This is a genomic window from Pseudoxanthomonas gei, from assembly GCF_010119615.1.
GTDB classification, from domain to species: Bacteria; Pseudomonadota; Gammaproteobacteria; order Xanthomonadales; family Xanthomonadaceae; genus Pseudoxanthomonas_A; species Pseudoxanthomonas_A gei.
Genome location: NZ_QOVG01000003.1, coordinates 338,352 through 378,888, shown reverse-complemented (window position 1 = coordinate 378,888; position 40,537 = coordinate 338,352). Strand labels below are relative to the sequence as shown.

Annotated in this window: 38 protein-coding genes and 1 pseudogene (1 of these 39 running past the window's edge); 32 read left to right on the top strand and 7 right to left on the bottom strand. The window is 66.3% G+C overall.

Going from position 1 to position 40,537, the window contains the following annotated elements; genetic code table 11:
• The first annotated feature begins 31 nt into the window (after window positions 1-31).
• The 4 genes from DT603_RS06820 (at window position 32) to DT603_RS06805 (ending at window position 4,492) form a co-directional block, all read left to right on the top strand.
• Window positions 32-1,894, top strand: a complete 1,863-nt coding sequence (locus DT603_RS06820; RefSeq protein WP_343037729.1) for a M1 family metallopeptidase — start codon at window positions 32-34, stop codon at window positions 1,892-1,894.
• Window positions 1,895-1,897: 3 nt separating this feature from the next.
• Window positions 1,898-2,878 carry an alpha/beta fold hydrolase gene (locus DT603_RS06815; protein ID WP_162349102.1) on the top strand — a complete coding sequence of 327 codons (981 nt, stop codon included), beginning with the start codon at window positions 1,898-1,900 and terminating at the stop codon, window positions 2,876-2,878.
• Window positions 2,875-3,594, top strand: a complete 720-nt coding sequence (locus tag DT603_RS06810) for a hypothetical protein (protein WP_162349101.1) — start codon at window positions 2,875-2,877, stop codon at window positions 3,592-3,594. The genes DT603_RS06815 and DT603_RS06810 overlap by 4 nt, the downstream gene beginning before the upstream one ends.
• A 430-nt stretch (window positions 3,595-4,024) precedes the next feature.
• Window positions 4,025-4,492: an aminoacyl-tRNA deacylase gene (locus DT603_RS06805; RefSeq protein ID WP_162349100.1), complete on the top strand. Its 468-nt coding sequence runs from the start codon at window positions 4,025-4,027 to the stop codon at window positions 4,490-4,492.
• 255 nt (window positions 4,493-4,747) lie between these two features.
• Here DT603_RS06805 and DT603_RS06800 read toward each other — a convergent pair whose 3' ends face one another.
• Entirely contained in the window at window positions 4,748-5,680 is a 933-nt protein-coding gene (locus DT603_RS06800; protein ID WP_162349099.1) for a carbohydrate kinase family protein, read from the bottom strand.
• A gap of 311 nt (window positions 5,681-5,991) precedes the next feature.
• On the opposite strand from DT603_RS06800, the gene DT603_RS06795 reads away from it, so the two are divergent.
• The 12 genes and pseudogenes from DT603_RS06795 (at window position 5,992) to glnE (ending at window position 21,207) form a co-directional block, all read left to right on the top strand.
• Entirely contained in the window at window positions 5,992-7,041 is a 1,050-nt protein-coding gene (locus tag DT603_RS06795) for a rod shape-determining protein (RefSeq protein WP_162349098.1), read from the top strand.
• Between the two features lie 173 nt (window positions 7,042-7,214).
• Window positions 7,215-8,231 (top strand): annotated as a pseudogene (gene mreC, locus DT603_RS06790) (rod shape-determining protein MreC); the annotation flags it as partial.
• A gap of 5 nt (window positions 8,232-8,236) precedes the next feature.
• Complete coding sequence (gene mreD, locus DT603_RS06785) at window positions 8,237-8,716, top strand: rod shape-determining protein MreD (RefSeq protein WP_162349096.1); 480 nt, start codon at window positions 8,237-8,239, stop codon at window positions 8,714-8,716.
• Window positions 8,717-10,696: a penicillin-binding protein 2 gene (gene mrdA / locus DT603_RS06780; RefSeq protein WP_162349095.1), complete on the top strand. Its 1,980-nt coding sequence runs from the start codon at window positions 8,717-8,719 to the stop codon at window positions 10,694-10,696.
• Window positions 10,693-11,811, top strand: coding sequence for a rod shape-determining protein RodA (gene rodA, locus DT603_RS06775; protein ID WP_162349094.1), 1,119 nt, complete (start codon window positions 10,693-10,695; stop codon window positions 11,809-11,811). Before mrdA ends, rodA begins: the two co-directional genes overlap by 4 nt.
• A 184-nt stretch (window positions 11,812-11,995) precedes the next feature.
• Window positions 11,996-13,147 (top strand): lytic murein transglycosylase B, encoded by a 1,152-nt coding sequence (gene mltB, locus DT603_RS06770; protein WP_162349093.1) that lies wholly within the window; start codon window positions 11,996-11,998, stop codon window positions 13,145-13,147.
• 37 nt (window positions 13,148-13,184) lie between these two features.
• On the top strand, window positions 13,185-14,537 hold the full coding sequence (locus DT603_RS06765; RefSeq protein ID WP_162349092.1) for a septal ring lytic transglycosylase RlpA family protein: 1,353 nt from the start codon (window positions 13,185-13,187) through the stop codon (window positions 14,535-14,537).
• Window positions 14,538-14,655: 118 nt separating this feature from the next.
• Window positions 14,656-15,867, top strand: a complete 1,212-nt coding sequence (locus DT603_RS06760) for a D-alanyl-D-alanine carboxypeptidase family protein (RefSeq protein WP_162349091.1) — start codon at window positions 14,656-14,658, stop codon at window positions 15,865-15,867.
• Between the two features lie 316 nt (window positions 15,868-16,183).
• Window positions 16,184-17,149, top strand: a complete 966-nt coding sequence (locus DT603_RS06755; RefSeq protein ID WP_162349090.1) for a CsgG/HfaB family protein — start codon at window positions 16,184-16,186, stop codon at window positions 17,147-17,149.
• 133 nt (window positions 17,150-17,282) lie between these two features.
• Window positions 17,283-17,561, top strand: a complete 279-nt coding sequence (locus DT603_RS06750; protein ID WP_162349089.1) for a DUF493 family protein — start codon at window positions 17,283-17,285, stop codon at window positions 17,559-17,561.
• Entirely contained in the window at window positions 17,549-18,220 is a 672-nt protein-coding gene (gene lipB, locus DT603_RS06745) for a lipoyl(octanoyl) transferase LipB (protein WP_162349088.1), read from the top strand. The genes DT603_RS06750 and lipB overlap by 13 nt, the downstream gene beginning before the upstream one ends.
• Window positions 18,221-18,384: 164 nt before the next feature.
• Window positions 18,385-21,207 carry a bifunctional [glutamate--ammonia ligase]-adenylyl-L-tyrosine phosphorylase/[glutamate--ammonia-ligase] adenylyltransferase gene (glnE, locus tag DT603_RS06740; RefSeq protein WP_162349087.1) on the top strand — a complete coding sequence of 941 codons (2,823 nt, stop codon included), beginning with the start codon at window positions 18,385-18,387 and terminating at the stop codon, window positions 21,205-21,207.
• 172 nt (window positions 21,208-21,379) lie between these two features.
• Here the strand turns inward: glnE and DT603_RS06735 are convergent, their stop codons facing one another.
• The gene (locus DT603_RS06735) at window positions 21,380-22,354 is read right to left on the bottom strand and encodes a mitochondrial fission ELM1 family protein (protein ID WP_162349086.1); all 975 of its coding nucleotides are present in this window, start codon (window positions 22,352-22,354) and stop codon (window positions 21,380-21,382) included.
• Window positions 22,355-22,481: 127 nt separating this feature from the next.
• Here DT603_RS06735 and DT603_RS06730 point away from each other — a divergent pair, with 127 nt between their 5' ends.
• The 6 genes from DT603_RS06730 to DT603_RS06705 all read left to right on the top strand — a co-directional run bounded on the left by DT603_RS06730 (window position 22,482) and on the right by DT603_RS06705 (window position 27,550).
• Window positions 22,482-23,075, top strand: coding sequence for a malonic semialdehyde reductase (locus DT603_RS06730; protein WP_162349085.1), 594 nt, complete (start codon window positions 22,482-22,484; stop codon window positions 23,073-23,075).
• A gap of 62 nt (window positions 23,076-23,137) precedes the next feature.
• Window positions 23,138-23,716, top strand: coding sequence for a YceI family protein (locus tag DT603_RS06725; protein WP_162349084.1), 579 nt, complete (start codon window positions 23,138-23,140; stop codon window positions 23,714-23,716).
• A 270-nt stretch (window positions 23,717-23,986) separates the two neighbouring features.
• Window positions 23,987-24,184, top strand: a complete 198-nt coding sequence (locus DT603_RS06720; RefSeq protein WP_162349083.1) for a zinc-finger domain-containing protein — start codon at window positions 23,987-23,989, stop codon at window positions 24,182-24,184.
• A gap of 22 nt (window positions 24,185-24,206) precedes the next feature.
• A complete protein-coding gene (locus DT603_RS06715) occupies window positions 24,207-25,349 on the top strand; it encodes a glycosyltransferase (RefSeq protein ID WP_162349082.1) in 1,143 nt (380 codons plus the stop codon).
• Window positions 25,350-25,356: 7 nt separating this feature from the next.
• Entirely contained in the window at window positions 25,357-26,640 is a 1,284-nt protein-coding gene (locus tag DT603_RS06710) for an O-antigen ligase family protein (RefSeq protein WP_162349133.1), read from the top strand.
• Window positions 26,633-27,550: a lysophospholipid acyltransferase family protein gene (locus DT603_RS06705; RefSeq protein ID WP_162349081.1), complete on the top strand. Its 918-nt coding sequence runs from the start codon at window positions 26,633-26,635 to the stop codon at window positions 27,548-27,550. The genes DT603_RS06710 and DT603_RS06705 overlap by 8 nt, the downstream gene beginning before the upstream one ends.
• Here DT603_RS06705 and lpxL read toward each other — a convergent pair.
• Complete coding sequence (lpxL, locus tag DT603_RS06700) at window positions 27,541-28,479, bottom strand: LpxL/LpxP family Kdo(2)-lipid IV(A) lauroyl/palmitoleoyl acyltransferase (protein ID WP_162349080.1); 939 nt, start codon at window positions 28,477-28,479, stop codon at window positions 27,541-27,543. The two genes, DT603_RS06705 and lpxL, sit on opposite strands and share 10 nt — an antisense overlap.
• A 39-nt stretch (window positions 28,480-28,518) precedes the next feature.
• Here lpxL and waaA point away from each other — a divergent pair, with 39 nt between their 5' ends.
• The 5 genes from waaA to DT603_RS06675 all read left to right on the top strand — a co-directional run bounded on the left by waaA (window position 28,519) and on the right by DT603_RS06675 (window position 32,381).
• Entirely contained in the window at window positions 28,519-29,820 is a 1,302-nt protein-coding gene (gene waaA / locus DT603_RS06695; RefSeq protein ID WP_162349079.1) for a lipid IV(A) 3-deoxy-D-manno-octulosonic acid transferase, read from the top strand.
• 82 nt (window positions 29,821-29,902) lie between these two features.
• Window positions 29,903-30,736 (top strand): polysaccharide deacetylase family protein, encoded by an 834-nt coding sequence (locus DT603_RS06690; protein WP_162349078.1) that lies wholly within the window; start codon window positions 29,903-29,905, stop codon window positions 30,734-30,736.
• Window positions 30,737-30,939: 203 nt separating this feature from the next.
• Window positions 30,940-31,299, top strand: a complete 360-nt coding sequence (locus DT603_RS06685) for a glycine zipper 2TM domain-containing protein (RefSeq protein WP_162349077.1) — start codon at window positions 30,940-30,942, stop codon at window positions 31,297-31,299.
• A gap of 109 nt (window positions 31,300-31,408) precedes the next feature.
• Window positions 31,409-31,972 carry a DUF2242 domain-containing protein gene (locus DT603_RS06680; protein ID WP_162349076.1) on the top strand — a complete coding sequence of 188 codons (564 nt, stop codon included), beginning with the start codon at window positions 31,409-31,411 and terminating at the stop codon, window positions 31,970-31,972.
• 154 nt (window positions 31,973-32,126) lie between these two features.
• Window positions 32,127-32,381, top strand: a complete 255-nt coding sequence (locus DT603_RS06675) for a hypothetical protein (RefSeq protein ID WP_162349075.1) — start codon at window positions 32,127-32,129, stop codon at window positions 32,379-32,381.
• Here the strand turns inward: DT603_RS06675 and DT603_RS06670 are convergent.
• Together DT603_RS06670 and DT603_RS06665 are read right to left on the bottom strand one after the other, a co-directional pair.
• Window positions 32,344-32,814: a DUF1456 family protein gene (locus DT603_RS06670; protein WP_162349074.1), complete on the bottom strand. Its 471-nt coding sequence runs from the start codon at window positions 32,812-32,814 to the stop codon at window positions 32,344-32,346. The two genes, DT603_RS06675 and DT603_RS06670, sit on opposite strands and share 38 nt — an antisense overlap.
• 221 nt (window positions 32,815-33,035) lie before the next feature.
• The gene (locus tag DT603_RS06665) at window positions 33,036-33,503 is read right to left on the bottom strand and encodes a hypothetical protein (RefSeq protein WP_162349073.1); all 468 of its coding nucleotides are present in this window, start codon (window positions 33,501-33,503) and stop codon (window positions 33,036-33,038) included.
• Between the two features lie 459 nt (window positions 33,504-33,962).
• On the opposite strand from DT603_RS06665, the gene DT603_RS06660 reads away from it, so the two are divergent.
• Together DT603_RS06660 and DT603_RS06655 are read left to right on the top strand one after the other, a co-directional pair.
• Window positions 33,963-35,822, top strand: a complete 1,860-nt coding sequence (locus DT603_RS06660; protein ID WP_162349072.1) for a glycoside hydrolase family 13 protein — start codon at window positions 33,963-33,965, stop codon at window positions 35,820-35,822.
• 101 nt (window positions 35,823-35,923) lie between these two features.
• Entirely contained in the window at window positions 35,924-37,180 is a 1,257-nt protein-coding gene (locus tag DT603_RS06655) for a cation:proton antiporter (protein ID WP_246191614.1), read from the top strand.
• Here DT603_RS06655 and DT603_RS06650 read toward each other — a convergent pair.
• Complete coding sequence (locus DT603_RS06650) at window positions 37,130-37,699, bottom strand: flavin reductase family protein (protein ID WP_162349070.1); 570 nt, start codon at window positions 37,697-37,699, stop codon at window positions 37,130-37,132. The genes DT603_RS06655 and DT603_RS06650 overlap by 51 nt on opposite strands.
• 353 nt (window positions 37,700-38,052) lie before the next feature.
• On the opposite strand from DT603_RS06650, the gene DT603_RS06645 reads away from it, so the two are divergent.
• Both DT603_RS06645 and DT603_RS06640 read left to right on the top strand, forming a co-directional pair.
• Window positions 38,053-38,685 carry a hypothetical protein gene (locus tag DT603_RS06645; RefSeq protein ID WP_162349069.1) on the top strand — a complete coding sequence of 211 codons (633 nt, stop codon included), beginning with the start codon at window positions 38,053-38,055 and terminating at the stop codon, window positions 38,683-38,685.
• Between the two features lie 151 nt (window positions 38,686-38,836).
• A complete protein-coding gene (locus DT603_RS06640) occupies window positions 38,837-39,370 on the top strand; it encodes a GNAT family N-acetyltransferase (protein ID WP_162349068.1) in 534 nt (177 codons plus the stop codon).
• Here DT603_RS06640 and DT603_RS06635 read toward each other — a convergent pair.
• Entirely contained in the window at window positions 39,367-40,326 is a 960-nt protein-coding gene (locus tag DT603_RS06635) for a M61 metallopeptidase family protein (RefSeq protein WP_162349067.1), read from the bottom strand. The genes DT603_RS06640 and DT603_RS06635 overlap by 4 nt on opposite strands.
• Window positions 40,327-40,456: 130 nt before the next feature.
• Here DT603_RS06635 and DT603_RS06630 point away from each other — a divergent pair, with 130 nt between their 5' ends.
• On the top strand, window positions 40,457-40,537 hold the beginning of the coding sequence (locus DT603_RS06630; protein ID WP_162349066.1) for a DUF1993 domain-containing protein. Its footprint extends 435 nt past the window's final position; only the first 81 of its 516 coding nucleotides appear in the window; the start codon lies at window positions 40,457-40,459; its stop codon lies beyond the right edge, outside the window.

The following is a 40,537-nucleotide window of genomic DNA, read 5'->3' as shown; positions in this document are numbered from 1 at the left end:
CCAACGCTTAGGTACGGCGGCAGCGTCAGTTGTGTCTAAGAGCCAGACCCCCACCCCCGCCAAGCCGCAGGCCACTGCCGTGAAGATCGACCGCAGCCTGGACGAGAGTTCCTATGCCGAACCCGGCAAGGTCGTCATCACCGACCTGGCGCTGGACCTGGCCATCGACTTCGACAAGAAGCAGATCGGCGGCACCGCCATCTACAAGCTCGACTGGAAGGACAAGGCCGCGACCCAGCTTGTCCTGGATACGCGCGCGCTGACCATCGGCAAGGTCGAAGGCGACGACGGCAAGGGCAACTGGGTTCCGCTGAAGTACACACTGGCGGCCAACGACAAGATCTTCGGCAGCAAGCTGACCATCGAAACCCCCGCGCGCAATGCCAACGTGCAGGTGACCTACCAGACCTCCCCCGATGCCTCCGGTCTGCAGTGGCTTGCACCGTCGATGACCGAAGGCAAGAAGCTGCCCTTCATGTTCAGCCAGTCGCAGGCAATCCACGCCCGCAGCTGGGTGCCCCTGCAGGACACGCCCAGCGTGCGCTTCACCTACAGCGCGCACGTGACCAGCCGTCCGGACGTGATGGTGCTGATGAGCGCCGACAACGACCCGGCCGCCAAGCGCACCGGCGACTACATCTTCAGCATGCCGCAGGCAATACCTTCCTACCTGCTGGCCATTGCCGCCGGTGACCTGGTGTTCAAGCCGGTGTCCGCGCGCAGCGGCGTATGGGCAGAGCCGACCATGGTCGACAAGGCGGCCAAGGAATTCGAAGACACCGAGAAGATGATCACCACCACCGAGGCGCTGTACGGCCCGTATGCCTGGCAGCGTTACGACATGCTGGTGCTGCCGCCGTCGTTCCCCTTCGGCGGCATGGAGAACCCGCGCCTGACCTTCGTCACCCCGACGGTGATCGTCGGCGACAAGTCGCTGGTGTCGCTGATCGCCCATGAACTGGCGCACAGCTGGTCGGGCAACCTGGTCACCAACGCCAGCTCCAAGGACATGTGGTTGAACGAAGGCTTCACCACATACGTGCAGTCGCGCATCACCGAGGCCGTGTACGGCCAGGAAGCGGCCGAGATGGAGCGCCAGATCGACCAGGCCGACCTGGCCGAGGAGATCAAGACCACCGCGCCGGCCGGACAGCTGCTGGTGCTGGCCCCGTTGAATGGCCTGGATCCGGATGAAGCGCTGACCGGCGTGCCCTACAACAAGGGCGCGTGGTTCCTGCAGTTCCTGGAGCAGCGTTTCGGCCGCGAGGTCTTCGATCCGTTCCTGCGCGGCTGGTTCAATGACCACGCGTTCCAGAGCGTCAACAGCGACCAGTTCGTGGCCTACCTGCGCAAGAACCTGTTGACGAAGAATGCCAACGCGGTCACCGAGGCGGAACTGAACACCTGGCTGCACGAGCCGGGCATTCCGCCGTTCGCACCGAAGGCGCAATCGCGCGGCTTCGCCATCGTCGACACCGCGCGCATCGCCTGGCTGGGCAGCAAGACCCTGCCCAACGCGCAGATCACCTCCGAATGGACCACCCAGCAGTGGGTGCACTTCATCGACGGACTGGGTGAAACGCTCGGCGCCGAGCAGTTGAAGCAGCTGGACGAAGCCTACAAGTTCACCGGCACCCAGAATGGCGAGATTGCCATGCGCTGGTATCCGCTGACGATCCGCAGCGGCTACCTGGAAGCGCGTCCGGAGATCGCCCGATTCATCGAGCGCGTCGGCCGTCGCAAGCTGATCATGCCGATCTACGCCGAGCTGGTGAAGACGCCGGATGGACTGGCCTTCGCCAAGGAGTCCTTCGCGCGCGCGCGTCCCGGTTACCACCCCATCACCACCGCGTCGGTGGAAGCCGCGCTGGCCAAGGCGCCAGCCGCGCCTTAAGCAATGCGGCTTTCCCCACGCACCTTGAAGACGGTCGCCTTGCTGGCGGCCGTTTTCATTGGCGTGCTTGCAATATGGCTGTGGCGTGATCCACTGGCACTGGTGCATGCCGAATTCACCCGCCAGCGCTGGTCCGCAGGCCTGTCCCTGCGCCAGGTGCAGGTAGCAGGGCATCGCTGGACCTATGCGCTGAGCGAACCCGACCAGCCCGGTGCACCCACGGTGGTCATGATCCATGGCTTCACCGGCAGCAAGGAGAACTGGTATCCGCTGGCCTCGCAGCTGCGCGGCCGCTACCGGCTGGTGATCCCGGACCTGCCGGGATGGGGTGAAAGCCAGCGCATCGCCGGGCAGGACTATGGCTTCGTCGCCCAGAGCGAGCGCCTGGCCGCGTTCCTGGACCAGTTGGGCAAGCAACAGGGCACGGACCTCGTGCTGCTGGGTCATTCGATGGGCGGTGGCATCGTCGCCCTGACCACGGCCCGGCATCCACGCAGCGTCGACCGCGTGGGCCTGTTCGACGCGGCCGGCGTGCGCTTCAAGGACAACCAGTTCGGCATCGACGTGCTGGACGGAAAGAATCCCTTTGGCGTGCACGACCAGGCCTCGCTGCAGCGCTATATCGACACCGTGTTCCATGTGGAAAAAGCCAAGCCATGGATACCCTGGCCGGCCTCGCGCCAGCTGATCGCCTGGCGGATGCGTGAGGCGGCCTTCGAGCAGGGCGTGCTGGACCGTATCGGCCGCAGCGATGAACGCTTCCTGCCCGGTGAGGCTGCCGCGGAAATCCACCAGCCCGCGCTGCTGTTGTGGTGCCGGCAGGACGTGGTGATCGATGCCAGTGCCATGGACCTGTATGGCGCCCGCATGCCGCAGGCGACCCGGGTGCTGCTGGACGACTGCGGGCACATGTCCATTGTCGAAAAACCCGCCGAGGTCGCTGCGGCAGTCGAATACCTGATCAAAAAGGGAGCAGGAAAATGAAGCGAACCATCCTCGCCGCACTGTGCGTGCTGGCACTTTCGGCCTGCGGCGACCGCGAAGCCGAACAACGCGCCGCCGCCCAGGCGCAAGCCGCCGCGCAGGAAGAGGCGGCGGCCGCGCTGGCGCGCGAATACGACGCCGCGGTGACAGGGCAGAACTGGGACCTGGCGCGCGTGCATGGCGCCGCGCTGCTTTCGCAATACCCCGATTCGCAGGCCGCGCAGAAGATGAAGGCCGGCTACGAAGAGGTGAAGGCCAAGGGCGAAACCGCGCGCGAGCGCCGGCGCCTGGAAGGCCTGTGGAACTATTCGCAGTCGCCACAGCCCAAAGGCGGTACCCAGCGTTCGGCGACCATCTACGGCCGCAACCGCATCGACCTGGAAGGCCGCGGCGAAACCCAGGTGCAGCTGGTCTTCCGCGACCACCCGCAATGGAAGCGCAGCGCCTACCTGGTACTGCAGGCCAGCGACTTCCACTGCAAGGGCGGCTGCAAGGTGAAGGTGACCGCGGACGGCAAGCCGCGAGCGATGGATGCCTCACGTGCGGACACCAATGAAGCCATCGCCATGTTCATCACCGACCACAAGGCCTTGTGGAAGCTGCTGCGCAAGAGCCAGGTGGTGGAGATCGAGTTCCCGGTGAAGGCCGGCGGCACGCGCAAGGTCAGCTTCGATACGGGTGGGCTGGACGGGTCGCAGATGCCGGGATGGGATTGATTCCCGGGCTGCGGCTCACTTCTGCACCAGACCAGGAACGGTAGGGCGGGCTCAGATCCGCTCATGGTTCCGCACGTCATTAGGCGGGCTTGATCCCGCCCTGTGTGCCTTCTGGAATTGCTCGCGCCTACGGCTAGTGATTCTCCAATGAATAGGGCGGGCCTTGAGCCGCCTTCTGGAATCTCGCGGCTGCCCGAAGTCCGTCCAGTACCCTCCCTGCACGCTGCAGTCCGGTCTGGCAGTAGTCTGAAAGCCGGCCGACCTGCAGCATCACGCTATGCCTACCTGCCAGGAGTAAGCTCCAGCCCACGGCGAGCGGGTCCGCCACGGACTCGCCCGACAGGGTGGCGCGACGCCGGACAGGCGCGCCCGGTTCACCAGCGACGCATCGCCGCATCGGACGGCCGGCGGGCGCCACGCGGAGGCGATCATGCTCTCTCCACGCCTGCACAATTTCCTTGACGAGCGCCACGGCCACTACACCGCGCTCATCCACGACCGCACCATCACCGCGCAGGAAACCGCCGCGGCTGCCCATGTAGGCCAGCAGCATTTCGCCAAGACGGTGATGCTGAAGGTGGACGACAAGCTGGCAATGATGGTCATGCCGGCGTCCTACCGCATCGACCTGGTGCGGCTATCGCGCGCGCTGGGCGGAAGCCTGGTGGAACTGGCGCAGGAAAAGGAGTTCCGCAATGCCTTCCCGGATTGCGAGCTCGGCGCCATGCCGCCGTTCGGCAATCTCTACGGCATGCCGGTGTATGTGGATTCCCGCCTGACCGGGCAGGCCGATATCGCCTTCAATGCCGGTTCGCATACCGACGTGGTACGCATGCCGTACGCCGAGTTCGAGCGCCTAGCGCAGCCGGAACTGCTGTGGCTTGCGCACGTGATGTGACGCATTGGCCCGTGCGTGCAGCGCTCGGCTTTGCCAATGCGTCATCCCCGCGAAGGCGGGGATCCAGCAATTAGGGTGGGGTGGGCCCTTGCGTGCAGCGCTCGGCTTTGCCAATGCGTCATCCCCGCGAAGGCGGGGATCCAGCAATTAGGGTGGGGTGGGCCCTTGCGTGCAGCGCTCGGCTTTGCCAATGCGTCACCCCGCGAAGGCGGGGATCCAGCAGGCAGGGTGGGCCCTGGCCCACTCTGCGTCTCCTTACAACGAATACCCGAACTGCTGCTTGAACTGTTCGTTGAACTCGTCGTAGTCGAAGCGCTGGTTCTGGGTGCCGGGGTGTTCGACCTTCAGCGCGCCCATCAGGTTGCCCATGCGGCCGATGGTCAGCCAGTCGTAGCCCTTCTCGATGCCGAAGATCAGGCCGGCGCGGAACGCATCGCCGCAGCCGGTCGGGTCGGTGACCCGGCGCTCGTGCGCCGGCGGGATGTCATAGGTCTTTTCGGCAGTGTGGATCTGCGAGCCGTGCGGGCCGCGGGTAGTGATGTAGGCCTTGACCCGCTGCATGATCTCGTTCTCGCTCCAGCCGGTGCGTTCCTGCAGCAGGTTGGATTCGTAGTCATTGACGGTGACGTAGTCGGCCTGTTCGATGAAGTGGCGCAGTTCCTCGCCATTGAACAGCGGCATGGCCTGGCCCGGGTCGAAGATGAACGGGATGCCGGCCTCGGCGAATTCGGTGGCGTTCTGCAGCATGCCGTCGCGGCCGTCGGGGCTGACGATGCCGAAGGTGACGCCGGCCACGTCCTTCACGTGGTTCTCGTAGCTGCGCATCATCGCGCCGGGGTGGAAGGCGGTGATCTGGTTGTTGTCCAGGTCGGTGGTGATGAAGGCCTGCGGGGTGAACAGCTCGTCGATCACCTTGACCTGCTCCATGCGGATGCCCTGTTCCACGAACCACTCCCGGTAGGGACCGAAATCCTGGCCCACGGTGGCCATCGGGATGGGGTCGCCGCCCAGCAGCTTGAGGTTGTAGGCGATGTTGCCGGCGCAGCCGCCGAACTCGCGGCGCATGCGCGGCACCAGGAACGACACGTTGAGGATGTGCACCTTGTCCGGGAGGATGTGGTTCTTGAACTGGTCCGGGAACACCATGATGGTGTCGTAGGCAAGGGAACCACAGATAAGTGCGGACATTCGGCTGCTCACGGGAGGCGGCCCGTTGCCGCAAGGCGCACAGGTTAGCGGCAAAGGGTAGGCAGGTGAAGTCGCCCGCCCGGTGAAGCAGGTGGCGAGGCCACCGGTGAAGGACGAATCAGCGCAAGTGGTCGACTTTGCAGGCCACAACGTGGCCGACTTCACGCTTGCCGCCACCGCAGGCGCGAATTGCCGCTGTTTCCAGCGGTTTCCCTTGCCGCCCCCCGGGTCGGTTGTTAGTCTAGCGAACCCCCGAATTACCCACCGCGCGGACCCTGCGCCGCGTTGACACAGCAGGAACTCTTCCCCCGATGTTCTTCAAGAAGCTCCGCGGCATGTTCTCCAATGACCTGTCCATCGACCTGGGCACGGCCAATACCCTGATTTATGTGCGCGGCCAAGGCATCGTCCTGAACGAACCTTCGGTGGTCGCCGTGCGCCAGGACCGCGCCTTTGGCGGCAATCGCACCGTGGCAGCCGTCGGCGCCGAGGCCAAGCAGATGCTGGGCCGCACCCCGGGCAACATCACCACCATCCGCCCGATGAAGGACGGCGTCATCGCCGACTTCACCTATACCGAGGCGATGCTCAAGTACTTCATCAAGAAGGTGCACAAGTCGCGCGTGCTGCGTCCCAGCCCCCGCGTGCTGGTCTGCGTGCCGGCCGGCTCCACCCAGGTGGAGCGCCGCGCGATCAAGGAATCGGCGGAAGAGGCCGGCGCCCGCGACGTTTTCCTGATCGAGGAGCCCATGGCCGCAGCCATCGGCGCCGGTATGCCGGTGACCGAAGCCTGCGGCTCGATGGTCATCGACATCGGCGGCGGCACCACCGAGGTCGCGGTGATCTCGCTGAACGGCATCGTCTATTCGCAGTCGGTGCGCATCGGCGGCGACCGTTTCGACGAGGCCATCACCAACTACGTCAGGCGTAATCACGGCATGCTGATCGGCGAGGCCACGGCCGAGCGCATCAAGCTGCAGATCGGCTGTGCCTACCCGCAGCCGGAAGTGGTGGAAATGGAGATTTCCGGCCGCAACCTGGCCGAAGGCGTGCCCAAGATGATCAAGATCACCTCCAACGAGGTGCTCGAGGCCCTGCACGAGCCGCTGGCCGGCATCGTCAGCGCGGTCAAGCTGGCGCTGGAACAGACCCCGCCCGAGCTCTGCGCCGACGTGGCCGAGCGTGGCATCGTCCTCACTGGCGGCGGCGCCCTGCTGCGTGACATGGATCGCCTGATTTCCGAGGAAACCGGCCTGCACGTGCAGGTGGCCGACGATCCGCTGACCTGCGTGGCCCGCGGTGGCGGGCGCGCGCTGGAACTGGTCGACATGCACGGCAACGAGTTCTTCGCGCCGGAATGAACGCTGAAGCGGTGAAGTCGCCCGCTTTTTCGCGGGCTGCCAAGGGTGAAGTCGCGCACGGCGTGCGCTGTAAACCGGAGTAGCTGTGCTGCGAGCGATCCCCGACTTCAAGTTTTTCTCCTTCACCCTCAGCAGGCGGCGCAGCCGCCGACTTCCCCTATAACGGCCCCCCAGTGCCTTCCTACGCCGGTCCTCCCGTCACTGCCCGTCCAGGGGAAGTCGCCAGCACGCTGCGGTTGTTGGGGTACCTGGCCCTGGCCATCGCGCTGGTGATCCTGGACCACCGCGGCGGCTGGCTGTCACAGGTGCGGGTGCAGGCCAACGTCGCGGTGCAGCCGATCTGGTGGCTGGCCGGCCTGCCCGGACGCCTGAGCGCACGGGTGCAGGAGGATGCAGGCACGCACAGCCAGCTGACCGCCGAGAACCGCAACCTGCGCAACGAGCTGTTGATCGCCAACGCGCGTCTCACGCGCCTGCAGACCGCCACCGCCGACAACGCCCAATTGCGGGCACTGCTGGGCGTGGCCGAGAGCCGCGGCCTGGACGTGCAGCTGGCCCCGATCCTCAACATCGACCTGGACCCCACCCGCCAGCGGCTGGTGCTGGACGCCGGCAGCAACGATGGCGTGCACCTGGGACAGGCGGTGATCGATGCGGGCGGCCTGATGGGCCAGATCATCGAGGCCACGCCCGCCCACGCCACCGTATTGCTGCTGACTGATCCGGACCACGCCGTACCGGTGGTGGTGGCGCGCAACGGGGTACGCCTGATCGTCTACGGGCGTGGCGATCACCTCGAGCTGTCGGACGTGCCGATGAACACCGATGTCCGGCAGGGCGATCTGATCCTCACCTCGGGACTCGGCGGACGCTTCCCGGCCGGATTCCCGGTGGGCACGGTGACCCGCCTGCGTCCGGATGAAAGCCGTGCCTTCCTGATCGGCGAACTGAAGCCGGCCGCGCAGCTCGACCGGGGTCGCGACGTGCTGCTGCTGCGTTCGGCCCCGCGCATCGCCTGGCCTTCGCCCCAAGCCGAAGCGGCGGTGGTGGCGGTCGGAGCATCCACCCTCGGCGCGCCCGCCGGCGGCGCCGGCCAGGATACGGCCACGGCGACTGCTACTGCGCGCGACCCGGCGCTGCCACCGGCCGTGCCGGCACCTGCAGCCGCCGCGGCGCCGGCCGTGGAACCGGTCCGATGAGGCGTCCCCGCAACGGCTGGGTCCTGCCGGTGAGCATCGTCTTCGCCCTGCTGCTGGGCCTGTTGCCGCTGCCGTATCCGCTGCAGCCGCTGCGCCCCTACTGGTTGGCCTTGATGGTGGCCTACTGGGTCATCGAGTCGCCGGAAAACGCCGGGCTGGGATTCGCCTTCATCGTCGGGCTGGTCGCCGACCTCATGTTTGGCACCCTGCTCGGTGAGCAGGCCCTGCGCATGGTCATCCTCACCTTCATCCTGCAGCGCTTCCGCGCACGCCTGCGGTTCTTCCCGATGTGGCAACAGGCGTTGGCCATCGGCGTGCTGCTGCTGAACGACCGCGTGGTCACCGCGGCCATCCGCCTGGGCCTGGGCGAGCCGGCGCTGCCCGTGAACTACTGGTGGGCGCCGCTGCTGGGCATGCTGCTGTGGCCGCCGCTGTTCGTACTGCTGGATCTGCTGCGCCTGGGCAAGCGCAAGTAGATGGCCGCCTCGCGTCGCCCGCTCAAGAATGCGCATGCGGAGGCCGAGCAGTTCCGCCGCCGCGCCCTGCTGGGCTTCGCAGTGGTGGCACTGTCGCTGTGCGGGCTGGCGGGCTGGTACTTCAAGCTGCAGGTGATCGACCACACCAAGTACGCCACGCGCTCGGAAGCCAACAGCATCAAGCTGCGCCCGGTGGTGCCGGCGCGCGGCAGCATTTTCGACCGCAACGGCAAGCTGCTGGCCGAGAATGTGCCGGCCTTCCGCCTGGATGTCCTGCCCGACAAGGCCGGTGAGAGCAAGGCGCTGATCGCCGGGCTGAGCGGGATCTTCGCGCTGACCCCGGAGGACATCCGGCACTTCGAAGCCACCCGCAAGTCGAGCCGCGGTTTCCGCCCGATCACCCTCAAGCTGCGTGTCAGCGACGAGGAAATGGCGCGTTTCGCGGTGGACCGCTGGCGCTTTCCCGGGGTGGAACTGGAGCCTTACCTGACCCGCCGCTACCCCTACGGCGACCTGTTCGGCCACATCATCGGCTACGTGGGCCGCATCGACGAGAAAGACCTCGAGAAGATGGGCGAAGGCAACGCCGCGCTGACCCATACCGGCAAGGGCGGGCTGGAGCGCTATTACGAAGAGATCCTGCGCGGCAAGATCGGCTACGAAAAGGTCGAGACCAACGTCGAGGGGCGTGCGCTGCGCAGCATGGGCCGGGTGCCGGCACAGGCCGGCGCCGACCTGCGCCTGAGCGTGGATGCCGACCTGCAATACGCCATGACCCAGGCCTTCGGGGAGCTGGAAGGCTCGGCAGTGGCGCTGGACCCGCGCAGCGGTGAAGTGCTGGCCATGGTCAGCCTGCCCAGCTACGACCCCAACCTGTTCGTCAACGGCATCTCGCACGCCGACTTCAACGCCTTGAACAACAATCCCTCGCGACCCCAGTTCAACCGGCTGGTGCTGGGCGGGGTGGCGCCGGGCTCCACCCTGAAACCGCTGATTGCCCTGGCCGGACTGGACAGCGGCCTGCGCAGGCCGGAGGACAAGACGCTTTCCACCGGCATGTTCCGCCTGCCCGGCATGAAGGGCCGCGGCTGGGGTGATTCGCACCGTGGCGGCCACGGCTGGACCGACGTGCGCAAGTCCATTGCCGATTCGGTGAACACCTACTACTACCGCCTGGCCCTGGACCTGGGGGTGGAGCGCTTCGATTCGTACCTGACCCGCTACGGCTTCGGCCAGCCGACCGGTATCGACCTGATCGGAGAGATAGGCGGCATCCTGCCTTCGCCGGCGGCCAAGCTGAAACTCAACAAGGAACGCTGGTATCCCGGCGACCTGGTCAACGCGGCGATCGGGCAGGGCATGTGGAAGGTGACGCCGTTGCAGCTTGCGCGCGGCACCGCGGCCCTGGCCGATGGCGGGATGTTGCGGCGCCCTCACCTGGTCGCAGCCAAGCGCCACGCCTACGACGCGCCCTGGGAGCCGTTGCCGCAACCTGCGCCGGTCCGCATCAGCGATCACCCCGCCAATGTGCGCGTGGTCCAGGAAGGCATGGAAATGACCGTCAACGGCCCTGGCGGCACGGCGCGCGTGATGAGCATCGGGGCGCCGTACCGCATGGCCGGCAAGACCGGCACCGCGCAGGTGGTGAATCGCAGCGCGACGGCCGTCAATCCGAAGTCGCTGCCCATGCATCGGCGCCACCGCGCCTTGTTCGTCGGCTATGCGCCCGCGGAAAATCCAAGCATCGCCGTTGCGGTGATGGTCGAAGGCGGTGGCTACGGCGCCAGCACCGCCGCGCCGATCGCACGCAAGATCTTCGATGCGTGGCTGCTGGAGAAGTCGGCTGCACAGCCGAATCCGGACGTGGGTGATGCCAGCACCAGCACGCTGATCGAAGTGGGCGTCACGCCGGCGGTGCCCACGCCGGCAGTCCCCGCGCCTGCGCCGGTCACCCCGCCCGCACCCGGCGCGCTCCGATGAGCGAGATGCTGCGCTGGCTGGCCGACCTGTTGCGCTATTTCCTGCGCACGCTGGACTGGCCCTTGCTGGTCGCGCTGGGCGCCTTGATGGGCATCGGCCTGGCCGTGTTGTACAGCGCCGGGGGCGAGGCCCAGGGCATGCACCTGATGCTGGCGCAGGGCGCGCGTTTCGCCGCGGGGCTGGCGGCCATGTGGGGCCTGTCGCGGGTCACGCCGACGCGCCTGCGCGCGTGGACGCCGGGTGCGTTCCTGGGTTCGCTGGCGTTGCTGGTGCTGGTGCTGTTCGTCGGCGGCGGCAAGCACGGCAACCACTGGATCGACCTGAAGCTGTTCTACCTGCAGCCTTCGGAGCTGATGAAGATCAGCCTGCCGATGATGATGGCCTGGTACCTGCACCGGGAGTCGCTGCCTCCTCGCATCACCACCGTGCTGATCGCCGGCACGCTGATCGCGGTGCCGGCGCTGCTGATCATGCTGCAGCCGGATTTCGGTACCTGCATGCTGGTGGTGGCCAGCGGCGTCTTCGCGTTGCTGCTGGCCGGCCTGCCCTGGTGGTGGGTTGGCGTGGCGGGGGGCGCAGTGGCCGCCGCCGCACCGGTGGCCTGGTTCTGGTTCCTGCGCCAGTACCAGAAGGACCGCATTCTCACCTTCCTCAATCCGGAAAACGATCCGCAGGGCACTGGCTGGAACATCATCCAGTCCAAGATCGCGATCGGCGGCGGCGGCATGGCGGGCAAGGGCTGGGGCCAGGGCACCCAGTCGCACCTGAACTTCCTGCCCGAGCACACCACCGATTTCATTTTCGCGGTGTTGTCGGAGGAATTCGGCTGGATCGGCGTGCTGGTGGTGCTGGTGCTGTACCTGTTCGTGATCGGTCGCTGCCTGTGGATTGCAGTCGATGCGCGCGACACCTATTCACGTTTGCTGGCGGGGGCGCTGGGACTCGCATTCTTCGTCTACGTGATCGTCAACGGCGGCATGATCTCGGGCCTGCTGCCGGTGGTGGGCGTGCCGATGCCGCTGCTGAGTTATGGCGGTACTTCGGCGGTTTCACTGCTGGCCGGCCTGGGCTTGGTAATGGCGGTGCGCGCGCATCGGCCGGTGCATGGATATTGAGGGAGGTAAAGGGTGAAGTGTAAATAGTGAATCGTGCAAAAAAGCCTGCTGGATGCTTCAACTGTTCGCAATTTACCCTTCACTCTTTACTGCCATCGCCATCCGCTTTGCGCATTTCCAGTTCACTCTTCACTGCCCCAACGATTCACTATTGTCCGCAGAACGCATGCTACCCTCGGCGCCGATGACCCGAACCGCACTTTTCTGCTTGTTCACCCTTGGCCTCGTCGCTTGCGCGACGCCGGTGAAGTCGCCCACGCCCACGCCACAGACCGCTGGCGAACCGGCCATGCCGAAGCCCGCGAAAGGGCCTGCGGAAGGCTCGGTCGAAGCGTTGGCCGGCAGTGTGCCGGTTGACCTGACGCCTGTGCCTTTCGAGATCGCACGCGCCAACTTCGTACGCGAAACCGCGGCCCGTTACGCCATCGCGCCGGCCACCATCGAGGCGACCCTGGCCAAGGCGAATTTCCTCGACAGCGTGGTCGCCTTGATGTCGCGTCCCGCCGAGCGGGTGAAGACCTGGGCCGAGTACCGTCCCAACTTCATCACCGCCACCCGCATCGAGGGCGGCCGCGCCTTCATGGCAACCCACCGCGATGAACTGCAGCGCGTGCAAGCGCGTACGGGAGTGCCGGCCGAGATAATCGTCTCGATCATTGGCGTGGAAACCAGCTACGGCGGTTTCACCGGCAAGACCCGCGTGCTGGATGCGTTGTACACGCTGGCGTTCCGTTATCCGCGCAGCGGCAATCCCGAACGTGCCGCTTATGAATACAAGCGCGAACAATTCTTCCGTGACGAACTGGCGCAGTTGTTCGCGCTGGGTCGCGAGGAAAACCTGGACATCGCCAACCTGACCGGCAGCTACGCCGGCGCCATGGGGCTGGGCCAGTTCATGCCATCCAGCTATCGCGAATTCGCCGTGGATGGCAATGGCGACGGGCGCCGCGACCTGTTCACCAGTTACGACGATGTCTTTTCCTCCATCGCCAACTACTTCCTGAAGAAGGGTGGCGTGCGCGGTGGCTGGGTGCGTGGCGGGCCGGTGGTGGCACGGGCACAGTTGCAGCCTGGTTTCACCGAGTTCAATCCCGAAACCTGGACGCCGGACTACACGCTGGCCGACCTGGCGCAACGTGGCTATCGCCCGCTCGAGGCAGTCGCGCCGGACGCCACCGCCACGCTGGTGTCGCTGGAAGGCAGCGAGGGCAAGCAGTACTGGCTTGGCTTCCAGAATTATTACGCGATCACCCGCTACAACAATTCCAAGATGTACGCGATGGCGGTGTACCAGCTGTCGCAGGCGATCGCCGGCAAAGAGATCCCTCCCGCATGAGCCAGCCGCATGAGCCGCCCCGCGTGAGAGTTTCGGCATGAAATGGCTGGCGCTGCCGTTGCTGGCGGTCACGCTCGCGGCCTGCAGTACTGCACCCAAGAAGTCGCCGCCGCCGGCCGTCGCCGGCAAGTCGCACCTGCCCGCCCGCACCCCGGGCCCCGTGCAGGCCACCGCGCCAGGCTGCGTCAACAGGTACGCGCCGGCGCAGGAAGACCTGAGCAAGCGCGGCGACTACAAGGCCGGGGGCCTGTATGCGCCGCACGTTCCCGACACCACGCCCGACCACGTTCCCGACGTCGATTGCATTCCCGAACCGGTCGTCACCAATGAGGCGCCCTCCCGGGTCGGCAACCGCTCGCCCTACAGCGTTCTGGGCAAGCAATACGAAATCATGCGGCGCGTCGACGGCTACGTGGAGCAGGGCACGGCCTCGTATTACGGCAACAAGTTCCATGGGCGCCGCACCTCCAACCAGGAGGTCTACGACATGTACGCCTTCACCGCCGCGCACAAGACCCTGCCGCTGCCGAGCTTCGCGCGGGTCACCAACCTGGACACCGGCAAGTCCGTGGTGGTGCGCGTCAACGACCGCGGGCCTTTCCACGAAGGACGCGTCATCGACCTGAGCTATGCGGCGGCAGTCAAGCTGGGCATCACCCAGCGTGGCACCGGGCGGGTGGAAGTACGCGCCCTGACCGGCGACGAGCGCGAGGGCATGGCGATCACGCTTGCGGCCACGCCGGTACTGACCACGGTTGCCACCGGCGTGCCCACCCGCATTGCCACCGGCAAGCCCACCGCGATGGATGAGCTGGTCGGCAAGCTGCCTGCGGTCGCCACCGGCTTGCCGAAGGTGTCCATTGCGTCTGCTGCCCCGGCTCCCGTTCCCGCATCGGCGGCCGTTGCCCCGGTCGATTCGGCCGAGCCGTGGCGTTACCACGTCACGCCCGATCTGGATCGCAAGCCCACCGCTGATGAATTCGACGCGTGGATGAAATCGCGTGGCGTCCGCGTGGCCACCGGCAAGCCCGCCGCTGCGGAAAAAACGGCGGAACCTGCCCGCCCGATACCGGCGCGGGTTGAATCTGTCCGCCCAGCTGCCTCCGTCTCGACCGTCGTCCCGGCACGCCAGTCTGCGACTGCGCCTCGGCTGTCGTCGGATGACGTGCAACTGCAGGTCGGCAGCTTCGCCAGCCGCGAGAACGCCGACCGCGCGCTCGCACGCCTCAGCGCGGCGGGCATCGCGCATGCCCGCCTCAGCGACGTGGCCAGCAACGGCCGTACCCTGTGGCGCTTGCGGGTGGAAGCGGCTGACGCGGCCGCCGCCTCGGAACTGGCCGGGCGCATTGCCGGGCTGGGCTTCGGCCAGCCGCAGGTGGTCCGCGAGTAAGCGCGCCCAACCACGCTTTTAATTGTCGGCGCCTGGGGCGCACGTGCCGAATCGACCCACCCCAGCCCTTACAATTCAACCTTTCACCGGCTACGGCCCTCCTGGAGTCCGCAATAAAATGAAGTTCCGTTTCGCAATCGCCGCGCTGGCCACCGTATCGGTCGGCCTGGCCTTCGCCCAGACGCCCGCGCAGCCGCTTCCACAGCCTGGCGCAGCCCCGGCCGCCCCCGCGGCCGCCGTCGCCATTCCGCCAGCGCCCAAGCCCGCGGGCACGGCCTGGGTGCTGATGGACTACACCACCGGCCAGGTGCTGGCGGGCGAGAACTACAACGAGCGCGTGGAGCCGGCCAGCATCACCAAGGTCATGACCTCCTACACGCTGGCCGCCGAGCAGAAGAACGGCAAGATCAAGCCTGACGACCAGGTCATGCTGAGCGAGCGCGCCTGGCGCGAGGGCGGCGCCGGCACCGACGGCAGTTACAGCGGTTTTGCGGTCAACCAGACCGCCAGGCTGCTGGACATGGAAAAGGGCATGGCCGTGCAGTCAGGCAATGACGCCGCCATCGCCTTGGCCGAGCACGCCGCCGGCAGCGAGGAAGCATTCGCTTCGCTGATGAACAACTACGCCGCCAAGATCGGCATGAAGGGCTCGCACTTTGTAAATGCGCACGGCCTGTCGGCGCCGGAACACTATTCCACCGCCTACGACCTGGCCCTGCTGGGCCAGGCGCTGATCCGTGACTACCCGGAAACCTACGCCTTCAACAAGATCAAGGAATTCACCGTAGGCACCATCACCCAGCCCAACCGCAACCTGTTGCTGTGGCGGGATCCGGCTGTCGACGGCATCAAGACCGGCCATCATTCCGGCGCGGGCTACTGCCTGATGAGTTCGGCAAAGCGTGGCGACCAGCGCCTGGTCGCCGTGGTGATGGGTTCGACCTCGGAGAAGCAGCGTGCCGACGACAGCATGGCGCTGTTGAACTGGGGTTTCCGCTTCTTCGAAACCCACCGCCTGTACGAGGCCGGCAAGCAGATCGCCCAGCAGAAGGTGTGGAAGGGCACGACCAAGGAAGTGCAGCTGGGCGTGGCCACGCCGATGCTGGTGGGCGTGCCGCGCGGCCGCTACGCCGACCTCAAGCCGACAATGGACGTACCCAAGGTGCTGGAAGCACCGATCGCCAAGGGCCAGGCCATCGGTACCGTCAAGGTGACCCTGGACGGCAAGCTGGTGGCGCAGGCGCCGCTGGTCGCATTGAATGCGGTGGAACAGGGCGGCTTCTTCCGTCGCCTGTGGGACAGCCTGTGGATGTGGTGGGAATCAAAGTAAGTCACCCGTCGCATTGATCCAGACAAGGAAGCCGGCGCAAGCCGGCTTCTTTCGTTGCGGCCCGCGCGGTTCCACAGGCCGTCATGCGATGGCGGTCATGGCATCGGCCGGTGTCCTCTGCCTCCGCGCTGCTGCGTTGTTACATGGTCGGGACAGGCCGGTGTCCGCGACGAGGCCCTCGGTCAACCACGTCACGAATTAACTATGATGGCGGTGGGGCACCGCAAGGCGTCCGAAGGAACGGCGGGCCCAGCAGCCCGCCACCATCAAGGGAGAACGCGCAGCGCGTTCATGGTCATTTAAAAGGGGCAAGAAAATGGGTAATGGATTTTCCAAGGCGGCGCTGGCTGCCGCATCGCTGGGCCTTGCACTGGTGCTGGCGGCAGCGCCGGCCATGGCCCAGCGCCAGAGCGCACAGGACCAGCGCAAGCAACAGGTCGCGCAGATCCCGACCTGCGCCAGGTCGCTGGGCAGCATTTCGGTGATCGAGCCGGAAGACGCCACCAACTGGTGGACCGGGCAGCAGCTGCCCGCACCTTCAAAGTTGATCAAGGTCTTCGTCAACAAGTCGCGCTGCTTCACTTTGGTCGATCGCGGCGCCGGCATGAATGCGGCGATGGGCGAACGTGCGCTGGCGTCCAGCGGCGAACTGCGCGGCCGTTCCAACATCGGCAAGGGCCAGATCAAGGCCGCCGACTACGTGCTGGTGCCCGATCTCATCTCCCAGAACAGCAACGCCGGCGGCAATGCGCTGGGCGGGCTGCTGGGTGGACTGGTCGGCGGCAACGCCGGCGCACTCATCGGCGGGCTGAACTTCAAGAAGAAGACCGCAGACGTGGTCCTGACCGTGACCGACGTGCGTTCCTCCGAGCAGGTGGCCATGGCCGAAGGCAACGCCAGGAAGACCGACCTGGGCTGGGGCGCGGGCGGCGGACTGTTCGGCGGCAGTGGCTGGGGCGCGGCCGGGGTCTCGGGTTACGCCAACACCGAGCTGGGCCAGGTCATCACCCTGGCCTACCTGCAGGCGTATACGGACATCGTCGCCCAGCTGGGCGGGTTGCCCGCCAACGCCTCGGCAGCCAACGCCACCCAGGCGGTGACCGTGACCAAGCCCGCGCGCCTGCTGGCCAATTCCAAGGGCACCGGCAAGGCCGTGCGCTCGCTGGACCCGGGCATGATGCTGTACCCCACCGGCAACAAGGACGGGCTGATGTGGGAAGTCGAGGACGAGCTGGGCAACAAGGGCTGGGTGAATTCCACCAGCATCGAACTGTCGCGCTGACCCGTCGATCCCGTAGCCGCGCCGCACCGGCGCAGTCACCGAGGGGCCGCATGCGAATGCGGCCCTTCCGTTTTTGCAGCGAGGCGAAGTCGCGGTGCTTGGGTTTCCACGGCAACGGCCCAATAATCCCGGCATGGACCTCAAATCAGACAACCCCGAGCACGGCTTCCAGTTCCCCGGCACCTTCGAGCTCAGCGCCATGGGTACGGCCGGCGCCGGGCTGGAAACCGAACTACCCAAGCTGCTCGGCGATGCCGGCATCGAAGTGCTGGCCGAGAACATCAGCTGGAAGCATTCCTCCACCGGCAAGTTCGTATCGGTGCGGATCTCATTCCGCGCCAACGACCGCGCCCAGTACGATGCCGCCCACGATGCGCTGCGCGCGCATCCTGAAGTGAAGTGGACCCTGTGAGTCCCCTGCCATGCCTGGTGCGTGAGCTGGGACGACAGCCCTACGAACCGGTGTGGCGCGCGATGCAGCGTTTCACCGATGCGCGCGGCGAGGCCATGCCGGACGAGATCTGGCTGGTGGAGCACGATCCGGTGTTTACCCTGGGCCAGGCCGGCAAGCCCGAGCATGTGCTCGCGGCCGGTGACATCCCGGTCATCCAAGTCGACCGCGGCGGCCAGGTCACCTACCACGGCCCCGGCCAGATCGTCGCCTATCCGCTGTTCGACCTGAAGCGCATGAAGGTCGGCGTGCGCGAATACGTGCAGCGCATCGAGCAATCCATCATCGACACCGCCGCCGAGTGGAACATCCACGCCGAGCGCAAGGAAGGTGCGCCCGGTGTCTACGTGGCCGGCGCCAAGGTCGCCGCACTCGGCATCCGCGTGCGTCGCGGCTGCACCTTCCATGGCCTCGCGTTCAATATCGCTATGGACCTGGAGCCCTGGCACCGCATCAATCCCTGCGGCTACCAGGGGCTGCAGGTGACCACGCTGGCCGATCTGGGCGGTCCGTCCGGCATGGACGCGGTGAAGCCGGTGTTGCTGGCCAATCTGGCGAAGCAGTTCGGGCTGGAATTGAACGCGGCCGCGGAATTGCCGGATCTGTCGCTGGCCGCCTGAGCGCGGCCGGTATTTTCGCGGAGCCGGGCTTGCCCGGCTTTTTTTGTAGGACCGGGCTTGCCCGGGCCGCTGTTTCGATAAAGCCGAAAGCAGCCGGGCAAGCTCGGCTTTAGAAGGATGCGCGCTGGCAAAGGTGTCCGGTCAGCCGTGACACAATCCGCGCCATGTCGATCCATGCCACGTCTTCCCACAGCGCGCTTGCCCCACTGATCGAGCGCGGCCTGTCGCGCCTGCGCGCGGCTTCGCCACAGGCGGCCGCCTTGCTCGAAGATGCCGCCTTCGCCGCACGCGTGGCGAAAGTCCTGCTGGCCAGCGATTTCGCATTGGAAACCCTGCGCAGGCAGCCCGCGTTGCTGGACGTGTTCGCGCATGACGACGGCGCCACTTCGTTCGCCCCGCCCGCGTTGCAGGCAGGCGAGGCATCCGGGTGGCCCGAACAGTTGCGCCTGTATCGCGCCGCCGAATCCACCCGCCTGGTATGGCGCGACGTGCTGGGACTGGACGACGTCGATGCGATCCTCGCCGGCAGCACGCGGCTGGCCGAAGCCTGCCTGCAGCTCGGACTGGAAGCGCTGGAAACCGAGTTCGCGCAACGCCACGGCCTGGTCCGTGCGGCCGATGGCACGGCGCAGCGGCTGGTGGTGTTCGGACTCGGCAAGCTGGGTGGCGGCGAACTGAATTTCTCCTCCGACATCGACCTGGTCTACGCCTATCCGCAGGGTGGCGAATCCGATGGCGCGCGCGCCCTGGCGGCCGAGGATTATTTCGCGCGCCTCGGCCAGCGCCTGGCCAGATTGCTGGATGAACCCACGGTCGACGGCTTCTGCCATCGGGTCGACCTGCGCCTGCGACCGTTCGGCAACGCCGGCCGCGTGGCCCTTTCCTTCGCCGGCATGGACCAGTACTTCCAGCGCGAAGGGCGCGACTGGGAACGCTACGCCTGGCTGAAGGCGCGCACGGTGGCCGGCGACATCGAAGCCGGCGAGCAGTGGCTGCACAGCCTGCGGCCGTTCGTGTATCGCCGCTACCTGGATTTCACCGCGCTCGACGGCCTGCGCGACATGAAGGCCGCCATTGCCGCCGAAGTGGCACGGCGCGAGCTGGCCGATGACATCAAGCGCGGGCCGGGCGGCATCCGCGAGATCGAGTTCCTGGCCCAGGCCCTGCAGCTGATCCGCGGGGGCCGGGACGCTATGCTGCGCGAGCGCCGGTTGCTGCCGGCGCTGCGTGCCTTGATGGAAACGCGGCAGATCACCGCCGAGGACGGTGAAGCACTGATCGACGCCTACCGTTTCCTGCGCAAGCTGGAGAACCGCCTGCAGATGCTGCGCGATGCGCAGACCCATGCCTTGCCTGAAGACCCACTGGACCGGACGCGCATCGCGCAGGGCCTGCAGTACGCCGATTGGGACGCGCTGGTCGCCGCACTGGAAGTAAAACGCGCACGCGTGGCCGCCGAATTCAACGAATTGCTCGCCCCGCGCGAACACCACGTAGTCCCCGGTGCACTGGCCCAGTACTGGCGCGCGTTGCCTGCCTCCGGTGATGCCGGGGTACTGGCAGGTTCGGGTTTTGCGGACGCGGCGGGCGCCGATGCGTCGCTGCGTGATTTCGCCCAGTCCATGGGCGTGACGGGATTATCCGATGGCGCGCGCGCGCGACTTGACCGGGTGCTGCCGGCCTTGCTGGAAGCCGCCGCGCATTCCTCGCAACCCGACGCGGCGCTGAAACGCCTGCTGCTGCTGCTTCGCGCCATCCTGCGCCGGACCAGCTACCTGGCGTTGCTGGACGAACAGCCCAGCGCCCTGGACCGGCTGGTCGACGTGGTCGCGCGCAGTGCGCTGCTGGCCGAGCGTTTGGCCCTGTATCCGCTGCTGCTGGACGAGCTGCTGGACACGCGGGTGGGCGGGCCGATGCCCGTGCGCGCGGAGATGCGGCGCGAGTGCGAGGCCGCCTTGCAGGAGGACGATCCGGAAATCGCCTTGCGCCTGCTCAACGAACGCCGGCTGGCCTTGAGTTTCCGCATCGCCCTGGCTGCGCTGGATGGCCGCCAGCCTGCCAGCGACAGCACCCGCCAACTCGCCTGGCTGGCCGAGGAAGTGGTGCGCGTGGTGCTGGCGATGGTGCGTGCCGAGGTGGTGGCCGCGCACGGGTCGGTCGCCGACGGACGATTCGCGGTGATCGGCTACGGCAGCCTGGGTGGCGAGGAACTGGGATTCGGCTCGGACCTGGACCTGGTGTTCCTGTACGACGCCGGGTCTGCGGCCATTTCCGATGGAGCGCGGCCGCTGGAGGCCGGCCGCTGGTATGCACGGCTGGCGCAGAAGCTGGTGGCGTTGCTTGGCGCGGTGAGCGGCGCCGGTCGCCTCTACGATGTCGACGTGCGCTTGCGCCCGGATGGCGCCAAGGGCCTGCTGGTGTCGTCGCTGGCCAGCTACCGCGAGTACCAGCTGACGCGGGCGTGGATATGGGAACACCAGGCCCTGGTGCGCGCGCGCGCCGTGGCCGGCGATGCCTCCCTGCTGGCGGAGTTCGAGGAGATCCGCGCTGCGACCCTGTCGCAGCCGCGTGATGCGCTTGAGCTGCGCGGCAAGATCTGCGACATGCGGGTAAAGATGCGCGCCGAGCTCGATCGTACCGATGCCGCACGTTTTGACCTCAAGCAGGGCGCCGGCGGCCTGGTCGACCTGGAGTTCCTGGTCCAGTACCTGGTGCTGCGCGAGTCGGGCACCCACGCCGCCCTGCTGGCCCCACGTGACACGCAGTCGCTGATCCTCGCGCTGGAATCCACTGGCGCTTTCGACCAGGCCCAGGCCGCCTCGTTGCGTCGCGTGCACGCCTGGTTCGTCGCCCAGGGCCTGATCTGCACGCTGGACCGTCGCCAGCGCCTGCTGGCCGAAAGCGATGCGCTGGTCGAGGCCAGGGCAGTGGTGGAAGAAGCCGTGCGCGCGCGCGGCCTTTCTTTCGAGCCGCCGCTGGCGTCGTAGCTCTGCGGGGCGAAGCACGGGCTTGGGTTGAAGGAGCGACGCCAGTCGCGAAGCACGCAGCGCCTGACTGCCCGGACGGACCGGTGGCCGTTATTTCCTGGCTTCGCGACTGGCGTCGCTCCTGCAACGGAAGGGAACCTTCCATCGCACGAGCAGTCGGCTACGCGCGGCGCTACAACGACAGGCGTGCTTTCACCAGGGCCGCGACGCGGGCGGTTTCACGCAGCGGCTCGACGGGGAACGGAGCAAGTGTCGTGTCCATCACCTGGATGCGGCCACGGGCGAGCAGGGCATCCAGGAACCGTCGCGGCCGGCCGCTGACCCGCACCGGATCGAACACGAACACGGGCGCCGCGGTCGCGCAGGCTTCGGACACCATGTTGACCGAATCGGGCGAACACACGATGCGATCGGCCCAGGCCAGCAGGCCGTCGTAGGGATTGGTTCCATCACTCTCATCGCACCAGACCAGGCCCGGCGTTTCCCCGTAGCGCGCGCGCAACGCGGCGACCAGGTCGGCAGGAGTGCGGCGCGATGTCGTGGCCAGCACGCTGCCGCCCTCGCGCGCCAGCGCCACGTCCAGCTGGGCGGCCAGCGCCTGGAACGCATGGGCATCGAAACGCGCATGTGTGCTGGCCCCACCCAGCAACAACGCGGTGCGCGGCCGGGGCAATTGGGCGAATGCCGCAAAGACTTCGCGGGCGCGCAGCAGCCAGTCGTCGTCGACGGGATTCAGGCTGCCCGCCAAGGTGATGACGTTGGGGCCCGTGAGGCCGTCGTGGTCCGGCGCCACCACCAGGTCCCAGTGCCGGGGGTCGATGCGGGGATCGAGGATCTGCACCACCTGGCCGCCCCGTGCATGCAGCAAGCGGGTGGCCAGCGCCGCCTGGCGACCGCAGCCGATCGCCAGGCCAGGCGGATGCTCCAGCGCGGCGGCGAAGTCGGTACCGAAGGCATGCTGGGCGCCGGCGAAGTTCCTCGGCGCCGACACACTCCATGGCAATCGGGGCTGCAGCAGCCAGTCCTGGGAAGGCCCGAGGCCCAGTGCGCCAGCCAGCGCCTGGGCCTGACGCCGATTGCCGGCGTGCCCGTCGGTCAGGGTCCAGAGCTGTGTGGAATCCATCGGTAAGGCCGACCTTTGTTCCATAAACTAAAACAATCCGTTCCGAAGTGACCGGATGTTGTCATAGCCGGGACACTCTACACTGCGCGTCCGGGTTTGCGACCACCCTCCCGGCCAGATCATCCGCGCCACCCTTTTCCCAGGAAGTGACATGTCAGAAGCCTTGAACGCCGCCGCGCTGGACCAGTTGTTCCGCACCGCCCGCACCCAGAACAAGTTCCTGGACCGTCCCGTCGAGGACGCACAACTGCATGCGCTGTATGAACTGGTCAAGCTGGGCCCGACCGCTGCCAACACCACCCCCGCGCGCTTCGTCTTCGTCAAATCCCCGGAAGCCAAGGCCAAGCTGGGGCCGACCCTGGACGAGGGCAACTATAAGAAGACCATGGCCGCGCCGGTGACGGTGATCGTGGCCTATGACGAGGACTTCCACGAGAAGACCCCGTACCTGTTCCCGCACGTGCCCGATGCCAAAAGCTGGTTCGACGGCCCGCGCGAGAACCGGCACGTGCCCGCGTTCCGCAATGGCAGCCTGCAGGGTGCTTACCTGATCCTGGCCGCGCGCGCGTTGGGCCTGGACACCGGGCCGATGTCCGGTTTCGACAACGCCAAGCTGGACGCCGCGTTCTTCGCCGGCACCGCCATCAAGTCCAATTTCCTGGTCAACCTGGGCTATGGCGATCCTGCCGGCGTGTTCCCGCGTTCGCCGCGCCTGCCGTTCGATGAAGCCGCACGCATCGAATAGTTCACTTTCCCGCAACCCGTTTTCTGTTTCCATCCAGCCCAAATCCCATGAGGAGTCCCACCATGCGCAAGACCCTGCTCGTTGCCGCCCTGTTCGCGTTTGCCGGTTCGGCTTTTGCCGCCCCGGTGAGCTACAAGATCGATCCCAACCACACCAACGTGATCGCCAGCTGGAACCACTTCGGGTTCTCCCACCCCAGCATCAATTTCGGCCAGGCTGACGGCGCCATCGTGTACGACGCCGCCAAGGTCTCCGCCTCCAGCGTGCAAGTCACCCTGCCGTTGACCGGGCTGAGCGCGCTCGCCACCGACTTCTACGATCACCTGACCAGCGGCGACTGGTTCGATGCCGCCAAGTACCCGGCCGCCACCTTCAAGAGCACCAAGGTCGAAGCCGCGGGCAAGAACAAGCTGAAGGTCACCGGCGACCTGACCGTCAAAGGCGTGACCAAGCCGGTAGTGCTGAACGTGACCCTCAACAAGGCCGGCGAGCAGCCGATGGCCAAGCGCGCCGCGATTGGCTTTGACGCCACGGCCACCGTCAAGCGCACCGATTTCGGCCTGGGCAACTATGTGCCGAATGTCAGCGACGAAGTCACCCTGCGCATCACCACTGAAGCGGTCGTGCCGAAGGCCAAGTAAGGCTCGCCCACGCTCCACACCAAACACCGGTCGCGGCCATCGCGGCCGGCGTTTTTTTGTCCTAGCGCGGCAAACAACCAGCTCATCCCGGCGAACGCGGCGGACCCATTTGGATATGCCCTTGTTCGCAAGCCCGCAAACCGCTGGCATGACGACTTGTTTTGGATTGCCGAGTGGATAAACGCTACGCGAGGCGGCCAGCCTGCCTCTTTTTTACCCGCCAATGGCAGGCTGCTAGACTGCCAACCCCGCTATGCCGACTGAATTCACATGAGCCAGACCGCCACCGCGCAAGCCAATGCCGAGAAGCGTTACACCGTGCATCAGGGCGACCTGCCGCTGAGCTGCCCGTTGCCGTCGATGGCACTGTGGAACTCGCATCCGCGCGTGTACCTGGCCATCGAGGATGCACCCGGCCGGGAAGTGCAGTGCCCCTATTGCGGGTCGCATTTCACCCTGGCTGACTGAGCAGGCGCGCGGATCTGCGCCGATGCGTCGCCTGACCGTGGTACAGCTGCTTCCGGCGCTCGAGTCCGGTGGCGTGGAACGTTCCACCCTGGAAATATCCGCCGCACTGGTCGAAGCCGGGCACCGCTCGCTGGTGGTTTCCGCCGGTGGCCGCCTGCTGCCCGCCTTGCAGGCCGCCGGGGCCGAACACGTCACCCTGGACATCGGTCGCAAGTCGCTGCTGACCCTTCGTCACCTGCGGACGCTGCGCAAGCTGTTCGTCGATGAGCGTGTCGACATCGTGCATGCACGCTCGCGCCTGCCGGCCTGGCTGGGCCTGAAGGCAGTGCAGGGCATCGACGCGGCGCAGCGTCCGCACTTCGTCACCACCATGCACGGGCTCAACTCGCCAGGGCACTACAGCGCGGTGATGACGCGCGGCGAACGGGTCATCTGTGTTTCCGAGAGCGTGAGCGGCTACCTGTTGCAGCACTATCCGCAAACCGATCCGCGCAAGCTGCGCGTCATTCCGCGCGGTATCGACACGGCGCAGTTCCCGCGCATGTCGTGGCCGCAGCCTGGATTGCGTTCCAGGTTCGCCCAGGCCAGCCCGCAGCTTGGCGGCAACGGGCCCTTGCTGCTGCTGCCGGGCCGCGGCACGCGCCTCAAAGGCCACATCGATGCCTTGCACCTGTTGTCCGCGTTGCGCCGGACAGTCGACGCCCGCCTTTGGCTTCCGGGTGCGCGCGAAGCCGGTCGCGAGGACTACATCGCGGAAATGGAAAGCGCAGCGGCCAGCCTTGGCGTTGCCGATGCCGTGGCCTTCACCGCCGCGACCTCGCGCATCGCCGACGCCTATGCGGCCAGCGACCTGGTGCTGCAGCTGTCGCGCAAACCCGAGGCCTTTGGTCGCACGGTGATCGAAGCGCTGTCGGTTGGGCGCCCGGTGCTGGGCTGGGCGCATGGCGGCGTGGGCGAACTACTGGCCGAGCTGCAGCCGCAAGGCGTGGTGCCGGCCTTCGACGAACACGCATTGTTATCCACTGCACAGGCGTTGCTGGGGCGTCCACCGCTGCCATTGGCTACGATGCCCTACACCCTGCGCGCCATGCAGGAAGCCACGTTGACCCTGTACCAGGAACTCGCCGATGACTGTTCCACACGCGCCCCAGCCGCTATCCACTGAGCCGCCGATGGCGGTCACGCACGGCTGGCGCTGGGCGCCGGCGTGGGTGCTGACCTTCGTCGCAATGTGGCCGGCGGCCGGTTACGCCGAAGGCATCATGGTGCTCGGTGCGCTGGCGGCCATCGTGCAGCTGCTGCTGGCGCGGTTCCGCGGCGGTACGCGCCTGCTCAGCGGGCCGGCGTGGGCGCTGACCAGCGTGATGTTCTTCGCCTACTGGACGCCGCAACTGATCTCCTCGTTCGACGCCCTGGATGCCCGTCACGCGTTCTACAAGACGGCCACCGGACTGCGCTACCTGCCGTTTCTGTGGCTGGTGGCGTCGGCGGTGGCCAATGAGCGCGGCCGTCGCATCACCTTCGGCGGACTGGCGATCATCGTCGCGGTCTGGACCGTCGACGCGCTGCTGCAGATCATCTCGGGTACCAGCCCGTTGTTCTGGGGCATAGACCAGCTCAAGCAGCTGATCAGCGGGCATGGCATGTGCACGGCCGCCGACGTCGCCGAACTTGACCGCCTCAGTGGCATCCTCGGGCCCTGCAACCTGAAGTTGGGCGTGGTGCTGGCCAGCCTGTCACCTTTCGTGCTGTTCGCCGCGGCCAGGCGCTTCGGCCTGCTGGGCTGGTCGTTGACTGCCGCGGCGATCGGAATGGTGATCCTGCTGGCGGGCGCACGCGCTGCCTGGCTGACCTATGCACTGGTGCTGGTGTTCTCCGGCTGGCGCCTGCTGGGCTGGAAGAAGCTGCTGGGCGTGTTCGTGTTCGGTGCGGTGTCGCTGGTGGTGCTTGCCCTGGTCTCGCCGCAGTTCAGCGAACGCATCGAACGCACGGCGCGCGTGCTGACGGTCGACGAGAACGGCGTGGACATGGCGTTGTCGGGCCGCGCCCAGATCTGGCAGGCGGCAACCTGCATGATCCGCGAGCATCCGGTCAATGGCGTCGGCGCGCGTAATTTCCGCCAGGAGTTCCCGGCCTGCGATCCGATGCCGGGGCAACATCCCGCGTGGGGTTCGGGACCTGCCCACCATGCGCACCAGATCGTGCTGGAGATCCTCAGCGAGACCGGCGTGATCGGCCTGCTGTTGTGGCTGGCGGGCGCGGCGCTGGCCTGGCGGGCGTGGCGCTATGCATCGCCGGAGGCACGCGAGCGCGCGCGGCCGGCCATGCTGGCGCTGGGCGTCACCGTGTTCCCGTTCAACACCCACCTGGCGTTCTATTCCACGTTCTGGGGTGGGCTGACCCTGCTGCTTGCGGCGTTGTATTCGGGCAGCCTGCTGGCCCGGGACGATGACTGAAGGAACAGCGGCGCACTGCTGGTTCATCGCGCCGCTGGACCTGCTGGCCGGCGCCGTGGCCCGGCTTCCGCAGCGCCTGCTGCTGGGTCTGGGTGCGCTGCTGGCCTGGCTGTTGTGGCCGTGGATGGGCAGGCGTCGCCGCTATGCGCGCGTCAACCTGGCGCTTTGTTTTCCGGAACTGGCACCGGTGCAGCGCGAACGCCTGTTGCGCGCCAACCTGCGCGCGACCGTGACCGGGGCACTGGAGCTGCTGCGCGCCTGGTATGCGCCGCCGCCGGCGCTGCAGGGCCTGGCCGAGGTCGAAGGGCTGGAGCATCTGCGCGCGGCCACCGCGACGGGCCGCGGCGTGTTGCTGTTCGGCGGCCACTTCACCCATTCCGAACTCTCGGCCCGCCTGCTCGAGGAGCTGTCGGGCCAACCCGTACACGTGGTTGTCCGGCGCAACAACCATCGCTGCATCGAGGCGATGTTCGATCGCGCCCGACGCAACGCCTTTGCCGGCACCATCGCCAAGAAGGACGTGCGCGGCCTGCTGCGGACGCTGTCGCAGGGCGGCGTAGTCGCCTATTCGGCCGACCAGAACTTCAACTATCAGAATGCCTTCGTGCCTTTCTTCGGCGTGCCTGCCGCGACGTTGACGGCCACCCCGGACCTGGCCCGCCGGGGCAAGGCGACAGTGCTGCCGTTCTGGTGCCATCGTGGCGAGGACGGCCGCTACCGGCTGCGCATCGAGCCGCAGTGGAAGGGTTGGCCCAGTGGCGATGCGGCGGCCGATGCCGCGCGCTACATGGGTGAACTGGAACAGGTGGTGCGCCGGCACCCCGAGCAATACCTGTGGGTGCACCGGCGCTTCAAGACCCGCCCGCCAGGCGAGCCCGGGTTCTATCGAACCCCAGCGGGTCATTCGTAAAGCTTGCCGCGTCCATCGGGCTGGCGCTTGAAGCGCCGGTGGATCCACAGGTATTGCGCCGGCACCACGCGCACCATCGCCTCGATTGCCGCCATGACCCGCGCCGTGTCGGCGGTCGCATCCTTCGAGGGGAAATCCGCCAATGCCGGCGACAGGCGCAGCGTGTAGCCGCCATCCTCGCGTCGCTCATGTGCGAAGACGATGACGCTGGCGCCCGACAGCCGCGCCAGCTGGTGGGTCGAGGTCAGGCTGTAGGCGGGCAGGTTGAAGAAGGGGACGAACACGCTTTCGCCGCGCCGGGTGTCCTGGTCGGGAGCGAACCACAACAATCCGCCCTGCTTGAGGTGCTTCAGCGCCGGCCGCAGTTCCTCGCGGGTGAACATGTGCGAGGCATAGCGAAGGCGGCCGCGCTTGACCGCCCATTCCATCGCGCCCTGGTCGTGGGGTCGGTACATGCCGGCCAGCGGCGCGTAATCGCACATCAGGCGCGCCGCCATTTCCAGGGTGGTGAAGTGACCGGAAATGACGATCACGCCACGCCCGTTCGCGCGCGCCGCCTCTAGATGCTCCAGCCCTTCGATGCGCAGGCCGCGGCGCATCGGTTCCACGCTTCCCCACCAGGCACGCGCGAATTCGAACAGGCCGATGCCAAGCTCGGTGAAGCTGCGGTACACGAGCGCGGCCTGGTGGCGGGCATCGAGTTCGGGGAAGCACAGCGCGATGTTGCGTTCGGCCACGCGCCGGCGGTCAACCAGCACCGTGTGCAGGAACCTGCCGACCAGCCTTCCCAGTCCACGCTGCAGCGGCCAGGGCAGGCGCGCGAGCAGGGTCGCCAGGCCGATGCCCAGCCACGCGGGCCACTGGCGGAAACCCGTCGGGGGCGGGTCGGTGTCGTTGCGGCGGCTTTCAACCGGGTCGAGCTTGGCCATACAGCGATTCTAACGGTTCAGTTGGTTATCCTTGGCGCGATGCGGAAGGACCTGACCGAACGTTTGCTGCGTGGCCTGTATTCGGCCGTGCTTTATGTGTTGACGCCGGTCACGGTCTATCACCTGATCTGGCGTGGTTTCCGTTTCCGCGAATATTTCCAGCGTTGGAACGAGCGCTACGCTTCCTATCCACACGCCGCGCCACAGGCCGACGTCTGGCTGCATGCCGTGTCGGTGGGCGAAGTCAACGCGGCTGCGCCCGTGGTGGATGCATTGCGCCGCGTGCATCCGGAGTGGCGCTGGCTGGTCACCACCATCACCCCGACCGGCTCTGCGCGCGTGCGGGACCTGTGGGGCGATGGCGTGGACCATGTCTACATTCCCTACGACCTGCCCGGCGCAGTCGCGCGCTTCCTGGCGCATTACCGCCCGCGGCTGGCGCTGGTGATGGAAACCGAACTCTGGCCGAACCTGCTGTTCGGCTGCCGCGACCGGGGCATTCCCACCTACATCCTCAATGCACGCCTGTCGGCACGCTCGCTGCGCGGCTATCGGGTGCTGGGGCCGCTGATCTCGCGGGTGGTGCGCACGCTGAAGCGGATCGGCGCGCAGTCCCATGCCGACGGCAAGCGCTTCGTGACGCTTGGCGCCGAACGCGATGCGGTGGTGGATACCGGCAACCTGAAATTCGATATCGACGCGCCCGAGGGTCTGGCAGGATTCGTGCGCCAGTTCCGCAGCCAGCTCGGCCAACGTCCGGTGTGGATCGCGGCAAGTACCCATGAAGACGAAGAAGCCGCGGTCATCGCCATCCACCGGCAGTTGCGCCTGCGCTGGCCCGAGCTGTTGCTGCTGTGGGCACCACGCCATCCGGAGCGTTTTCCCCGCGTCGCCGAACTGTCGGTTGCCGCCGGCTGGCAGGTCGCCACGCGCCGCGGCTCGGCCTGGCCTGCCGGGCACGACGATGTATTCGTGATCGACACCCTGGGCGAGCTGATGTCGTTCTATGCCTGCGCCGACGTCGCCTTCGTGGGCGGCAGCCTGCAGGCGGTCGGCGGCCATAATCTGCTGGAGCCCGCTGCGGTCGGCACTGCCATGGTCACCGGCCCGCACCTGCACAACTTCGCCGAAATTTCCAGGCGCCTGCGTGAAGCGGGCGCACTGGTGATCGTCGATGACGCCGACGGCATGGCGCAGGCGCTTGGCGAACTGCTTGCCAATCCGCAGGCACGCGCGGATATCGCGGCCTCCGGGCGCGCGCTGGTCGAACAGGGGCGTGGCGCGCTGGCCAGGACGCTGCAGATGATCGATGCGGATCTGCCTGGGCGCGCCAGCGACTGAAACGCAGGCCATCAGCCCGCGGGCAAGCCACCATGCAGCCATGCCTGTTGCACGCTCGTATCGCACACTCACGGAGTGGACCATGGAATTTCGCCGCCTTTTTTTGCTTTCAATCCTCTTGCTTGCCGCCACCGCATCCGCAGTCGGCGCAAGCGCGGCCGAAGGTGAATCGTTCCCCTGGCCGCAGGGCAGGAGGGCAGCGGTCAGTCTGGCCTATGACGATGCGCTGGATTCGCAGCTCGACCATGCCATTCCCGCCTTGGACCGGGCCGGACTCAAGGGCAGCTTCTATCTGACCCTTGCCAATGATTCGGTACGCAAGCGCATGGCCGAATGGCGTGCGGCGGCGGCCCGGGGGCATGAGCTGGGCAACCACACGCTGTTCCACCAATGCTCGGCCACACTGCCGGACCGCGAGTGGGTCGTGGCGGCGCGTGACCTGGACCGGACCACGGTCGCGCAGATGAAGCAGCAGGTGGTGCTCGCCAACACCATGCTGCAGGCCATCGACGGCAGGCACGAACGCACCATGACCGTACCTTGTGGCGACGTGGGGGCCGCGGACGGCAACTACGTCGAGCAGGTTGAAGGTGATTTCGTGGCCATCAAGCTCGGCGGCGGCGGAGTCACGCCGGACATGTGGAAGCTCGATCCGCATGCGGTCACCGTGGATGCACCCAGCGATGTCACGGGCAAGCAACTCATCGCGCAGGTGGAGGCCGCTGCCAAGCGCGGCACCATGGTCAATTTCACCTTCCATGGCATTGGTGGCGACTACCTCGCAGTATCCAGCCAGGCACACGAGGAATTGCTCGCTTACCTGGCGGCGCATCGCGATGTCTATTGGGTCGACACTTTCCTGGACATAATGAAATACGTGAGGCAAAGGCAGGAGCAGCACGCGCTGAAGCGTTGAGGGGCAAAGAGGGAAGGGCAAAGAGGGAAGGGCAAAGAGGAAAGGGCAAAGAGGGAAGATTCCCCGCGCTTCCCGCCAGTACGGGTCGGACACGTGCGCCATCGCGGCTTGCCTGAACCGGACTCGCATGGCGGGCCTTGCTTTCACGTCCTGTTGGCGCACGGGTGCCAACACTCGGGCATCCCCCATCGTTGGATGCACCCATGAAAAAGACCATTACGAGCCTGTTGGCTGCAACGCTGTTGTTGTCGGGTACCGCTTTTGCAAAGACCTATGGCCCTGCCGACGAAGGACGCCGCTTCAACGATGGCAGCAGGGTGGTGTGCAAGAACGTGGAGGTCCGCCGCAGCAGCAAGGACTCCAACCGGATCATCGGCACCACCACCGGTGCGGTGCTGGGCGGACTGCTCGGCAACCAGGTCGGCAAGGGCAATGGCAAGAAGGCGGCCACGGTCGGCGGCGCAGTGGCAGGCGGCCTGATCGGACGCAAGGTGCAGGGCGACAGCCAGGCAAAGAAAGGCGATCGCGTGGTCGAGCGTCAATGCACGCGCGTGTATCGCTAGGCAGTGATGTCAACGGAGACCAGCAATGAACATTGATACGGGTTTGCTGCACGCAAGGTCACCCAAGGCCGCTATGCTGCGGCCAACCCGGTCGCTGTCGCGAGTCGCCATGTCCCCCCTGTTCCTGATACCGCTGTCTGCCTGCCTGTTGCTGTCCGCATGCAGCAGCGGTCCTGCCAAGACCAAAACCGCGCCGGTGTTCATGGAAGAATCGTTCGACGCCGACAACATCTACTCGCGCAGTTACACCGTGTCGCCGCCCAAGGCCTGCGAGGGCGCGCGGCGCGCGCTGCTTGGCCAGGGCTACGTGGTCACCAAGGCGACCGGCGAGACGGTGGAGGCGACCAAGAACTTCCAGCCCGAACCCGAGGACCATGTGCAGCTGGACGTGCGCGTGTCCTGCGTGCCGCACGGTGCGGAGCAGGCACTGGTTTTCGTCAGTGCAGTGCAGGACCGTTACGCATTGAAGAAAAGCCCGACCTCTGCCAGCGTCGGCGTTGGCGCGCTGGGTTCGTTGTCGCTGCCGATCGGCAGCAGCGACGATTCGCTGGTGCGCGTCGCCAGCAAGACCGTGCGCGATGCCGAGTTCTACCGGCGTTTCTTCGACCGGGTGAATTACTACCTGCCAGCGGACGCAAATGCCGCGCCGGCCCAGCCGCCGCCGACGCCCTGATCGCGCAATTGCGCCCCAAGGCGGGCATGGACTCGCAATTTCGGCCCGCCTTCCGATGATTCCATCGCCCTGATCGCCGTTTCGTCGGGTGTCCACCCGGGCGGGCGCTGACAGCGCCTAGGCTTCGCGCACTCCAAACCGCGCGGTACGCATCGTGAGAAACCTCATCCAGCCTGCCTTGCGATACCTGCTGGCCTGGTCGCTGGCGTTCGTGATGGCGCAACTGCCGCATTACCTGCCTGCGCAGGTCGACGCGGCCATCGCCGGTTACCTCATCCAGCACGACGCGGACCGTCCCTATACGGCTGCGCAATCCATCCCTGCCGCCTGCTACGCGTCCACGCCGGTGGCCGGCGCGGGCCGTTCTGCACTTATTCGGCGGTCCGGAAGCGCAGTGTCAAACCCTTGAGGAAGTTGCGCAGGATCTGGTCGCCACAGGGGCGGAAATGCTTGTGGCCGGCCTGCCGGAACAGGGCGGTCATCTCCGGCTTGCCCAGCGGAAAGCCGGCGGCCTCGAAGATCTCGTGCATGTCCGTGTCCTTCAGCTGGTAGGCCACGCGCAGTTTCTTGAGGATGACGTTGTTGCTGATGCGGTCCTCGACCCGGCGCGGGCCTCCTTCAGCAGGGCCGCGGTAATAGACCACCAGCCCGTCGAGGAAATGCGCCAGTACGCGGTCGCTGCAGGGCACGAAGCCCTCTTCCCCTTCCTTCTTCAGCAGTGCGGGCACTTCCGCCTTGTCCAGCGGGAAGTCCGGATCGGCGAGCTGGATGATCTCCACCACTTTCGCGTCCCCCAGGTCCAGCATGTAGCGGATGCTGCGCATGACGTCGTTGTTGATCACGGGTTTCCCTTCGGGTTGGATGAAAGCCAGGAAGGGACGGCGCCGCAGGCTGGTTCGGTGGCCGGGCAGCAGCGCAAGGGGCGCGGATGCGTTGGAATCGGCAGCATCAGGATACCGGGGACAGGGCCCGCCCGCATCGCCATGTGTCCCTGGACAGAGGCAGGGCAGACCCGGCGGAGGTGAAAAGCCCGCAGCCCAGCTGCCAGGACTATGCGGGCTTCCTACATGCAACCGTTGTCGTCGTTGCACTTGATACGCGAGCGCTCATTGCCGAGCAGCCGTTCGCCGGCCTCCTTTTCCTCGCGGATCTGCGAAGGCGTGCGGCAGACACGGGTCATGAGGTTGCTGCCGGTTCGTGCCTCCTGTTTGCAGGCGAGCCGCTGCCGGTTGTCGCTGAGCGCGGTCTCGATGCCGGTGACCAGGTCCAGGACTTCATTGCGGTGGCTGGGAGCCAGTTCGGACAGGGTGGTCTTGCCGTCCAACAGCTGTTCCAGCCTGCGCTGCCCGGCCTGGATACCGGATTGCACGGAACCGGGCAGCTTGCCGTAGGGTCCCGTTCCCGATTCGATGCCCGCGCTGATGGTGCGCTGCCTTGCCAGCAACCCGGCGACCGACGGATCGGCAGCGTGGGTCGGGGACGCGGCCAGCATGAAGAATGCAAACCAAAGCGCGGCCAGCTGCTGCTGCATGGAAGAGGCTCCGAATGACGGCAATCCACCGTAGCCGAGGGAGTGGTGCGCTCCAAGCCATCGCTGACAAGCGGCCAACCTGTGCAAAGGCGCGCCTTGGCTTTCACGTCGAATTCGAGAGCCACCTGGTGACAAGCTTTGCCGGTCAGACCAAGAACAGCAGGTTCCGGGTCTACGACACGGCTGGCGATCAGCGACTTGCGGCCTGGAACCTGCCTGTCTGTAATGCCGTGAGGACATTTCGACGAAACGGGGGACGGAGCGGGTCCTGCAGGGTAGTGGTCGCCTGGCCTGCCGTTGGCTCCATTTCCGACCCTGCGCTTGAGAGCCGTGAAGAACGTTCGCCTGGATTTCACGCTGTTGCGACGCAATACATACGAATTCATCGGCGTCCCATGCAGCGGCCTTGTAGCCTCGGCCTTTGATGCGGTTGCTGTCCGCCACTAGGGGAACAAGCTCATGAGACTGCTGCTGGCGCTTTGCCTCTGCCTGTGCAGCGCCGCGGCGCAGGCGCGCGAGTTCGCCATCGACCACCTGGAGCCGGCAAGCTGGTGGGTCGGCATGAAGCACCACCGCGTGGAGCTGATGGTCCATGGCCAGGGCATCGCGTCGCTGGCGCCACGTGTCGGACATCCAGGAGTCGTCGTGTCCGATGTGCAGAAGTTGGCCAATCCGAACTACCTGTTCGTCACCCTCGATATCGCAGCCGATGCAGCTCCGGGCACGTTCGACATCGAACTGCTGCAAGGCGACCGCGTCGCCGCCCGGCGACCGTTCCTGTTGCAGGCGCGCGAGGCGGGGTCGGCGGCGCGCAAGGGCTTCGATCCTGCCGATGCCATCTACCTGATCACGCCGGACCGTTTCGTCAATGGCGACCCCGGCAATGACAGCGTTCCGGGCATGCGCGAGGCCGCTGACCGCAAGGATCCGAACGGACGCCACGGCGGCGACCTCGCCGGCATTGCCGCGCACATGGACTACGTCGCCGGCATGGGCTTCACCCAGCTGTGGCCGACGCCCTTGCTGGAAAACAACCAGCCTCGGTTTTCCTACCATGGCTACGCGATCACCGACCTCTATCGCATCGATCCGCGCTTCGGCAGCAACGAGGACTATCGGGCACTGTCGGCGCGCGCGCGCGGACTGGGGGTCGGCCTGCTCATGGACGTGGTGCTCAACCACATCGGTTCCAGCCACTGGTGGATGCAGGACCTGCCCACGGCCGACTGGATCAACCACGGCGGCACGTTCTCTCCCACCAACCACCTGCGCAGCACCGTGCAGGATCCGCATGCCGCACCGCAGGACCATGCCGCGTTCGTGGAAGGCTGGTTCTCGCCAGGCATGCCGGACCTGAACCAGCGCAACCCGCACCTGGCCACCTACCTGATCCAGAACAGCCTGTGGTGGATCGAGTACGCGGGATTGTCCGGCATCCGCGAAGACACTTTCGGCTATGCCGACAGCCAATTCCTCAGTGCGTGGGGCAAGGCCATCCTCGATGAATATCCCGGCTTCAGCATGGTCGGCGAGGAATGGAGCGGCAGTCCCGCCACGGTCGCGCACTGGCAGCGAGGCAAGGCCAATGCCGACGGCCACGTACCGTGGATGCCGAGCATGATGGATTTTCCGCTGCACATCGCCTTGCGCGAAGCGTTCAAGGAGGCCAAGGAAGGCGACGTGGGTTTCACTGGCCTGTACGAGATGCTTGGCAACGACTATCTGTATCCCGAAGCCGCCAGCCTGGTCGTGTTCGCCGAGAACCACGACACCACCCGCCTGCTGGCGAACGTCGACGGCGATGTGGGCCTGTTCAAGATGGCGATGGCCTACCTGGCCACGGTGCGCGGCACGCCGCAATTCTTCTACGGCTCCGAAGTGCTGATGCAGGGCCCGCGCGAGCGCGATGACGGCAGGATCCGCGCCGACATGCCGGGTGGCTGGCGCGGCGATGCTAAGAATGCATTCACCGGCACGGGGCTTTCGGCGAGCGAGCTCGATGCGCAGGACTACCTGCGGCGCCTGCTGCAATGGCGCAAGGGCACGCCGGTCGTGCAGCACGGCAAGCTGCGCCACTATGGCCCGGAGGATGGCGTCTACGTCTACTTCCGGCATGACGGCAAGGACACCGTCATGGTCGCCCTCAACCGCAATGCGACTGCCAGGACACTGCTGCCAGCGCGTTTCGCGGAGTACCTGGATGGCGCCACCGGCAGTGACGTGATGACGGGGACCGCGGTGTCGTTCGAGCGCCCGCTGTCGCTGCCCGGCAAGTCGGCGACGATCATGCAGGTTCGGCGCGGCCCCGGCACGCGGTAACCTGTCGGCGGGGAATGGAACGGCTCGCGGCGCGCAGGGCTGACAGTCCCACGCTTGCCACGACATCCATCCGGGGACACATGCCACACACCATCAGCACCATGGAAGTTTTCCTGATCGCCATGGCGATCATCTTCAGCGTGCCGTACCTGATCTGGCGGCTGGGGCGCACCGATTACTTCGCACCACTGGTGGTGGTGCAGATCATCACCGGCATCCTGCTGGGTCCGGGCGTGCTCGGCGCCATGGCGCCGGGCTACTACCAGTTCGTGTTCACCCCGGATGTCATCAAAATACTGAATGGCCTGGGCGCCTGGGCGGTGATGCTGTTCGTGCTGATCGCCGGCATCGAGCTGGACGTGCGCCAGGCCTGGAAGCACCGCATCGAAAGCGGCATCACCGCCGGCTTCGCGCTGGGCGTGCCGCTGCTGACCGGCTGCGTGGCGGCCATCGGCATGCTGATGTTCCCGGGCTGGATCGGCGAGAAAGGACAGTCCTGGCAGTTCGTGGTCGGCGTGGGCATGGCCTGCGCGGTTACTGCGTTGCCGATCCTGATCCTGCTGATGGAGAAGCTCGACGTGCTGCGCCAGCCGATCGGCCAGCGCATCCTGCGCTACGCCAGCCTGGACGACGTGGCCATCTGGGGCGTGCTGGCCTGCGTGCTGCTGGACTGGGAACGCATGGGCCGGCAGGTGGGTTTCCTGGTGGCCTTCGTGGTGGCTTGCGTGCTGTTCCGCAAGCTGATGGTGCGGCTGCCCGAACGCGACCGCTGGTACGTGATGCTGATCTGGCTGGCGGTCTGCGCGTTCGGCGCCGACTGGGCGGGGTTGCACTTCATGGTCGGTGCGTTCCTGGCCGGCGTGGTTATGGATGCCGACTGGTTCGACCAGGCGCAGATGGACTGGCTGCGCCACCACGTGCTGCTGGTGATGATGCCGGTGTTCTTCCTCAGCACCGGCCTGCGCACCGCGTGGTCGGTGGGCGGAGAGGTGGTCTTCATCGCCGCCGCCGTGCTGCTGCTGGCTTCGGTCACGGGCAAGCTGGCCGGTGTGCACCTGGCGGGCCGGATCCTGAAGTGGAAGCCCGGCGAAGCCTCCTTCATCGGCTGGCTGCTGCAGACCAAGGCGCTGATCATGATCATCTTCGCCAACATCCTGCTGGACAAGCAGATCATCACCAATGCCACCTTCACCGCGCTGCTGCTGATGGCAATAGCCAGCACCATGATGACCATCCCGGTGGTGGCGCCGAAGCTGAGACGCCTGCTGGCCGGGCAGGCGAACCGGTCCGGTTTGCCCGCCGCGAGCTCAGAGCATCCCGGGCTTGAAGCCCCGGCGCCGGGAAATATCAGGCCCTGACAGCATGAACCTGCCTTCGCCGCGGTAGTGCAGGGTCTGCGGGATCTTCGGCGTGCGCGCGACGTGCGCCTTGACCACTTCCCAGATGAAGAGGTTGTGCCTGCCGACCTGGCTGCCGTCATGCAGCCGGCACTCGAAACTGGAGTGGCATTGGTCGATCAGCGGCGCCTGGACCAGGCTTGCCTTGCGCGGCGTCAACCCGAAGGACGCAAACTTGTCGGTGTCTGCGGCCAGGTCGGCGCCGCTGTAATTGCCGATGGCGACCACGGTATCGACCAGGTCGGCGGTCGGCAGGTTGATCACGCACTGCCTGCTGCGCCGGACCAGTTCGAAGCTGTGGTTCTGTTCCCAGATATAGCAGGCGAACAGCGCCGGCTCGAAACCCATCATCATGTGCCAGCCCATGGTCATGATGTTGCGCTCTCCCTTGAAGCTGCTGCTGACCAGCACGATGGGTCCGGGCTCGAGGAAACGGCGGATTTCAGAGACGGGGAAATCATGCTTGCGGAAGGTCTTCATGCGGTCGTTTCCTATATCGACAGGCGTTGGTGATGCTGTTGCAGTAGCTGCGGCGGAATCGTTACCAAGAAGCTAGGTTCGCGCCACCAGCCCTCACCGGCTGCGTCGGTTGCAGTGGCGGGGATTTTCCTGCGGGGCGCCGTAGACCGGCGCCTCGACTTCATGTCCGGTCGGGAAATCCAATATGCTTTGGCCCGGCCGTTGCCGCCGCGGGGAGCGTCGATTGGGGGGGGGAAGTGAGGGAACGCCCAGTGTTTTTTCCGGAGGACGAAGAACTCGCGGTCCCACTGCGGGAGTGCATCGGCCGAACATGCCTGCAATCATTTCAATCAGCCTTGGGGAATCTGGAAATCATGAGGAATCTGTTAGCAACCGCCTTGCTTGTATTCGCAGGACTGTCCAATCCAACTGCCGGTGCGCAGGAGAACGCGATCGTTGCGCCTCCGCCCTCGTCGAAAACGGGTACCGGCACGCTGCTGGTGGATATCAAGCCGTTCAGCAGTGAAAAGGAGCTGCCGAAGAAGGTTGACAAGCAACTCAGGAGTGGCGGCCTGGAGTGGGGCATCCGCGACAACCTCATCGTGTTCACCATGGTCAACAAGCAGTTCATTGACTTCCCCATCAGCCACCTGACCCGCTATGGCCAGAGCGAGACGCTGACCCTGCCTGCGGGCGAATACCGTATCACCGGCATCGGCATGGAAATGACAGCCGGTTTCAACGTGCAGAAGATCCTGGACCGGGGTGCGTTCGTGAACAATGACGTAGTCGTGTTCCGCATCGAAGAAGGGAAGGCGACCACCCTCAGCATCAATCCGGTGATCAAGAAGGACAATGCCTTCGTGGTGGATTTCTGGATGCCGACCATGTTGGCCAGCGTGGCTGGCAACGGCGTCAAGGGGGAGGAGAAGGCGCTCAACGTGCGCGGTGATGCCTCTATCGCATGGCCGCAATACACCGGGTCGCTGAAGTTCGTCGCCAAATAAGTGGCTGCGTGGGCGGCGCCGCGCCGCCCACGCCTTGTCGCCTGGCCGTGCGCGCATGGCAGCTGCGTGGTGGCTCTGCCTGCGTCCATGGCCTGACCCAAAACTCGCCTGCGTTTACGCTGGTGTAGGAACCAGCGCGGGCAGGCAGCAGATGAAGTTCGATGCGATTATCCGGCCTGCCCGCCTCGCTGATGCCGCTGCGCTTTCCGAACTGATGCGGCGTACCTTCATCGCCGCCAACGGCCATTGCAGCACGCCGGGCAACGTCGCCCGGTTCCTGGATGCCACCTACCAGCCAGGCCTGCAGGCGGCCGAAATCCGTGATCCCGACACCCTGACCCTGATTGTCGAGCAGGACCATGAGTGGGCCGGCTTCGCACAGTTGCGCTGGGGCACCCGACCACCGCCCGAGATCGATCTGCTTCCAACCGTCGAGCTGGGTCGGATCTACCTGGACGCCGCTTTCCATAGGCGCGGCATTGCCGCGCAACTGGTGGCCACCCTTTTGGCTGCGGCCAGCGTGCGTGGTTCGCGTTCGGTGTGGCTGAACGTGTGGCAGGAATCTGCGCAGGCCATACGTTTCTACCAGAAGCACGGTTTCCAGATCGTTGGAAGTTCGGTGTTCAACGTCGGAGATGATCCCAAGCAGGACTGGGTGATGACGCAGGCATTGCCGGTGGCCTAGCGTTGCGGAGGCGGGCCCCGGCCCATGATCGCCTCGCGCAATTGGCTGGCCTGGGAGTCGCTGGAAAAACGCAGGCCGTCCGCGGTGCGGCTGAGGCCGAGTTCTATGTAGGACGCATCCAGTACCGGGAATTCGCGCGCGCCGGCATCGCGGCGATAGAGCGAGGACAGCGCATGGCCGCCGGCGATGCGGTCCAGCGCCGAAACGAAATCCTGCGGTGCGACCGCTCCGGTGCCTTGCAGGCAGCAACGCGAGTACTGGTCCAGCACTGCATCCAGCGTGGTGCCCGCGTGGCGCAGGGCCAGGTCGGCCTGCAGCCAATACGCGGCGCCGGCCCAGTACACGCGCATGGTGCCGCCGCGCCCACGGCCCATTGTTTCCAGCGGCGTGCCGCCGTCGGTTGCGGCGGCGCCACGACGGAATCCGGCATCCAGTCGCTCCCACGCCTGTTCCGGGTCCAGCAGGCCGGCGCGGGCGCGCAAGGTGTTCTGGAAGTAGCTCGCCAGGCCTTCGGCCAGCCAGCGTCCGCTTTCGCCCAGGTCGGGATGGAACAGATGCGAGAACTCGTGCATCGCGGTCCAGTCACTGCGCAATTCCGGGTAGCCCGCGTCACCTCGCACGTACAGCAGCACGCCGGCCTGTCCATCGTCGCGGCGCGTCTGTCCCCACGGCACCGGGCTGGCGTCGCGACTGTCGCGCTGCTCTACGCGCACGTAGGCATCGCGCAACGGGAAGCGGCCGGAAGCGGTTCGGGCCGCATCGGCGGTTTCGGCGATCCAGCGATGCAGCATGGCCGCGCGCGCGCGGTCGTCCACGTCCACCAGTTCCACGCGCAGCTGGCTGCCGCCTGCGTGCAACACGCGGATGTCGGTCGCGGCCAGGCAGGCCGCAGCCGGCGTGCATGCCAGCAGCAGGCACCTCAACAGCAGCGTGGTCAACAGCAGGGCGGGGCGCATGCCCTCATTGACGCGCCGCGCGTGGCAAGGCGCCGTGAACGGGATGGGATGGACTCTCCCGCCCTGCAGGCCTAATCAGGCGCAAGGGCGCAGCCTAGACTCGCCTCTCTTTCAAATGCGGACGACAGACATGAGCGATTCCCTTTCCATGTACCAGGCCACCGTACCGGTGGGACAGCGCGCCTTGCGCAACCTGCGCCAGCTGCTGGTG

What these genes read in the sequence shown, in the direction of transcription:
- DT603_RS06660 (WP_162349072.1), top strand. Translation starts at nt 33,963, where the DNA reads ATGAGACTGCTGCTGGCGCTTTGCCTCTGCCTGTGCAGCGCCGCGGCG.
- DT603_RS06720 (WP_162349083.1), top strand. Translation starts at nt 23,987, where the DNA reads ATGAGCCAGACCGCCACCGCGCAAGCCAATGCCGAGAAGCGTTACACC.
- DT603_RS06795 (WP_162349098.1), top strand. Translation starts at nt 5,992, where the DNA reads ATGTTCTTCAAGAAGCTCCGCGGCATGTTCTCCAATGACCTGTCCATC.
- DT603_RS06705 (WP_162349081.1), top strand. Translation starts at nt 26,633, where the DNA reads ATGACTGAAGGAACAGCGGCGCACTGCTGGTTCATCGCGCCGCTGGAC.
- DT603_RS06680 (WP_162349076.1), top strand. Translation starts at nt 31,409, where the DNA reads ATGTCCCCCCTGTTCCTGATACCGCTGTCTGCCTGCCTGTTGCTGTCC.
- DT603_RS06805 (WP_162349100.1), top strand. Translation starts at nt 4,025, where the DNA reads ATGCTCTCTCCACGCCTGCACAATTTCCTTGACGAGCGCCACGGCCAC.
- lpxL (WP_162349080.1), bottom strand. Translation starts at nt 28,479, where the DNA reads ATGGCCAAGCTCGACCCGGTTGAAAGCCGCCGCAACGACACCGACCCG.
- DT603_RS06690 (WP_162349078.1), top strand. Translation starts at nt 29,903, where the DNA reads ATGGAATTTCGCCGCCTTTTTTTGCTTTCAATCCTCTTGCTTGCCGCC.
- DT603_RS06810 (WP_162349101.1), top strand. Translation starts at nt 2,875, where the DNA reads ATGAAGCGAACCATCCTCGCCGCACTGTGCGTGCTGGCACTTTCGGCC.
- DT603_RS06715 (WP_162349082.1), top strand. Translation starts at nt 24,207, where the DNA reads ATGCGTCGCCTGACCGTGGTACAGCTGCTTCCGGCGCTCGAGTCCGGT.
- DT603_RS06685 (WP_162349077.1), top strand. Translation starts at nt 30,940, where the DNA reads ATGAAAAAGACCATTACGAGCCTGTTGGCTGCAACGCTGTTGTTGTCG.
- DT603_RS06725 (WP_162349084.1), top strand. Translation starts at nt 23,138, where the DNA reads ATGCGCAAGACCCTGCTCGTTGCCGCCCTGTTCGCGTTTGCCGGTTCG.
- DT603_RS06655 (WP_246191614.1), top strand. Translation starts at nt 35,924, where the DNA reads ATGGAAGTTTTCCTGATCGCCATGGCGATCATCTTCAGCGTGCCGTAC.
- DT603_RS06645 (WP_162349069.1), top strand. Translation starts at nt 38,053, where the DNA reads ATGAGGAATCTGTTAGCAACCGCCTTGCTTGTATTCGCAGGACTGTCC.
- DT603_RS06665 (WP_162349073.1), bottom strand. Translation starts at nt 33,503, where the DNA reads ATGCAGCAGCAGCTGGCCGCGCTTTGGTTTGCATTCTTCATGCTGGCC.
- waaA (WP_162349079.1), top strand. Translation starts at nt 28,519, where the DNA reads ATGCGGAAGGACCTGACCGAACGTTTGCTGCGTGGCCTGTATTCGGCC.
- DT603_RS06750 (WP_162349089.1), top strand. Translation starts at nt 17,283, where the DNA reads ATGGACCTCAAATCAGACAACCCCGAGCACGGCTTCCAGTTCCCCGGC.
- DT603_RS06735 (WP_162349086.1), bottom strand. Translation starts at nt 22,354, where the DNA reads ATGGAACAAAGGTCGGCCTTACCGATGGATTCCACACAGCTCTGGACC.
- DT603_RS06635 (WP_162349067.1), bottom strand. Translation starts at nt 40,326, where the DNA reads ATGCGCCCCGCCCTGCTGTTGACCACGCTGCTGTTGAGGTGCCTGCTG.
- DT603_RS06640 (WP_162349068.1), top strand. Translation starts at nt 38,837, where the DNA reads ATGAAGTTCGATGCGATTATCCGGCCTGCCCGCCTCGCTGATGCCGCT.
- DT603_RS06760 (WP_162349091.1), top strand. Translation starts at nt 14,656, where the DNA reads ATGAAGTTCCGTTTCGCAATCGCCGCGCTGGCCACCGTATCGGTCGGC.
- rodA (WP_162349094.1), top strand. Translation starts at nt 10,693, where the DNA reads ATGAGCGAGATGCTGCGCTGGCTGGCCGACCTGTTGCGCTATTTCCTG.
- DT603_RS06800 (WP_162349099.1), bottom strand. Translation starts at nt 5,680, where the DNA reads ATGTCCGCACTTATCTGTGGTTCCCTTGCCTACGACACCATCATGGTG.
- DT603_RS06710 (WP_162349133.1), top strand. Translation starts at nt 25,357, where the DNA reads ATGGCGGTCACGCACGGCTGGCGCTGGGCGCCGGCGTGGGTGCTGACC.
- mltB (WP_162349093.1), top strand. Translation starts at nt 11,996, where the DNA reads ATGACCCGAACCGCACTTTTCTGCTTGTTCACCCTTGGCCTCGTCGCT.
- DT603_RS06650 (WP_162349070.1), bottom strand. Translation starts at nt 37,699, where the DNA reads ATGAAGACCTTCCGCAAGCATGATTTCCCCGTCTCTGAAATCCGCCGT.
- DT603_RS06765 (WP_162349092.1), top strand. Translation starts at nt 13,185, where the DNA reads ATGAAATGGCTGGCGCTGCCGTTGCTGGCGGTCACGCTCGCGGCCTGC.
- DT603_RS06755 (WP_162349090.1), top strand. Translation starts at nt 16,184, where the DNA reads ATGGGTAATGGATTTTCCAAGGCGGCGCTGGCTGCCGCATCGCTGGGC.
- mrdA (WP_162349095.1), top strand. Translation starts at nt 8,717, where the DNA reads ATGGCCGCCTCGCGTCGCCCGCTCAAGAATGCGCATGCGGAGGCCGAG.
- glnE (WP_162349087.1), top strand. Translation starts at nt 18,385, where the DNA reads ATGTCGATCCATGCCACGTCTTCCCACAGCGCGCTTGCCCCACTGATC.
- DT603_RS06730 (WP_162349085.1), top strand. Translation starts at nt 22,482, where the DNA reads ATGTCAGAAGCCTTGAACGCCGCCGCGCTGGACCAGTTGTTCCGCACC.
- DT603_RS06815 (WP_162349102.1), top strand. Translation starts at nt 1,898, where the DNA reads ATGCGGCTTTCCCCACGCACCTTGAAGACGGTCGCCTTGCTGGCGGCC.
- mreD (WP_162349096.1), top strand. Translation starts at nt 8,237, where the DNA reads ATGAGGCGTCCCCGCAACGGCTGGGTCCTGCCGGTGAGCATCGTCTTC.